Annotated in this window: 38 protein-coding genes and 1 pseudogene; 23 read left to right on the top strand and 16 right to left on the bottom strand. The window is 70.9% G+C overall.

Features of this window, described 5'->3' with window-relative positions; genetic code table 11:
- The first annotated feature begins 37 nt into the window (after positions 1 to 37).
- Positions 38 to 703, top strand: coding sequence for a YggS family pyridoxal phosphate-dependent enzyme (locus AC3WLN_RS14915; RefSeq protein WP_492482447.1), 666 nt, complete (start codon positions 38 to 40; stop codon positions 701 to 703).
- A gap of 13 nt (positions 704 to 716) precedes the next feature.
- Here the strand turns inward: AC3WLN_RS14915 and AC3WLN_RS14910 are convergent, their stop codons facing one another.
- Positions 717 to 1,145 carry a MarR family winged helix-turn-helix transcriptional regulator gene (locus tag AC3WLN_RS14910; RefSeq protein WP_492482441.1) on the bottom strand — a complete coding sequence of 143 codons (429 nt, stop codon included), beginning with the start codon at positions 1,143 to 1,145 and terminating at the stop codon, positions 717 to 719.
- 91 nt (positions 1,146 to 1,236) lie between these two features.
- Here AC3WLN_RS14910 and AC3WLN_RS14905 point away from each other — a divergent pair, with 91 nt between their 5' ends.
- From AC3WLN_RS14905 to AC3WLN_RS14860, 10 genes and pseudogenes are all read left to right on the top strand, one after another.
- The gene (locus AC3WLN_RS14905) at positions 1,237 to 2,553 is read left to right on the top strand and encodes an MFS transporter (RefSeq protein ID WP_492482439.1); all 1,317 of its coding nucleotides are present in this window, start codon (positions 1,237 to 1,239) and stop codon (positions 2,551 to 2,553) included.
- Positions 2,554 to 2,926: 373 nt separating this feature from the next.
- The gene (locus AC3WLN_RS14900; RefSeq protein ID WP_463772229.1) at positions 2,927 to 3,649 is read left to right on the top strand and encodes an amino acid ABC transporter permease; all 723 of its coding nucleotides are present in this window, start codon (positions 2,927 to 2,929) and stop codon (positions 3,647 to 3,649) included.
- Between the two features lie 40 nt (positions 3,650 to 3,689).
- Positions 3,690 to 4,382 carry an amino acid ABC transporter permease gene (locus tag AC3WLN_RS14895; RefSeq protein ID WP_492482437.1) on the top strand — a complete coding sequence of 231 codons (693 nt, stop codon included), beginning with the start codon at positions 3,690 to 3,692 and terminating at the stop codon, positions 4,380 to 4,382.
- 106 nt (positions 4,383 to 4,488) lie between these two features.
- Entirely contained in the window at positions 4,489 to 5,217 is a 729-nt protein-coding gene (locus tag AC3WLN_RS14890) for an amino acid ABC transporter ATP-binding protein (protein WP_463780823.1), read from the top strand.
- Positions 5,218 to 5,575: 358 nt separating this feature from the next.
- Positions 5,576 to 5,731: a hypothetical protein gene (locus AC3WLN_RS14885; protein ID WP_492482435.1), complete on the top strand. Its 156-nt coding sequence runs from the start codon at positions 5,576 to 5,578 to the stop codon at positions 5,729 to 5,731.
- Between the two features lie 241 nt (positions 5,732 to 5,972).
- Positions 5,973 to 8,636 carry a pyruvate dehydrogenase (acetyl-transferring), homodimeric type gene (aceE, locus tag AC3WLN_RS14880; protein ID WP_492482433.1) on the top strand — a complete coding sequence of 888 codons (2,664 nt, stop codon included), beginning with the start codon at positions 5,973 to 5,975 and terminating at the stop codon, positions 8,634 to 8,636.
- A gap of 52 nt (positions 8,637 to 8,688) precedes the next feature.
- Positions 8,689 to 10,104, top strand: a pseudogene (gene aceF, locus AC3WLN_RS14875) (dihydrolipoyllysine-residue acetyltransferase); the annotation flags it as partial.
- Positions 10,105 to 10,144: 40 nt separating this feature from the next.
- Entirely contained in the window at positions 10,145 to 11,998 is a 1,854-nt protein-coding gene (lpdA, locus tag AC3WLN_RS14870; protein WP_492482431.1) for a dihydrolipoyl dehydrogenase, read from the top strand.
- Between the two features lie 147 nt (positions 11,999 to 12,145).
- Positions 12,146 to 12,631 carry a hypothetical protein gene (locus AC3WLN_RS14865; RefSeq protein WP_492482429.1) on the top strand — a complete coding sequence of 162 codons (486 nt, stop codon included), beginning with the start codon at positions 12,146 to 12,148 and terminating at the stop codon, positions 12,629 to 12,631.
- A gap of 104 nt (positions 12,632 to 12,735) precedes the next feature.
- A complete protein-coding gene (locus tag AC3WLN_RS14860; RefSeq protein ID WP_492482427.1) occupies positions 12,736 to 14,982 on the top strand; it encodes an NADP-dependent malic enzyme in 2,247 nt (748 codons plus the stop codon).
- Between the two features lie 485 nt (positions 14,983 to 15,467).
- Here AC3WLN_RS14860 and AC3WLN_RS14855 read toward each other — a convergent pair whose 3' ends face one another.
- Positions 15,468 to 16,007: a L,D-transpeptidase family protein gene (locus AC3WLN_RS14855; protein WP_492482425.1), complete on the bottom strand. Its 540-nt coding sequence runs from the start codon at positions 16,005 to 16,007 to the stop codon at positions 15,468 to 15,470.
- A gap of 437 nt (positions 16,008 to 16,444) precedes the next feature.
- Here AC3WLN_RS14855 and AC3WLN_RS14850 point away from each other — a divergent pair, with 437 nt between their 5' ends.
- A complete protein-coding gene (locus AC3WLN_RS14850) occupies positions 16,445 to 17,131 on the top strand; it encodes a response regulator transcription factor (RefSeq protein WP_492482423.1) in 687 nt (228 codons plus the stop codon).
- Positions 17,132 to 17,205: 74 nt separating this feature from the next.
- Here the strand turns inward: AC3WLN_RS14850 and AC3WLN_RS14845 are convergent, their stop codons facing one another.
- Positions 17,206 to 17,934, bottom strand: coding sequence for a Crp/Fnr family transcriptional regulator (locus tag AC3WLN_RS14845; protein WP_492482421.1), 729 nt, complete (start codon positions 17,932 to 17,934; stop codon positions 17,206 to 17,208).
- Positions 17,935 to 18,387: 453 nt separating this feature from the next.
- Between AC3WLN_RS14845 and AC3WLN_RS14840 the strand changes: the two genes are divergently transcribed.
- From AC3WLN_RS14840 to AC3WLN_RS14825, 4 genes are all read left to right on the top strand, one after another.
- A complete protein-coding gene (locus AC3WLN_RS14840) occupies positions 18,388 to 18,846 on the top strand; it encodes a cyclic nucleotide-binding domain-containing protein (RefSeq protein WP_492482419.1) in 459 nt (152 codons plus the stop codon).
- 366 nt (positions 18,847 to 19,212) lie between these two features.
- On the top strand, positions 19,213 to 19,641 hold the full coding sequence (locus AC3WLN_RS14835; protein ID WP_492482417.1) for a hypothetical protein: 429 nt from the start codon (positions 19,213 to 19,215) through the stop codon (positions 19,639 to 19,641).
- A 105-nt stretch (positions 19,642 to 19,746) separates the two neighbouring features.
- A complete protein-coding gene (gene dapD / locus AC3WLN_RS14830; RefSeq protein ID WP_492482415.1) occupies positions 19,747 to 20,601 on the top strand; it encodes a 2,3,4,5-tetrahydropyridine-2,6-dicarboxylate N-succinyltransferase in 855 nt (284 codons plus the stop codon).
- A 144-nt stretch (positions 20,602 to 20,745) separates the two neighbouring features.
- Positions 20,746 to 21,621 carry an alpha/beta fold hydrolase gene (locus AC3WLN_RS14825; protein WP_492482413.1) on the top strand — a complete coding sequence of 292 codons (876 nt, stop codon included), beginning with the start codon at positions 20,746 to 20,748 and terminating at the stop codon, positions 21,619 to 21,621.
- 82 nt (positions 21,622 to 21,703) lie between these two features.
- Here AC3WLN_RS14825 and AC3WLN_RS14820 read toward each other — a convergent pair whose 3' ends face one another.
- From AC3WLN_RS14820 to AC3WLN_RS14800, 5 genes are all read right to left on the bottom strand, one after another.
- Complete coding sequence (locus tag AC3WLN_RS14820) at positions 21,704 to 22,360, bottom strand: NrsF family protein (RefSeq protein ID WP_492482411.1); 657 nt, start codon at positions 22,358 to 22,360, stop codon at positions 21,704 to 21,706.
- Complete coding sequence (locus AC3WLN_RS14815) at positions 22,353 to 22,961, bottom strand: RNA polymerase sigma factor (protein ID WP_492482445.1); 609 nt, start codon at positions 22,959 to 22,961, stop codon at positions 22,353 to 22,355. The genes AC3WLN_RS14820 and AC3WLN_RS14815 overlap by 8 nt, the downstream gene beginning before the upstream one ends.
- Before the next feature lie 223 nt (positions 22,962 to 23,184).
- Positions 23,185 to 23,967: a creatininase family protein gene (locus AC3WLN_RS14810; protein ID WP_492482409.1), complete on the bottom strand. Its 783-nt coding sequence runs from the start codon at positions 23,965 to 23,967 to the stop codon at positions 23,185 to 23,187.
- Between the two features lie 152 nt (positions 23,968 to 24,119).
- On the bottom strand, positions 24,120 to 24,503 hold the full coding sequence (locus tag AC3WLN_RS14805; protein WP_492482407.1) for a CsbD family protein: 384 nt from the start codon (positions 24,501 to 24,503) through the stop codon (positions 24,120 to 24,122).
- 149 nt (positions 24,504 to 24,652) lie between these two features.
- A complete protein-coding gene (locus AC3WLN_RS14800; RefSeq protein ID WP_055946396.1) occupies positions 24,653 to 24,865 on the bottom strand; it encodes a CsbD family protein in 213 nt (70 codons plus the stop codon).
- Positions 24,866 to 25,219: 354 nt separating this feature from the next.
- On the opposite strand from AC3WLN_RS14800, the gene oxlT reads away from it, so the two are divergent.
- The 4 genes from oxlT to AC3WLN_RS14780 are packed head-to-tail and all read left to right on the top strand — an operon-like array spanning position 25,220 to position 29,974.
- Positions 25,220 to 26,566, top strand: a complete 1,347-nt coding sequence (oxlT, locus tag AC3WLN_RS14795) for an oxalate/formate MFS antiporter (protein ID WP_492482405.1) — start codon at positions 25,220 to 25,222, stop codon at positions 26,564 to 26,566.
- 4 nt (positions 26,567 to 26,570) lie between these two features.
- Positions 26,571 to 27,335: a fumarylacetoacetate hydrolase family protein gene (locus AC3WLN_RS14790; protein WP_492482404.1), complete on the top strand. Its 765-nt coding sequence runs from the start codon at positions 26,571 to 26,573 to the stop codon at positions 27,333 to 27,335.
- Positions 27,336 to 27,390: 55 nt separating this feature from the next.
- Positions 27,391 to 28,401, top strand: a complete 1,011-nt coding sequence (locus tag AC3WLN_RS14785) for a ketopantoate reductase family protein (protein WP_492482402.1) — start codon at positions 27,391 to 27,393, stop codon at positions 28,399 to 28,401.
- Positions 28,402 to 28,420: 19 nt separating this feature from the next.
- Positions 28,421 to 29,974, top strand: a complete 1,554-nt coding sequence (locus AC3WLN_RS14780) for an acyl--CoA ligase (RefSeq protein ID WP_492482401.1) — start codon at positions 28,421 to 28,423, stop codon at positions 29,972 to 29,974.
- A 72-nt stretch (positions 29,975 to 30,046) separates the two neighbouring features.
- Here AC3WLN_RS14780 and gshB read toward each other — a convergent pair whose 3' ends face one another.
- Both gshB and AC3WLN_RS14770 read right to left on the bottom strand, forming a co-directional pair.
- Positions 30,047 to 31,003: a glutathione synthase gene (gene gshB, locus AC3WLN_RS14775; protein ID WP_492482399.1), complete on the bottom strand. Its 957-nt coding sequence runs from the start codon at positions 31,001 to 31,003 to the stop codon at positions 30,047 to 30,049.
- 75 nt (positions 31,004 to 31,078) lie between these two features.
- The gene (locus AC3WLN_RS14770) at positions 31,079 to 31,372 is read right to left on the bottom strand and encodes a hypothetical protein (protein ID WP_492482397.1); all 294 of its coding nucleotides are present in this window, start codon (positions 31,370 to 31,372) and stop codon (positions 31,079 to 31,081) included.
- A gap of 522 nt (positions 31,373 to 31,894) precedes the next feature.
- Here AC3WLN_RS14770 and AC3WLN_RS14765 point away from each other — a divergent pair.
- Positions 31,895 to 32,107, top strand: a complete 213-nt coding sequence (locus AC3WLN_RS14765) for a hypothetical protein (protein WP_492482395.1) — start codon at positions 31,895 to 31,897, stop codon at positions 32,105 to 32,107.
- Between the two features lie 82 nt (positions 32,108 to 32,189).
- On the top strand, positions 32,190 to 32,954 hold the full coding sequence (locus AC3WLN_RS14760; protein ID WP_492482393.1) for a hypothetical protein: 765 nt from the start codon (positions 32,190 to 32,192) through the stop codon (positions 32,952 to 32,954).
- A gap of 8 nt (positions 32,955 to 32,962) precedes the next feature.
- Here AC3WLN_RS14760 and AC3WLN_RS14755 read toward each other — a convergent pair whose 3' ends face one another.
- Genes AC3WLN_RS14755 through AC3WLN_RS14745 form a run of 3 tightly spaced genes read right to left on the bottom strand, consistent with a single transcriptional unit; the run spans position 32,963 to position 36,537 of the window.
- Positions 32,963 to 33,562 carry a DUF1254 domain-containing protein gene (locus AC3WLN_RS14755; protein ID WP_492482391.1) on the bottom strand — a complete coding sequence of 200 codons (600 nt, stop codon included), beginning with the start codon at positions 33,560 to 33,562 and terminating at the stop codon, positions 32,963 to 32,965.
- Positions 33,559 to 34,278 (bottom strand): DUF1214 domain-containing protein, encoded by a 720-nt coding sequence (locus AC3WLN_RS14750; protein ID WP_492482389.1) that lies wholly within the window; start codon positions 34,276 to 34,278, stop codon positions 33,559 to 33,561. Before AC3WLN_RS14750 ends, AC3WLN_RS14755 begins: the two co-directional genes overlap by 4 nt.
- A gap of 15 nt (positions 34,279 to 34,293) precedes the next feature.
- Positions 34,294 to 36,537 carry a transglycosylase domain-containing protein gene (locus AC3WLN_RS14745; protein ID WP_492482387.1) on the bottom strand — a complete coding sequence of 748 codons (2,244 nt, stop codon included), beginning with the start codon at positions 36,535 to 36,537 and terminating at the stop codon, positions 34,294 to 34,296.
- 302 nt (positions 36,538 to 36,839) lie between these two features.
- Between AC3WLN_RS14745 and AC3WLN_RS14740 the strand changes: the two genes are divergently transcribed.
- The gene (locus AC3WLN_RS14740) at positions 36,840 to 37,391 is read left to right on the top strand and encodes a YcgN family cysteine cluster protein (RefSeq protein WP_492482385.1); all 552 of its coding nucleotides are present in this window, start codon (positions 36,840 to 36,842) and stop codon (positions 37,389 to 37,391) included.
- Between the two features lie 8 nt (positions 37,392 to 37,399).
- Here AC3WLN_RS14740 and AC3WLN_RS14735 read toward each other — a convergent pair whose 3' ends face one another.
- The 3 genes from AC3WLN_RS14735 to AC3WLN_RS14725 form a co-directional block, all read right to left on the bottom strand.
- A complete protein-coding gene (locus AC3WLN_RS14735; protein ID WP_492482384.1) occupies positions 37,400 to 38,413 on the bottom strand; it encodes a bifunctional riboflavin kinase/FAD synthetase in 1,014 nt (337 codons plus the stop codon).
- Between the two features lie 72 nt (positions 38,414 to 38,485).
- Positions 38,486 to 39,736, bottom strand: coding sequence for a PepSY-associated TM helix domain-containing protein (locus AC3WLN_RS14730; protein ID WP_492482382.1), 1,251 nt, complete (start codon positions 39,734 to 39,736; stop codon positions 38,486 to 38,488).
- Positions 39,733 to 41,859 (bottom strand): TonB-dependent siderophore receptor, encoded by a 2,127-nt coding sequence (locus AC3WLN_RS14725; RefSeq protein ID WP_492482443.1) that lies wholly within the window; start codon positions 41,857 to 41,859, stop codon positions 39,733 to 39,735. The genes AC3WLN_RS14730 and AC3WLN_RS14725 overlap by 4 nt, the downstream gene beginning before the upstream one ends.
- Positions 41,860 to 41,886 lie beyond the last annotated feature (27 nt).

Below are 41,886 nucleotides of genomic sequence, written 5' to 3'. Positions count from 1 at the left end.
CGTCGGCGACGCCCCGTCCCCCCCGAGCGCCGCCGACGTGGTGGCCGGGCTGGCGGCGGTGCGCCGGCAGATCGCCCAGGCGGCGGAGGATGCCGAGCGCGATCCGGCCTCGGTCGCCCTGGTGGCGGTGTCGAAGACGATCCCCGCCGCCGGCATCCTTCCGGCGCTCGAGGCCGGGCAGCGCCTGTTCGGCGAGAACTACGTGCAGGAATCGAAGGCCAAGTGGCCCGCCCTGCGGGAGCGCTTCCCGGATGTGGAGCTCCACCTCGTCGGCCCGCTGCAATCGAACAAGGCCCGGGAGGCGGTGGAGCTGTTCGACGTCATCCACGGCCTCGACCGGCTCTCCCTGGCCGCGGCCCTTGCCAAAGAGATCGAGCGGGCGGGACGGGCGCCCAAGCTCCTGATCCAGGTCAATACCGGCGACGAGCCCCAGAAGGGCGGCGTCTCGCCGTCCCAGGTCGACACCCTGCTCGCCGAATGCCGCGGGACCCACGGCCTCGCGATCCAGGGGCTGATGTGCATCCCGCCGGCGGAAGCCCCGCCCTCGCCCCACTTCGCCCTGCTGGCCCGCATCGCCGAGCGCCACGACCTGCCGATCCTGTCGATGGGCATGAGCGCGGATTACCCCGCCGCGATCCAGATGGGCGCGACCCATGTCCGGGTCGGGACGGCGATCTTCGGCGCCCGCCCCCGCAAGGGATAGGGCGCCTCCGGCTTCACACCGTCCGGACCACCCGCGCCAGGGCGCTGCGCAGGTCCGCCGCCGCCTCGGCGCCGTAGCGCGCCTCGAAGCCCGCCTGGGCCACGCGCCAGAGGGGCTCGGCCTCGGCGATGCGCCGCCGGCCCGCCTCGGTGAGATGCAGCGCCTTGGTGCGCCCGTCCGGTCCCGGCCCGACGGCGAGGAGGCCGTCGCGCTCCAGGGGCTTCAGGCCCCGGCCCATGGTGGTGCGGTCCATGGCCATGGCCTCCGCGAAGGCGTTGATCGAGATCGGGCCGAGCCGCCGCAGCCCCACCAGCATCGCGTATTGCGAGGTGCGCAGGCCCGCCGGCGCCAGGTGCCGGTCGTAGAACTGCGTCACCTGCCGGGCGCCCTGGCGGATCGCGGTGCAGTGGCAGAGGGGGGCGGGGCTCGCGGGCTCGGCCATCGGGGGTCCTGAAACGTCACCCTTGTCTAAAGCGTGCATATGCGCTTATGCAAGCGGGGCGCCCGCCCCGGCGGCGCTCCGGAGACGTGCCATGGCCGCCGATCCCACCCTGCGCCTGTCCGACGCCGTCGCGCGCGGCCTCGCCCGCCGCGGCGTGCATTACGGCTGGGCGGTCGCCGGCGTGACCTTCCTGACCATGCTGGTGACGGCGGGCGCGGTCGGGGCGCCCGGGGTCCTGATCCTGCCGCTCCAGAAAGAGTTCGGCTGGGACACGGCGACGATCGGCTCGGCGCTGGCCGTGCGCCTCGTCCTGTTCGGCCTGATGGGCCCCTTCGCCGCCGCCCTGATGAACCGTTACGGCCCGCGCCGGATCGTGCTCCTGGCCCTGGCGCTGATCGCCGGCGGCCTGCTGGCCTCCCTCGGCATGAGCCAAGTCTGGCAGCTCGTCCTGCTCTGGGGCGTGGTGGTGGGCATCGGCACGGGGCTCACCGCCCTGGTGCTCGGCGCCACGGTGGCGACGCGCTGGTTCTCGCGCTCGCGCGGCCTCGTGGTCGGCCTCCTCACCGCCAGTTCCGCCACCGGCCAGCTCGTCGTGCTGCCCCTGCTGGCCGCCCTCACGGAGGCGCTCGGCTGGCGCGCCGCCCTCCTGGTGATCTGCGCCCTGCTCCTGGCGGCGGGCCTCGGCGTCCTCGCCCTGATGCGCGACCGGCCGGAGGATCTCGGGCTCGCGCCCTACGGCGAGACGCGCCCCGTCGCGGCGCCGGCAGCCCCGGGCCCGAGCGCCGGCGGCGCCCTCGCAGCCCTGCGCGAGGCGGCCCGCACCCGCGTGTTCTGGGTGCTGTTCGCCACGTTCTTCATCTGCGGGGCCAGCACCAACGGGCTGATCCAGACCCACTTCATCCCCCTCTGCGCCGATTTCGGCATCGGGCCGGTGCAGGGCGCCAGCGTGCTGGCGGCGATGGGCGTGTTCGACTTCGTCGGCACGGTGGCCTCGGGCTGGCTCTCCGACCGCTACGACAACCGCTGGCTCCTGTTCTGGTACTACGGCCTGCGCGGCCTCTCGCTGATGTTCCTGCCCTTCTCGGACTTCTCCTTCGTGGGCCTGTCGCTGTTCGCGGTGTTCTACGGCCTCGACTGGATCGCCACGGTGCCGCCCACCGTGCGGCTGACCGCGGCGCGGTTCGGGCGCGAGCGCGCCAACCTCGTCTTCGGCTGGGTCTTCGCCGGCCACCAGCTCGGCGCGGCGACGATCGCCTACGGCGCCGGCCTCTCGCGCACGGAGCTGGCGAGCTACCTGCCGGCCTTCTTCGCCGCCGGGGCGCTCTGCCTCGCCGCCGCCCTGCTGGTCCTCACCCTCGGCCGCCCGGCGCCGCGGGGTGTCCCGGCGGCCACACCGGCCCGGGCCTGAGCGCCCCGGGGGCCGGAGCCCGCGCGCTCTGGTCCGGATGATGCTTGGGGGCGGGCGACGCTGTTCCGCCCAGGCTTGGCTGGGCGCCGGGTTCATTCCGTCGAGGTTGCATGTCGCATCGACCGCAGGCCGTCGGTCCGCCCCGTCCGGGCGGGGCGACGGCCTTTGCGCGGTGTAAACCCGGATCTGCCCGGAAAAGCAGCAAATCTTTGGAAATGTCAGTGTGGGACCGGGGCGCGACCCTCAAGGCCCTGGACCTTCCGCTCAAGGTCTCGGCACTGTCCGACACAGCACCGCCACATTCACGGGCGTTCGCCCGCCTTCTTGCCACGGGCGCTCGCCCGGATGCCCGACCACAGGGGACGACGACGCGATGAACTACAACTGGAACTGGGGCATCTTCTTCGAACAATCCCCGGAAGGCACCGGCACCTACGCCGACATGCTGCTCTCGGGCCTGACGTGGACGGTGGTGACGGCCCTCTGCGCCTGGGTGATCGCCTTCTTCCTCGGCTCCCTCATCGGCGTCATGCGCACCCTGCCCTCGAAGACCGCCAACGCCGTCGGCACGGTCTATGTCGAGCTGTTCCGCAACATCCCGCTCCTGGTGCAGATGTTCCTCTGGTACTTCGTCCTGCCGGAGGTGCTGCCCGGTTCCTGGGGCAACTGGGTCAAGCAGCTGCCGAACGCGCCGTTCTACACGGCCGTGGTCTGCCTGGGCTTCTTCACCGCCTCCCGCGTCGCCGAGCAGGTGCGCGCCGGCATCCAGGCCCTGCCCCGCGGGCAGAAGATGGCCGGCACCGCCATGGGCCTGACCGTCTACCAGACCTACCGCTACGTGCTGCTGCCCAGCGCCTACCGGATGATCCTGCCGCCGCTGACCTCGGAATTCCTGAACAACCTCAAGAACACCTCCGTGGCCCTGACCATCGGCCTGCTCGAGCTCACCGCCCGGGCCCGCGCCATGCAGGAATTCTCGTTCCAGGTGTTCGAGGCCTTCACCGCCGCCACCATCCTCTACGTCCTGATCAACGTCGTGGTGATCTTCACCTCCGGCTGGATCGAGCGCCGCGTCGCCGTCCCGGGCCATCGCTGAGGGATCGTCCTCAGCCCCCTCATCCTCAAGGATCGCCGCGATGCTCGCGAATTTCGACTTCTCCGTCATCACCTCCGCGCTGCCGTACCTGTTCCTCGACGGCATGCGCTTCACCCTGACGCTCACGGCCCTCGCCGCCCTCGGGGGCATCGTGCTCGGCACGCTCATCGCGATGATGCGGCTCTCCAGCATCCCGGTGATCCCGCAGGTGGCCAAGGGCTACGTCAACCTGATGCGGTCGCTGCCCCTCGTGCTGGTGATCTTCTGGTTCTACTTCCTGGTGCCCTATCTCGGGCAGTGGGTGACCGGGGCCGACCGGCCGATGACGGTGGGCGCCTTCACCTCGTCGCTGGTGACCTTCACGCTGTTCGAGGCGGCCTACTTCTCCGAGATCATGCGCGCCGGCATCCAGTCGATCCCCAAGGGGCAGGCCGCCGCGGCCTCGGCGCTGGGCCTGACCTACTTCGCCGCGATGCGGAGCGTGATCCTGCCCCAGGTCTTCCGCAACATGACGCCGATCCTGCTGACCCAGACCATCGTCCTCTTCCAGGACACCTCGCTGGTCTACGTCCTCTCGATCACCGACTTCCTCGGCGCGGCCTCGAAGATCGCCCAGCGCGACGGGCGCCTCGTCGAAATGTATCTCTTCGCCGCCGTGGTCTACTTCGCGGTCTGCTTCGTGGCCTCGATGGCGGTGCGCCATCTCCAGAGGAAGATTGCCATCATCCGCTGACGCCGGACGCTCCCCGCCGGATCGTCACCCTCGCATTCCGAGCCCTGAGGTTTTTTCCATGCGCACCCCGCTCAACACGTCGCAGGCCCCCGAGACTACCGGCCCGATGATCACCATGAAGTCCGTCAGCAAATGGTACGGCGACTTCCAGGTCCTCACCGACTGCACCACCGCCGTGAACAAGGGCGAGGTCGTCGTGGTCTGCGGTCCCTCGGGCTCGGGCAAGTCGACCCTGATCAAGTGCGTCAACGCCCTCGAGCCCTTCCAGAAGGGCGAGATCGTCGTCGACGGCACGCCCGTGCACGACAAGAAGACCAACCTGCCCAAGCTGCGCGCCCGGGTCGGCATGGTGTTCCAGCACTTCGAGCTGTTCCCGCATCTCTCGATCACCGACAACCTGACCCTGGCCCAGATCAAGGTGCTCAAGCGCGACCCGGGCGTCGCCCTCGACACCGGCCTCAAGCTGCTCGACCGGGTCGGCCTCTCGGCCCATGCCAAGAAGTTTCCCGGCCAGCTCTCCGGCGGCCAGCAGCAGCGCGTGGCCATCGCCCGGGCGCTGGCCATGAACCCGGTGGTGATGCTGTTCGACGAGCCGACCTCGGCCCTCGATCCCGAGATGGTCGGCGAGGTGCTCGACGTCATGGTGCAGCTCGCCCGCGAGGGCATGACCATGATGTGCGTGACCCACGAGATGGGCTTCGCCCGCAAGGTCGCCAACCGGGTGATCTTCATGGACAAGGGCGAGATCGTCGAGGACGCCACCAAGGACGACTTCTTCGGCAATGCCCGCTCGGAGCGGGCGCAGAACTTCCTGTCCAAGATCCTGGTGCACTGAGGGCCGGCACCGGTTTCGGCGCCCCGTCGTCCTTCCGAGGGAGGACGGCGGCACCGAAGCGGGGCCGTTTCCCGCTTCGGTCGTCTCCCCATCCCTGAGGAAATCCCGCGGCGAGGTCGACCCTGAACGAGCCCGAGCCAAGGTCTCACAACGTTCGGAGCGTCCTCGACCTCGCCGTCGCGATGATCCTCCTCGTGTTCATTTTCCCCGTGGCGCGCCGAACGGCGCGGGACCCGGGCGGCTCCCGTCGCGCAGCTTTGCGCGCGGGCTGCGCCGAAATCGCCTCCCTGCTGCGAGACCGCGCCTCCGGGGTGCCGTCCCGGCCGTCCCGTCATCCACGCCCCATGATCCTCGCCCCATGATCCTGGCCATCGGCTTCAGGGTCGGGTTTGCCCTGTTGGTGGCCAGCCGTGTCGCCTGGACCCACGCGACGTCTCTCGGAACAGCCGCGACGGTGCTGGGGGTCGTCTTGGCGGGGATCTGCATGGGCTGGATCATCCGGACCCAGCGCTGACCGGCGCAGCGGCCTACCCGAGGCCGCGCCGGACCCGACAACGCCGTCGGCACGGGTCTGGAAAGCCAGACAAAAAAATTGAAATCCGTAACAAATTTCGCAGACCAAAAACTTTCCGCTCTGCCGAAGCCATTGCCACATAAGACGAAAAGCGCTTGGTTGGCCGTGGCACGAACGCTGCTGACGGTGGCGAGCCAAAGAGCGGTCCGCGAGAGCCGCGAAAGAATTCCAGGAGGATGCCATGGAGCGTAGCCGCGACCTCGATCCCGTCGAGACGCAGGAATGGCTCGATTCGCTGGACGGCGTCCTCGACGTCGACGGGCCGGACCGGGCGCATTTCCTCATCGAGCAGGTCATCGACGGGGCCCGCAAGAAGGGCGCTCCGGTGCCCTATTCCGCCAACACCGCCTACCTGAACACGATCCTGCCCGAGAAGCAGGACCCGCATCCCGGCGACCGGGCCATCGAGCACCGCATCCGCTCGGCCATCCGCTGGAACGCCATCGCGATCATCCTGCGGGCGAACAAGGACTCGTCCGAGCTCGGCGGCCACATCGCCAGCTTCCAGTCCGCCGCGACCCTCTACGACACCGGCTTCATGCATTTCTGGCGGGCGGCCGACGCCAGCCACGGCGGCGACCTGATCTACGTGCAGGGCCATTCCTCGCCCGGCGTCTATGCCCGCGCCTTCCTGGAAGGCCGCCTGACCGAGGAGCAGCTCCTCGGCTTCCGGCAGGAGGTCGGCGGCAAGGGCCTGTCGTCCTATCCGCATCCCTGGCTGATGCCGGATTTCTGGCAGTTCCCCACCGTCTCCATGGGCCTCGGCCCCCTGATGGCGATCTACCAGGCGCGCTTCCTGCGCTACCTACACCACCGCAACCTCGCGCAGACGGACGGCCGCAAGGTCTGGGCCTTCATGGGCGACGGCGAGATGGACGAGCCCGAAAGCCTGGGTGCGATCGCGCTCGCGGCGCGTGAAAAGCTCGACAACCTCGTCTTCGTCATCAACTGCAACCTGCAGCGCCTCGACGGGCCGGTGCGCGGCAACGGCAAGATCGTCCAGGAGCTCGAGGCCGATTTCCGGGGTGCCGGCTGGAACGTCATCAAGGTGCTGTGGGGCTCGGGCTGGGACGCCCTGATCCAGAAGGATCACACCGGCATGCTGGCGCGCCTGATGGAGGAATGCGTCGACGGCGAGTACCAGGACTTCAAGTCGAAGAACGGCGCCTACATCCGCGAGCACTTCTTCGGGCGCTACCCCGAGACCGCGGCGCTGGTCGCCGACATGAGCGACGACGACATCTGGCGCCTGACCCGCGGCGGCCACGATCCGCGCAAGGTCTTCGCCGCCTACAGCGCCGCCTCCAAGCACAAGGGCCAGCCGACCCTCATCCTCGCCAAGACCGTCAAGGGCTACGGCATGGGCGAGTCCGGCGAGGGCCAGAACATCACCCACCAGCAGAAGAAGATGGGCGAGGCGGTCCTGCGCCAGTTCCGCGACCGCTTCCAGATCGACCTGACCGACGACCAGCTGAAGGAGATCCCCTTCATCAAGTTCCCCGAGGGCAGCCCCGAGCACCGCTACCTGATGGCGCGGCGGGAAGCGCTCGGCGGTCCGCTCCCGGCCCGGCGGCGCACATCGCAGGCCCTGGAGATCCCGCCGCTCTCGGCCTTCTCGGCCCAGCTCAAGGAGACCGCGGGCCGCGAGATCTCCACCACCATGGCCTTCGTGCGCATCCTCAACACGCTGCTGCGCGACAAGAACATCGGCAACCGCATCGTGCCGATCGTGCCCGACGAGAGCCGCACCTTCGGCATGGAGGGCATGTTCCGCCAGTTCGGCATCTTCTCCCAGGTCGGCCAGCTCTACCGGCCGGAGGATGCCAACCAGCTCATGTACTACAAGGAGGACAAGAACGGTCAGATGCTCCAGGAGGGCATCAACGAGCCGGGCGCGATGTCGTCCTGGATCGCGGCCGCGACCTCCTACTCGCATTCCGACGCGCCGACGATTCCGTTCTACGTCTACTACTCGATGTTCGGCTTCCAGCGGGTCGGCGACCTCGCCTGGGCGGCGGGCGACATGCGGGCCCGCGGCTTCCTCATCGGCGGCACGGCGGGGCGCACGACCCTGAACGGCGAGGGCCTGCAGCACGAGGACGGCCACAGCCACCTGATCTCGTCCACCATCCCGAACTGCGTCTCCTACGACCCGACCTTCTCGTATGAAGTGGCGGTGATCGTGCAGGACGGCCTGCGCCGGATGTATGCCGAGCAGGAGGACGTGTTCTACTACATCACCGTGATGAATGAGAACTACGAGCACCCCGGCATGCCGGAGGGCGCGGAGGCCGACATCATCAAGGGCATGTACCTCTCCCGGGAGGGGCCCAAGGAGACGAAGCAGGGGCACCGGGTCCAGCTCCTGGGCTCGGGCACCATCCTGCGGGAGGTGATCGCGGCGGCCGAGCTGCTGGAGCGGGATTTCGGGATCGGCGCCGACATCTGGAGCTGCCCGAGCTTCACCGAGCTGCGCCGCGACGCGATGGCGGCGGAGCGCTGGAACCTCCTGCACCCGCTCGAGGGCAAGCGCCTCTCCCATGTCGAGACCTGCCTGACCGGCCGCACCGGCCCGGTGATCGCGGCCACCGACTACATGCGCCTGTTCGCCGACCAGATCCGCACCTGGGTGCCCGGACGCTACCGGGTGCTCGGCACCGACGGCTTCGGCCGCTCCGACTACCGGGCCCGCCTGCGCGACTTCTTCGAGGTCAACCGGCACTGGGTCGTGGTGGCGGCCCTGCACAGCCTCGCCGAGGAGGGCGTGATCCCGGCCCAGACCGTGGCCGACGCCCTCGCGAAGTACGGCATCGACACGGACCGGCCGGCACCCTGGACCGTCTGATCCGACTTGGCACCGACCGCCCGAGCGCGGCCGGCGCCCCGATCCTTTCCGCCATCATCGACGACAAGCGACCGCACGAGGGGGCCCGCGAGAGGCCTCGACTCAGAGCCAGGGAGAACGCGCAGTGGGCATCGAGATACAGATTCCGGACATCGGCGACTTCAAGGACATCCCGATCATCGAGATCCACGTGAAGGAGGGCGACACGATCGGGCCCGACGACCCGCTGGTCTCGCTGGAATCCGACAAGGCGACCATGGACGTGCCCTCGCCGAGCGCCGGCGTGGTCGAGAGGATCCTGGTCAAGCTGGGCGACAAGGTCAGCGAGGGCTCGCCGCTCCTGGTCTTCAAGGGCGAGGCGTCCCAGGGTGACGGGAAGGGCGCCGAGACGGCCGCCGACGCGCCCGCCGGCGCCGACAGCGCCGCGCTGCTGGCCAAGCAGGAGCCGGCCCCGAGTTCCCCATCGGCCCCGAGCGCCGCCCCGGCCGCCGGTGCGTCCGCTCCGTCGGCCGCGCCCGCCGGCACCCTGCCCGACTTCTCCCAGGTCCATGCCAGCCCCGGCGTGCGGCGGCTGGCCCGCGAGCTCGGCCTCGACCTCACCGCCGTGAAGGGCACCGGCGAGAAGGGCCGGATCACCAAGGAGGACGTGAAGGGTCACCTCACCCGCTCGGCCGCCCCCGCGCCGGCGGCCTCCGGCACGGCCGCCTTCTCCGGCGGCGGCATGGGCATCCCGGAGATCCCGGCCGTCGACTTCTCGAAATTCGGCCCGGTCGAGACGCAGCCCCTGTCGCGGATCAAGAAGATCTCCGGCGCGCACCTGCACCGGTCCTGGCTCAACGTGCCGCTCGTCACCCACCAGGACGAGTCGGACATCACCGAGACCGAGGCCTACCGCAAGGAGCTCGACAACGCCGGCAAGGAGCTCAAGGACAAGGGCTACCGCGTCACCCTGCTGGCCTTCCTGATCAAGGCCGCGGTCTCTGCCTTACGCAAGCACCCCGAGTTCAACGCCTCGCTGTCGCCTGAGAAGGACGCGCTGATCCTCAAGCGCTACTACAACATCGGCGTCGCGGTCGACACGCCGGACGGCCTCGTGGTCCCGGTGATCAAGGATGCCGACCGCAAGGGGATCATCGAGATCAGCCGCGACCTCGGGGCGATCTCGGCCAAGGCCCGCGACGGCAAGCTCTCGGCCGCCGACATGCAGGGCGCCACCTTCTCGATCTCGAGTCTGGGCGGCATCGGCGGCACCGCCTTCACGCCGCTGGTCAACGCGCCGGAAGTCGCCATCCTCGGCGTCGCCCGCTCCAAGATGAGCCCGGTCTGGAACGGCACGGAGTTCAAGCCGCGCCTGATCGTGCCGCTCTCCCTCTCCTACGACCACCGCGTCATCGACGGCGCGCTCGCCGCGCGCTTCGCCCGCCACCTCGCCCACGTCCTGGAGGACGTCCGCCGCCTCGTCGTCTGACGAAGCCCGGCCCACGCGACCCAACGAGTGAGGTGAAGCGATGAGCAGCAACGACGTCCACCTGCCGGATATCGGCGACTTCAAGAACGTGCCCGTGATCGAGGTCAGCGTCAGCCCCGGCGACGTGATCTCGGCCGACGACGTGATCATCGTGCTGGAATCGGACAAGGCCACCATGGACATCCCGTCCCCGGTGGCCGGTACGGTGGCCGAGGTGCGGATCAAGCCGGGCGACACCGTGAGCCAGGGCGACCTGATCCTGGTGATGGCCGAGGCGGCCGGCGCCGGCGCGGCCAAGCCCGCCGTGACCGACACCACCAAGGCGGGCGCGCCCGCGAACGGCGCGGGCATCCCGGGCCACGCCCCGGGCGAGGGCCAGGCCGGCTACGGCTCCTCGGCCACCGCCACTGGCGGGGCCGCGCCTGCGCCGGCCCCGAAGGGCGCGGCCCCCGTCTCCGGCGAGGCGATGCGGGCCCAGGTCCTCGTCATCGGCGCGGGTCCGGGCGGCTACACCGCCGCCTTCCGGGCGGCCGATCTCGGCCAGTCGGTGGTGCTCGTCGAGCGCTGGCCGTCGCTCGGCGGCGTCTGCCTCAACGTCGGCTGCATCCCCTCCAAGGCCCTGCTGCACGCCGCCAAGGTCATCGACGAGAGCCATGCCATGGCGGCGCACGGCATCTCGTTCACGGCGCCGCAGATCGACATCGACAAGCTGCGGGCGTGGAAGGACGGGGTGGTCAAGCGCCTCACCGGCGGCCTCTCGGGTCTCGCCAAGCAGCGCAAGGTCACGGTGGTGACGGGCGAGGCCCGCTTCGTCTCGCCCCACCAGGTCGCGGTCGCGCACGAGGGCCAGACCCGGATCATCGGCTTCGACCACGCCATCATCGCGGCCGGCTCCGAGCCCGTGCAGATGCCCTTCATCCCGCACGACGACCCGCGGGTCATCGACTCGACCGGCGCGCTGGAACTCGACGGCGTGCCGGCCCGCCTCCTCGTCATCGGCGGCGGCATCATCGGGCTGGAGATGGCCACCGTCTACCATGCGCTCGGCTCGAAGGTGACCATCGTCGAGCTGATGGACCAGATCATCCCCGGCGCGGACAAGGACATGGTCACGCCGCTGATGAAGCGGATCTCGAAGCAGTACGAGGCGATCCACCTCAAGGCCAAGGTCACGGCCGTCGAGGCGACGCCGGCGGGGCTGAAGGTCTCCTTCGAGGGCGGCACCGCGCCGGCCAGCGACACCTTCGACAAGGTGCTGGTCTCGGTGGGGCGGCGCCCGAACGGCCAGCGCATCGGCGCGGAGGCGGCGGGCGTGGCCGTCGACGCGCGCGGCTTCATCGCCGTGGACCGGCAGATGCGCACCAACGTGCCCCACATCTTCGCCATCGGCGACGTGGTCGGCCAGCCGATGCTCGCCCACAAGGCGACGCACGAGGGCAAGGTCGCGGCCGAGGTGGCCGCCGGCAAGCCCAGCGCCTTCGACGCCAAGGTCATCCCCTCGGTGGCCTATACCGACCCGGAGGTGGCCTGGGTCGGCCTGACCGAGAACGAGGCCAAGGCGAAGGGGATCAAGGTCGGCAAGGGCGTCTTCCCCTGGGCGGCCTCCGGGCGCTCCCTGGCGCTGGGACGCGAGGAGGGCCTGACCAAGGTCCTGTTCGACCCCGAGACCGACCGCATCCTCGGCTGTGGCATCGTCGGCCCGTCCGCCGGCGACCTCATCGCGGAGGCCGCGCTCGCCATCGAGATGGGGGCGGATGCCGAGGATATCGGCCTGACCATCCACCCGCACCCGACCCTGTCGGAGACGATCGGCTTGGCGGCGGAGGCCTTCGAGGGCACCATCACCGACCTCTACATGCCCCGGAAGGACGGGCCCAAGAAGGCCGGCCACTGAGGCCGGTCACCGAGGCCGGTCGCGGGGCCCGGGCCCCTCGGGGGCGGACGGGCGGGACCGGCCGCCGCATCGGGAAGACAGGATCGCGCCGGGGCCGGCGCGATCCTCGCGGAGCCCCGTCGGGCTCCGGCTTCGGGAGACGCACGGATGCCATCGAACCCACCCGATTCCGATCTCGCTGCGGACCGGGCGCTCCGGCGCGCCGAGGCCGCCCGCGATGCCGTTGCGGAGGCCCTGGACGACCATCTCGAGCGCCTCGCCGCCCTCGGCCGGACGGCCGGCGGCGACCTCGACGCGGACCTGCAGGCCGCCGGTCGGCTGGTGGCCCGCACCACCCAGCGCCAGCTCGCCGCCAACCTCACCCTGGTGCAGGCCATGATGGCGGCCCGCACCCTGCCGGCCCTGCTGCAGGTGCAGCAGGATTTCCTGCGCCGGCAAATGGACTGGGCCGTGCGCGACTGGGACCGCGCCCGGGCGCAGGCCCTGGACCTCCTGGCCGAGGGCCGCCGGGCGGCCCGGGGTGAATCGGCCGGACATCCCGAGCCGGGGGGACATCCCGAGCCGACCGAAGACCCGGATTCGGCCGTGGAGCCCGATCCGGCCGCGCCGCCGGCCGGTCCCGTCCCCTCCTGAGCCGCCGGCCCCCGAACCCATTCCGAGATGACCCATCCGGATGCCACCGACCCCGCCCGCGGCGGGGCGGACGGCGCCTGTCACCCGAACCGAAGGACCGCACCATGAGCAAAGACACCGACCTGCGCACCGCCGGCGCCGCCGCGAATGCCGATGCCGGCACCGAGGCCGCCCTGACCCGGGCCGCCCTCGACTATCACCGCTTCCCGACGCCGGGTAAGATCGCGGTCCTGCCCACCAAGGACATGAGCACCCAGCGCGACCTGGCGCTCGCTTATTCCCCGGGTGTCGCCGCCGCCTGCATGGCGATCCACCACGCGCCCGACGAGGCCTACAACCTGACCTCCCGCGGCAACCTCGTCGCCGTCATCACCAACGGCACCGCGGTGCTCGGCCTCGGCAACATCGGCGCATTGGCCGGCAAGCCCGTGATGGAGGGCAAGGGCTGCCTGTTCAAGAAGTTCGCCGGCATCGACGTGTTCGACATCGAGATCGACGAGACCGACCCGGAGAAGTTCATCGAGACCGTCGCCCGGCTGGAGCCGACCTTCGGCGGCATCAACCTCGAGGACATCAAGGCCCCCGAATGCTTCGTCATCGAGACGAAGCTGCGCGAGCGCATGAAGATCCCGGTCTTCCACGACGACCAGCACGGCACCGCCATCGTCGCCGCCGCCGCCCTGATCAACGCGCTGCAGGTGGTGGGCAAGCCGATCGAATCCGCCCGCCTGGTCTGCTCGGGCGCGGGCGCGGCCGCCATCGCCTGCCTCAACATCCTGGTGGGCCTCGGCCTGAAGCGCGAGAACATCCTGGTCTGCGATTCCCGCGGCGTCGTCTCCACCGACCGGCTGGCCAGCCTCGACGCGCAGAAGCGGGCCTATGCCCGGGACACGCAGGCCCGGACGCTGGGCGACGCGGTCGCGGGCGCCGACATCTTCCTCGGCGTCTCCCAGGGCGGCGTGCTCAAGCCCGAGATGGTCGCCGGCATGGCCGACAAGCCGATCATCCTGGCGCTCGCCAACCCCGACCCGGAGATCCTGCCGGCGCTGGCCAAGCAGGTGCGGCCGGACTGCCTCATCGCCACCGGCCGCTCGGACTATCCCAACCAGGTCAACAACGTCCTGTGCTTCCCTTTCATCTTCCGGGGCGCCCTCGACGTCGGCGCCACCGAGATCAACGAGGCCATGAAGCTCGCCGCCGTGCGCGCCATCGCCGACCTCGTCCATGCCGAGCAGTCCGACGTGGTGGCCGCCGCCTACGGCGCCCACGACCTGCGCTTCGGGCCGGACTATCTCATCCCCCGGCCCTTCGACCCGCGCCTGATCACCACCGTCGCCCCGGCGGTGGCCCAGGCCGCCATCGACAGCGGCGTCGCCACCCGGCCCTTCAAGGACGTCGAGTCCTACCGCCGCTCCCTGGAGCGCCTGGTCTACACCTCCGGCACGGTGATGCAGCCGGTCTTCGCCGCCGCCTCCGAGGCGGGGGCCAAGCGGATCGCCTATGCGGAGGGCGAGGAGGAGCGGGTGCTCCGCGCCGCCCAGGTGGTGGTGGACGAGCGCCTCGCCACCCCGGTCCTGGTCGGCCGGGCCGAGACCATCGCGCGCCGGATCGCCAGCCTCGGCCTGCGCCTCCGCATCGGCACGGACGTGCAGGTCGCCGAGACCGAGTCCGACGTCGGCGCCACCGTGCAGGCCGCCCGGCTCCTCGCCGCCGGCGCGGTCGACGGCATGCTCTGCGGCACCACCGGCACCTATCCGGCCCATCTCGCGGAGGTGACCGGGGCGATCGGCCTGAAGCCGGGCGCGCAGGGCCTCGCCGCCATGGGCCTGCTGCAGCTGCCCCGGCACACGCTGTTCATCTGCGATCCCTACATCCACCGGGACCCGAGCGCGGCGGAGATCGCCGACATGACCGTGCTGGCCGCCGCCGAGATGCGCCGCTTCGGACAGACGCCGCACGTCGCCCTGGTCGCGTCCGCGAATTTCGGCAGCGTCGACGATCCGGTCTCGCGCAAGATGCGGGAGGCCCTCGCCCTGATCCGCGCCCAGGCGCCGGATCTCGAGGTCGACGGGGAGATGTCGGCCGACACCGCCCTGAGCCGCACGATCCTCGGCCGCCTGCGGCCGGATTCGGCCCTCACCGCCGAGACCAACCTCCTGGTCATGCCGAACCTGGAGGCGGCCAACATCACCTTCAACGCCCTGAAGGTGGTCGCCGGCCAGAGCGTCTCCGTCGGCCCGATCCTGCTCGGCGCGGCCAAGCCCGTGCACATCCTCACCCCCACCGTCACCGTCCGCGGCATCGTCAACATGACGGCGCTGACGGCAGCCTCGGCCGAGGCGGTGGCCTAAGGGAAGAAGGGGAGGGGCCTTCGCCTCTCCCCTTCTTGGCTTCGCGTGCGCAGCGTGCCGGCTGCGCATGCGCTCCGTCCCGACGGCGACGTGATACAGCCAGCACCACACCGTCATTCCGGGGCGCGGCAAGCGAGCCCGGACCCGCGGGGGCGCGCCGGAGGCGTGCAATCCAGAGCCGCTGACGATGCAAAGCCTTGCACCACCCGTGCGTCTGGTCCCGGGTTCCGCTGCGCGGCCCCGGGATGACGGGGGTGAGGGCAGCCCGCGCGTGTCAGGCCGGATGGGGGGTGAGACCTCGAGCGCGCATGCACCGGACAGCCGGCTACACGCTTGCTGAGCCGGCAATTGTTCCCCGCGATCCCTGACCGGTCCCGTGGCCGGATGGTCGAACGCGGCGGATGCGGCGGACGTGGCGCAGCGCCCCGTGCGGGACGCGCCGGATGCCGAACCTTCCGGGGCCGTGCCCGTCCGCCTGAACCCGGTCAGCCGATCCGCATCCGGGTGCCGGGGCCGACCCGGCGCAGCAGGCGGACGAGGTCGGCCCGGCGCAGGGCGACGCAGCCCTCGGTCGGCAGGAAGCCGCCCCGGGCCACGTGCAGGAAGATCGCCGAGCCGCGCCCGGGCCGGATCGGGCCGCGGTTGTAGTCGAGATCGACCACGAGGTCGTAGAGCCCGTCCTCCCGCCACATCCGCTCGTGACCGACCCCCGGGGCGGGCAGGCGGATCGGCCGGTTGTAGCGCCGGTCCCGGGCGTCGTCGCACCAGCCGTCGCCCGGCGCGCTCGGGCGCAAGGGGAGGGGGCTCGCCGGCCGGCCCGCGAAATGGTCCGGCCGGTAGACCCCGCCGCGCAGGCGGAACGTGCCCCGGGGCGAGGCGCCGTCGCCCTCGCGCTTGGCCTGCGCGATCCCGCTCCGCCCGAGGGCGCAGGGAAGGACGGCCCCCCCGGCCAGGAGCTGGCCCCGGCTCCGGTCGGTCACGAGGGCGCGCACCCGCAGGCGGGGGAGGGTGGTCCGCTTCGTCATCGTCGGCTTCATCGGCTCCGGTCGCGGGGTTTCGGCGGGTCGGGTCTCGGCAGGTCGGGTCTCGGCAGGTCGGGTCTCGGCAGGTCGGGTCCCGGATCGCGTGCGGTCCCGGAGCCGCCACGGCAAATCCGCCACCGCAAGTCCTTCACCGCAAGTCTCGGCCGTGAAGTCTCGGCCGGCGAGCGCATCGCGCGTGAAACTTTTTCCGGGTCCGCCTCGTTTCAGGGATGTTAGGCTGTGCACAACCGTATTGTGCGCGGCCGGGATTGTTGGTTTAATGAGCATATGGCGATCGACGCAAGCCAAGACGTAGGGCGCATGTCGTCACGAGACCTGCGTGTCGCGTTGCCCCCGGCGATCCTCTACGCTACCGCCCGCCTGCTGGTCTCAAAGACCCGTCGGCGCGTCCTGCACACTGCCTGAAAGACCTTCGGTCGATGCCGAATACCCATCGCCTGCTCATCTGCGACGACGACGCCTCGCTGCGCGAGACGCTGACGGAGCAGCTCGACCTCTACGAGGAATTCACCGTGCTGACCGCCCCGGACGGGCAGAGCGCCGTGACCCGCGTGATCGAGGACCGGATCGACCTCGCGGTGATGGATGTCGGCCTGCCGGACATGGACGGACGTGAGGCCGTGCGGGCCATGCGCCGCGGCGGCTATCGCGGCCCGGTCATCATGCTGACGGCGCAGGATTCCGAGGACGACACGGTCGAGGGCCTGGAGGCGGGCGCCAACGACTACGTCACCAAGCCGTTCAAGTTCGCGGTCCTGCTGGCGCGCATCCGCGCCCACCTGCGCAGCCACGAGGCCAGCGAGGACGCCGTGTTCCAGATCGGCCCCTACACCTTCCGCCCCGGCGCCAAGCTGCTGGTGGGCGAGCGCGGCTCGAAGCTGAAGCTCACCGAGAAGGAGACCGCGATCCTGCGCTTCCTCTACCGGGCGGGCCGCGAGGTGGTCGGCCGCGACACCCTGCTGGCCGAGGTCTGGGGCTACAACGCCCAGGTCACCACCCACACCCTCGAGACGCACATCTACCGCCTGCGCCAGAAGATCGAGCCGAACCCGGCCTTGGCCGCGATCCTCGTCACCGAGGGCGGCGGCTACAAGCTGCTGCCCTGAGCGGGCCGGCGCTGGCGCCCCCCGCGCGCCGATCAGGGGCGCCCGCCTCGTCCGGCCCAGGCGTCGGGGCCGCCTCAGCGGTCCGCGGCGCCTGTCCCGATCAGGCGCTCGTATTCCGCCTCCGCCAGCCCGTAGCTCCCGTCCGCCGTCTCCCGCAGGCGCGCCCGGTCGCGGATCGTCACGCGGCCGCGCTGGGCCCGGATCAGGCCGTTGCCCGCCAGGGTCTGGACCGCGATCGTCGCGCTGGCGCGCTGCACCCCCACCATCGCCGCCAGGACGTCGTGGGTGATGCGGATCTCGTCGCCCCCGGCCCGGTCGTGGCACATCAGCAGCCAGCGGGCGAGGCGCACCTCGATGGTGTAGAGCGCGTTGCTGTGGACGGTCCCCGACACCTGCAGACCCTGGACGTGGACGTAGCGCAGCAGGACGCGCCGCAGGGTCCGGCTGCCGGCGACCGCCTCCCTCAGCGTGGCCGCCGGGATGCCCAGCATCACCCCCGCCTGCCGGACCAGGGTGCGGTGGGGCGTGCGGTCGGCATCCAGCAGGACGGGCGCGGCCCCGATCAGGCCCTCCCGCCCGATCAGTCCGATCTCGACCCGGCCCGCGGCCCCGTCGGCCACCACCGAGCCGTAGCCGCTCTCGGGAAAATAAAGGGTCTCGATGGCGACCGCCGGCGTGATCAGGACGTCCAGGTGCGCAACCGCGACGCGCCGGAAATGCGGGCCGAGGCGCGCGAAATCATCGGGCGCCAGTGTCCGGAGCAGGCGGTTCTCGACGGCCGATTGCAGCAGCGGTGCCATCATCCGCCTCCGGACGGCGAAGGCACCCGGTCTGGCGTGACCCGGCGTGGTTTGACCTGGCCTGGCGTGACCCGGCGTCGTTTGACCTGGCTTGGCCCGGGCATCGTCACCTCCAGGTCTCGATCAGAACCCGGACATCCTAGCAGTGTTCGGGGCCTGGAACAGGCGGCGACCGGTTTTGCCGGGTGGGAGACGGGCTGCGTCTGAAATCTGCCGCGCGGGAGATGTATCGGGCTCGCCGCAGACCGGACTTGCCGCAGGTGAGACTTGCCGCAGGTGGGACTTGCCGCAGACGGGACTTGCCGCAGACGGGACTTGGCTCACCCTCGACCCGGCGCGTGGCGGGCCTCGCGCAGGCGGCGGGGTCCGGGGCGCCGTTTCGTCCGCCCGCCGGTTCGGCTAAGCTCCCGGCGACCCGGCGCAGGCCGCCCGGGACGGGGCAGGACGGGAGGGCAGGTGGGGCTCGACGACGACATCGCGATCCTGAGCGCCGCGCCGCTGTTCGGCTTCCTGAGCCGGGACGCCCTGCGCCTGCTCTCCTTCGCCGCCGAGCGCCGCAGCCTCGCGGCGGGCGAGCGCCTGTTCGCGCAGGGGGATCGCGGCGACGGCGGCTACGTGGTGATGTCGGGCGGCCTCGCGCTGACCCCGCGGGGCGGCCGCGCGGCCCCCGTCACCGTCGGGCGCTCGAGCCTGATCGGGCGCCTCGCCCTGTTCCAGCGCGGCGAGCGCCCCTGCGACGCCGACGCGGTCGGCCCCGCCGAGGTGATCCGCATCACCCCCACGCTGATGCGCCGGGTGCTGGAGGAGTTCCCCGACGCCGCCCGCGCGATCCACGGCGAGCTGAGCGCCGACCTCGCCGGCTTCGCGGGCGACCTCGCCGGCCTGAGCGACCGGTTCGACCGGATCGCCCCGTAGGCGAGGGGGCGTCCCCGGCTCCGGGGCTCCCTGCGGCGCGTCCTCCCGAACGGGGCGGCCCGGCGCGGCCCGGGGGTCGACCGGGGCGAACATCAGATCATCCGGCCGGAATGTCTTGGCCTTCCGAATCCCTTGAGGCATCGCGCCGCTTCAGGGTTCGGGCGCGATGGTCTCTCGAAGTATTGTCCGATCGGCCCATCTGTCCAATTCGGGGCCAAAGCCCCGGCGGCGACAAACCGCCCCGATTTCGAAACCATTTGTGATGGTTTTCGGTGCAAGCTCGGTCCTGCGCGTCGTCCGGCGCGCGGACGGAGGCCGTTCCCCCGCGCGCCTCGGGGCCGGCCGGATGGGCGAGGGGGTGATGCCATGGCGGAAGCCTCAGACGAGAGACCGCGGGGATGGGCCGCGCAGGCGGCGGCCGTCGCCGTGTTCGCGGCCGTGGTCGCGGGCGCGGGCTACCTGGTCTACGAGCGCTCGACCCGGCTGCTGATCTGCTACGAGACCAACGCGACCCTGCCCGACGAGGCCTATGTCGACATCATGATCCGCGACATCGTCAAGAACGGCGATCACGGCGGCCGGGCCTATGCCAGCCGGCTCGACTATCTCGGGGACAAGACCGAGTGCTGCACCATCGAGCGGGTGCCGAGCGCCGTCGCCGAGGGCCGGCCGGCCAAGCGCGAGGTCTCGGTCTCGGCCAAGTACTTCAACACCACGATGCAGGACTACTTCTTCATCGAGCGCCGCTACGACGCCTGCGGCCATGCCAGCTCCAAGCCCATGACGGCCGGCTAGTCCGTGACCGCCGGCTGATTCATGAGGGGCGGCCGCGAAGGTGACAGGCCGGACGGGCTTTTGTAAGCACGGGGCCCGTCCCGAACCGTTGCCGGAACCCGCCCCATGTCGCACCCCGCGTCCGCCGCCGACCTCGCCGCCACCATCGAGACCGCCTGGGAGGAGCGCGCCGGCATCGACACCGGCACCAAGGGCGCCGTGCGCGAGGCCGTCGAGGAGGCCCTGGAGCTGCTCGATTCCGGCAAGGCCCGGGTCGCCGAGAAGATCGGCGACGCCTGGCAGGTGAACCAGTGGCTCAAGAAGGCGGTGCTGCTCTCCTTCCGGCTCAACGACATGGAGATCATCCATGGCGGCCCCGACGGCGCGACCTGGTGGGACAAGGTGCCCTCGAAGTTCGAGGGCTGGAAGAAGAAGCACTTTCGCGAGGCCGGCTTCCGGGCGGTGCCGGGCTGCGTCGTGCGCCGCGGCTCCTACATCGCCCCGGGCGCCGTGCTGATGCCGAGCTTCATCAACCTCGGCGCCCATGTGGGCGAGGGCACCATGGTCGACACCTGGGTCACCATCGGCTCCTGCGCCCAGGTGGGGAAGAACTGCCACATCTCCGGCGGCGCCGGCATCGCGGGCGTGCTCGAGCCGCTCCAGGCCAACCCGGTCATCATCGAGGACAATTGCTTCATCGGCGCCCGCGCCGAGGTGGCCGAGGGCGTGATCGTCGGCGAGGGCAGCGTGCTCTCCATGGGCGTCTATATCGGCGCCTCCACCAAGATCATCGACCGGACCACCGGCGAGGTGATGTACGGCCGCGTGCCGCCCTACTCGGTGGTGGTCTCCGGCACCACGCCGGGCAAGGACCTGCCCGACGGCAGCCCCGGCCCGGGCCTCTACTGCGCCGTGATCGTCAAGCGCGTCGATGCCGGCACCCGCTCCAAGACCGCCATCAACGAGCTCCTGCGCACCTGATCCGAGGGCGCGTCGCCGGCATCCCGTGATAGCGTTCCGAGCGAAGCCCCCTTCGGGGCGGCGCTCGGTCGCGTGCCGGAGCGGCCGGCCCCGCCCCATCTGGGGCCGGTGGAATCGTCGCGGATGCGAGGAGAGAGGCGTACGATGATCGACCCGGCCCATTCCGCCCGCAGCTTCGCGCTGACCTTCGCCGGGCGCCGCGTGCCGACCCCCTACGACGTCGTCGGCGGCGGCCCCGACGCCCTGCTGCTGCCGGCCCTGTCCTCGATCTCGGCCCGGGTCGAGATGCGGCCCCTGGCCAAGGACCTCGGCCACGCCTACCGCTGCCTCGTGCCGGACTGGCCGGGCTTCGGCGACCATGTCCGCGCCCGGGTGCCGATGAGCCCGGAGACGATGCACGCCTTCCTCGACGCCCTGCTGGCGGCGGCCCCCGGCCCCTACGCCCTCGCGGTCGGGGCCGGCCACGCCGCCGGCTACCTCGTGGCCGCCGCCCGGCGCCATCCCGGGGCCTTCGCGCGCCTCGTCCTCGTCGCCCCGACCTGGCGGGGCCCGCTGCCCACCGCCCTGGGACCCGAGCGCCAGGGCCTGTTCGCCGGCCTGCGCCGGGCCGTCGAGCTGCCGCTGCTGGGCGACGCCCTCTACCGCATCAACATCAGCCGCCCCGTCATCGGCCGGATGATGCGCGCCCACGTCTATGCCGACCCGGACCACGTCACCCCGGGGGTCATCGCCGACAAGCACGCCATCACCCGCCAGAACGGCGGCCGCTTCGGCACCGCCGCCTTCGTCACCGGCGGCCTCGACCCCTTCGCGAACCGCCGGGACTTCCTCGACCTGTTCGAGGCCCCCGGCCTGCCGCCCGTCCTGGTCCTGCGCCCGGAGCGGGCCCCGCGCCGCTCCGGCGCCGAGATGGACGCGCTGATCGCCACCGGCCGGGTCGCCCGGGCCTCGGTGCCGGGGGCGCTCAGCCCGCACGAGGAGTATCCGGGCGAGGTCGCGGACGCGATCCGCGCCGCCTGAGCGCCGCGGGCCGGACCCGCGCGCGACCTCGACGCGACCGCGCCGGTATACCGGCGCGTTCCCGACCCCGCCCCCGCGGCTCTCAGCCCCGCCGCAGCAGGCGTCCGCCAGCCAAGCCGTTGGCGGCGATCACGAGGCCCACCACGAGCGCGTGGAGCGCGAGGTCCGTCGCGGTGGCGTCGTGCGGATGGAACGGCACGAGGAGTGCGGCGGCGGTCGCGGCCGCCGAGAGTCCCGCCAGCGCGGCCGTAAGGTTGGGCCGCAGCGGGCAGGCGCGGCGCAGCATCCAGACGAGGACCAGCGACAGCGGGATCGAGACGGCGAGCAGGAAGACGACGCATCCCCCCGTCTGGTGCAGGCCGGCGGGGTCGGTCACCGTCCAGTCCCGCAGGCAGCCGGCGCCGCTGGCCCCGATCCAGAACGCGGCCGGCCCCAGGGGCAGCAGCGCCCAGGCGGCGGAGCGCCCCGGCACGCTGGTCTGGAACGCCGCGACCGCCGCCGTGAGGGCGGTCGCGACCGCGCCGAGGGCGGCGTAGCGCAGATCGGCCACCGCCATGCGCAGGCGCAGGGCCTCGAGGTCGGCGAACGGCAGCAGGGCGAGCCCCAGCCCGAGGGCGAGCGCGCACCAGGCGAGCGCCCGGAACCCCGGCGCCGGCAGGCGCCGGACGGGCCGCAGACCGCCCGCGAGGCTGTCCACGAGGCGGTCATGCGCGGATGTGCGGGTCGTCGCGTCAGACATCGTGTGTTCCTCGCGCGTCCGTCCGGGACTCGGCCGCGTCCGGGTCGGCGGATCCCGGCCCGAGCGTCCGGCGCAGGGCCTTGAGCGCCCGGTGCAGGTTGACCTTCAGGGCGCCCTTGCTGCGCCCCGTCAGTTCGGCGGTCTCATCTAGGCTGCGCTCCTGCAGGGCGAGATGTTCCACCGCCTGGCGCTGCCCCTCGGGCAGGGCGGCCACCGCCCGGGCGAGGACCCGTTCGCGGTCGCGCGCCTCCAGGCCCTGCCCCGGGGCAGGGCCGCGATCGACCTCCGCCTCGTAGGCGATGGGGTCGTGGACCTCCCGCGGGCGCCGGCCGGCCCGGCGCATCCCGTCGATCGCCCGGCGCTGGGTGATGGCCCGCAGCCAGGGCAGGAAGGGCCGGGACGGATCGTAGGTCGCCCGCGCCCGGTGGATCGTCAGCAGCACGTCCTGCACCACGTCGTCCACGGCCTCGGGGCGGACGCCCTGCGCCCGCGCCATCGCGGCGATCACCGGCAGGCAGTCGCGCAGCAGGCGACGATAGGCTTCCGCATCGCCCGCCTGGGCCGCCGCCATGCCGGCCGCGAGCGCCTGGTCCTGGCTCATGCGCTCAGCGATCCCCCGACGCACCGCCGTCTGGCCGATGCCTCGGGCCCAGCCGAAGGCCTCGCGCGTGGGCGCTGCAGGCAGGTCGTGTCCGGCCGGGACGGCGCAGGCCATCGGGTAGGCTCCCTGATCCGAGAGGTCGGGCGTCTCGCATCAGGCCTGTTCGCGCCGACATCCCCCAAGGTTACGGAGCGCATGGGACCGAACCCATCCTTTCGACGTCTCAGCCGGCGAGGTCGAAGCGATCGACGTCATGCAGGAGTTCGAGGAAGGCCCGCGCGCCGTGGTCGAGGGCACGGTCCCCCGCCGCCGCCGTACCGAGGCGGGCATCGCCGATGGCACCGGCCGGGTTGAGGTCTTCCGCCCGCCAGGCGAAGGCGGCAGGGCGGCCGGCGCGCAGGTGGGTGAAGGTGCGCGCCATCGCCAGCGTGCGCGGCGTGAAGTCCGCGACCTCGCCGCGCCGCACCAGATCCGGCCGCAGGGCGAGCATCAGGGCGGTCTCGATGCCGCCGCCATGGATGCCGTGACGAATCTCCTCCTCGGGGAACAGGCCTTCTGGATAGCCGAACCGGCTCCAGGCGGTGGTCACCGCCACCATCGCGTGGCGCCCCCGCAGCTCCCCGGCCACGAGGTCGATCAGGCCGCTGTTGCCTCCGTGCGAGGTGACGATGACGAGTTTCGTGCAGCCGGCCCGGTGAACGGCAGCGCCGATTCCGGTCCAGGCCTGGAGAGCCGTCACGGTGGTCAGGGACAGGGTTCCGGGGAAGCTCTCGTGCTCGTCGGACTTGCCGACGGTCTGAACGGGCAGAAGCAGCACATCGAGCCCGTCGGCAGGGAGCGCCATCAGGCGTGCGAGGTAGCCCTCGGCGATGATCGCATCGGTGGCCAGCGGCAGGTGCGGACCGTGCTGCTCAATGGCGGCGATGGGCAGCACCGCGATGGCGCGACTCATGTCGCGAGCCCGGATCTCATCGGTCGTCAGCTCGGCCCAGTGGCGTACCGGCATCCCCACGCTCCTCGGGCGGGGTATCGAACCGCCTCGCCCTGCCTGCCACGGAAACCGTGCCTCCTCCAAGGGGGGCGCCGCGTCGGATCATCGAACGCGATGGAGGGCCGGGACGCGTGAGCGCCCCGACCCTCCCGTCACCGATCGGCGTTTCAGCGGGCCCGGCGCAGCAGCCAGCCGGCGCCGAAGGCCGCCGCGGCCACGAGGAGGAGCGTGGAAGCCTTGTTTTCGTCGGCCCGGCGGGCCACGGCCCGGCCGCGCCGAACGGCCTCGTCCTGGTAGTGGCGGCCGCGGTCCTGCAGGTCCCCGGCGATCGCCCGGCCCCGGTGACGGGCTTCGTCGACGAGGTGGGCCCCGTCGCGCTGCAGGTCATGGGCCGCGTCGCGAGCCCGGCCATATGCATACTGGACGGCACCGGCCGCCTGATCGTAGGCGCCCTCGGCCTGCGGGCGAACCCGCCCGGTCACAGCGCCGAGTGCCGAGCGCCCGCGGCCTCGGATGTTCCGGATTCCACCCTCGATCTGGTCGCGATTCATGCTGAGGATCCTTTTCATCTCGGCTCCCGCCGGAACGCCCGACCGCTCGTGCGCGGTCGTTCCGGCCGGGTCCGTGTCCATGGGGCGGCCGGTCGACCCGGCCGCTCGGCGCTCCCGCCCATCTGGGCCGAAGTGCGGGGACAGGTTCGTCAGATCTTCTTGACGGCGTCGGCAGCGCTCTGGGCCGCACCCTTGATGCCGTCCTTGGCATCGCCGACCGTCTTCTGAGCCTCGCCCTTCAGTTCCTGGGCCTTGCCCTCGGCTTGCAGCTTCTCGTTGCCGGTGGCCGAACCGATGCCCTGCTTGATGTTGCCGACAGCCTCGTTGGCGAGACCCTTGATCTTGTCGGTCGTGCTGCTCATCAAACCCTCCGTGAAGCTGATCTCAGGCTGAACGTCCGGTCGCGGCATGCAACCGGGCGTCGTCTGGCAAGCGTAACGGTGCCTTTCGCGGTTGGTTCCAATTCCGACACTTCGGGTCGGCTGATACTGGGATCGCGACGCCGCAGAACACTGCACTGCAAACAGTCTTTTCGCAGCGCGGGGTAAAAGCCAGCCTCAAGGAGGCGGCCTGCAGCATCTCAAATTTTTTAGGGGCTTAACCCAAAAATTTTGCAGACGAAGCGCAGGTTTGGCCGATGTATCGATCCTTGAATTCAGAATAATTGCCGATAAAACCAAAGCCACCAAACAAGATTTGACCCGAGGAAGACGCCCATGACCGCGCGCACTGCTGCGCCTGCTACTCGCGGGGCACCATCGATCGCGCCTGCGGACGCTCCTGCCGCCAGGGTCGAGACGCCTGCGAAGGTGGATGCGCCGCCCCTCGGCCGCTGGGGTCAGCTGGTCCTGGGCGTACTGTGCATGTCGATGATCGCCAACCTGCAATACGGCTGGACGCTCTTCGTCGATCCGATCCAGCAGAAGTTCGGCTGGGAGCGCACCGCGATCCAATGGGCCTTCACCATCTTCGTGGTGATGGAAACCTGGCTGGTGCCGATCGAAGGCTGGTTCGTCGACAAGTACGGTCCGCGCCTCGTCACCATCTTCGGGGGTGCCCTCTGCGCCCTCGGCTGGGTGATGAATTCCTACGCGGATTCTCTGGGCATGCTGTACGCGGCCGCCGCCATCAGCGGTGTCGGCGCGGGCGCGGTCTACGGCACCTGCGTGGGCAACGCCCTCAAGTGGTTTCCCGACCGTCGCGGCTTCGCCGCCGGCCTCACCGCCGCCGGCTTCGGCGCCGGCTCGGCCCTCACAGTCATTCCGATCGCCAACATGATCCGCGAGTCCGGCTACCAGCACACCTTCTTCGTGTTCGGCCTCGGCCAGGGCCTCGTCGTCATGCTGGCCGCCCTGCTCCTCGTCTCGCCGAGCGCCGCCTTCAAGGACCGGATGCTCGCCGGCCGCACCGCGACCGTGAACACCGTCACCCGGCGCCAGTACTCCACCGCCGAGATGGTGCGGACGCCAGTCTTCTGGCTGCTCTACCTCATGTTCGTGATGATGGCAGCCGGCGGCCTGATGGCGGCCGCCTCCCTGGCCCCCATCGCCAAGGACTTCAAGGTCGCGGGCGTCGAGGTCTCGCTCATCGGCATCACCCTGCCGGCCCTGACCTTCGCGCTCACCATCGACCGGGTGCTCAACGGTGTGACGCGGCCGTTCTTCGGCTGGGTCTCGGACAAGATCGGCCGCGAGAACACCATGGTCATCGCCTTCCTGATCGAGGGGGCGGGCATCCTGGCGCTCGGCATGTTCGCCCACATTCCGATGGCCTTCGTGCTGCTCACCGGGCTCGTGTTCTTCGCCTGGGGCGAGATCTACTCGCTGTTCCCCGCCACCTGCAGCGACACCTACGGCGACAAGAACGCGGCGGCCAATGCCGGCCTCCTCTACACCGCCAAGGGCACCGCCGCCCTGCTGCTTCCGATCCTGCTCACCATCCAGGCCAAGACCGGCAGCTGGCAGAACGTGTTCTACGCCGCCTCCGGGATGGCTTTCCTGGCCGGATTCCTCGCGCTCTTCGTGCTGAAGCCGATGCGCGCCCGGTTCATCGCCCGGAGCTGACCCGATGGCTCGCTGGCTTCGCTACCTCCACGACGGCGCGTGCGGTTTCGGACGCCTCGACGGGGAGACCATCCTCGTCCACGCGGGCGATCTCTTCGCGGACCCGACCCCCACCGGCGCAACCCTGCCGCTGGCGCAAGTCACCCTCGACCTGCCGTGCCGGCCCTCGAAGTACATCGCCCTGTGGAACAACTTCCATGCCTCGGCGGAGAAGCAGGGCCTGATGCGACCCGAGGTGCCGCTGTACTTCGTGAAGCCGGCGAACTGCTACCTCGCCAGCGGACAGATCGTGACGGCCCCGGAGGGGGCCGGCCGGCTGTTGTTCGAGGGCGAACTCGGGATCGTGATCGGCCGGCGCGGCCGCGACCTCACCCCGGAGACGGCGGGTGCGCACATCTTCGGCTACACCTGCGTGAACGACGTCACCGCCCTGGAGGCGCTCAAGGCCGATCCGAGCTTCGTGCACTGGACCCGATCGAAGGGCTATGACGGCTTCGGCCCCTTCGGCCCGGTGATCGCCACCGATATCGATCCGGAGATGCTCGAGGTCGCGGTCCGGGTGAACGGGCGCGAGCGCCAGCGCTATCCCCTCGCCGACATGATGCGCCGGCCCGCGGAGCTCGTGGCCGAGCTTTCCCGGGGCATGACCCTCGAGCCGGGGGACCTCATCGCCTGCGGCACCTCGGTGGGCTCCGGGCCGATCCCGAAGGGCGCCACGGTCGAGGTCGAGATCGCCGGCATCGGCGTGTTGTCGAACGGCTTTTCGTGAGGCATCCGACGCCTACGAAGCGGACGTGATCAGGACAGGTTTCAGGGACACCCACATGAGCATCGCGATCGTCGGCGCCGGCGCCATCGGAGGATTTCTCGGCGTGCGCCTCGCCCACGCGGGCGAGGACGTCACCTTCATCGCGCGCGGCGCGAACCTCGATGCCATCCAGCGCAACGGCATGCGGCTGATCGAGGAGGACGGCTCCGAGATCCACGTGACGAACCTCAAGGCCACCAAGTCCATGGCCGAGGCGGGACCGCACGACATCGTGCTCCTCACCGTCAAGGCGCATCAGGTCGGGCCGATCGCGGCCGATCTTCATCACCTCATCGGACCGGACACGATGGTGGTGACGATGCAGAACGGTATTCCGTGGTGGTACTTCTCGCAGGGGCACGGCGCAGACCTGACGGGCACGCACCTGGAGACCGCCGACCCGGGCGGACTCATCGCCCGGCATCTCGATCCCAAGCACGTCATCGGCTCGGTCGTGTACCCGGCCGCCGTGCTCACCGAGCCCGGCGTGGTGCAGGTGGTGGAGGGGCACCGTTTCGGCCTCGGAGAGCTCGACGGCTCCATGTCCGCGCGGGTGCAGTCGCTGGCCCAGACCCTGATCAAGGCGGGCTTCCGCGCGCCGGTGACCAGCGACATCCGGGCGGAGATCTGGCTCAAGCTGTGGGGCAACCTGAGCTTCAACCCGATCTCGGCGCTCGCCCACGCCACCCTCGTGGACATCTGCTGGTTCCCCGAGACCCGGGCGCTCGCCGCCGACATGATGCGGGAAGCCGAAACCATCGCGAACAAGCTCGGCGTCACCTTCAAGCTCGGTATCGAGCGCCGCATCGCCGGCGCCGAGAAGGTCGGCGCCCACAAGACCTCGATGCTGCAGGACGTCGAGGCGGGGCGCCCCATCGAACTCGAGGCCCTGGTCGGCTCGATCATCGAGCTCGGGCGCCTCACCGACACCCCGACCCCGCATATCGGCACCGTCTACGCCCTGATGCGCCTCCTCTCCCAGAGCCTGGAGCGGGCACAGGGACGCCTCTCCATCACGCCGGCCTGACCCCAGACATTCGAGGACGATGACCATGGCCGAGACCGCCGCACCGACGACCGCCACCACCCTCCACGCCCTGATCCGTGCGGGGGCCGAGGAAGCCACCGCCCTGTCGAGCCCCGGCGGCGTGCCGCTGACCTTCGGCCGGCTCCGTGCGCTCACCGACCGGACGATCGCGGCGCTCAACGCGCAGGGCATCGGGCGGAACGACCGGGTCGGCATCGTCCTCGACAACGGACCGGAGATGGCCGCCGCCTTCATCGCCATCGGGGCGGGCACCACGGCCGCCCCCCTCAACCCGAGCTACAAGGCGGACGAGTTCACGTTCTACCTCTCCGACCTCAACGCGAAGCTCCTCGTGGTCGCGGACGGCTCCGAGAGCCCGGCCGTCGCGGTGGCCGCCCGCCTCGGCGTGCCGGTGGTGCGCCTGACCCCGACTCCGGCGGAGGGTGCCGGCAGCTTCACCCTGGCCTTCGAGGGCGAGGCCGCCGCGCCCGCTCAGTCCGGAGGCCCGGCGCATCCCGACGATATCGGCCTCGTGCTGCACACCTCGGGCACCACCTCGCGCCCCAAGATCGTGCCCCTGAAGCAGTCGAACGTCTGCGCCTCGGCTCGTAACATCCGCACCACCCTGGCCTTCACGGCCGAGGATCGCGGCCTCAACATCATGCCGCTCTTCCACATCCACGGGCTGATCGCCGGCATCCTGGCGCCGCTCTCGGCAGGCGGCCAGGTCTGCTGCACGCCCGGCTTCAACGCCTTGAAGTTCTTCGGCTGGATGAGCGAGGTCCGGCCGACCTGGTATACGGCGGTGCCGACGATGCACCAGGCGATCCTCGGGCGCGCCTCCCGCAACCGGGAGATCATCGAGGCCAACCCGCTGCGCTTCATCCGCTCCTCCTCCTCCTCCATGCCGCCGCAGGTCATGAAGGAGATCGAGGACGTCTTCGGCGCGCCCCTGATCGAGGCCTACGGCATGACCGAGGCGTCCCACCAGATGGCCTCGAACCCGCTGCCGCCGCGCCCGCACTACGCCGGCTCGGTCGGCCTCGCGGCCGGCCCCGAGATCGCCATCGTGGACGAGGACGGCGAGCCCTTGCCCGCGGGCGAGACTGGCGAGATCGTCATCCGCGGCGACAACGTGATGTCGGGCTACGAGAACAACGACAAGGCCAATGCCGAGGCCTTCACCAAGCAGGGTTGGTTCCGCACCGGCGACCAGGGCTCGCTGTCACCCGAGGGCTATCTGACCATCACGGGGCGCCTCAAGGAGATCATCAACCGGGGCGGCGAGAAGATCTCGCCCCGCGAGGTCGACGAGATCCTGATGGACCATCCCGCGGTCTCGCAATGCGTCACCTTCGCGATGCCGCACGACAAGCTCGGCGAGGACGTCTGCGCCGCGATCGTCCTGCGCGAGGGGCATCACCTCGTCGAGAAGGAACTGCGCGGCTTCGCCTCGGAGCGGCTGGCCGCCTTCAAGGTGCCGGCCAAGATCATGATCCTGGACGAGATCCCGAAGGGCGCCACCGGAAAGCTCCAGCGGATCGGCCTGGCACAGAAGCTCGGGCTGGTCTGAGGTCGGAAGACCCGGGAGCGGGGTCCGGGGATTGCCTGAGGCCTGCCCCTCGATCCATCGGGGGGTGGGCGGTCAGGCCGACAGGACCTTGCCGACCCGGCCCTCGATCGCATCCCACACCGAGACCGCCAGATCCGGGCCGCCGAGGCGCTTGATCGCTCGGATACCGGTGGGCGAGGTCACGTTGATCTCCGTCAGGTTGCCGTCGATGACGTCGATGCCGACGAGGATCAGGCCCCGGCGCTTCAGTTCGGGCCCGATCGTGGCGCAGATCGCGCGCTCACGCTCGGTGAGGTCGGACGCCGCGGCGGCCCCGCCCCGTACCATGTTCGAGCGGATGTCGTTGAGGGCGGGCACCCGGTTGATGGCGCCCATCGGCTCGCCGTCCACCAGGATGATGCGCTTGTCCCCCTCGGTGATGCGGGGCAGGAAGCGCTGCACCACCCATTGTTCGCGGAAGGTCACCGAGAACAGGTCGAACATCGACCCGAAATTCGCGTCCTCCGGCAGGACCCGAAAGACCGCCGCCCCGCCATGGCCGTGCAGGGGCTTCATCACGATGGCGCCGTGCTCGGCCCGGAAGGCCTCGATCTCGGCCTTGTCGCGCGTGATCAGGGTGGGGGGCATCAGCTCGGGGAAGTCCAGGACGAACAGCTTCTCCGGCGCATTGCGGACTTCGACGGGGTTGTTCACCACCAGGGTGCGCGGGTGGATCCGCTCCAGCATGTGGGTCGCGGTGATGTAGGCCATGTCGAAGGGCGGGTCCTGGCGCATCAGGACCACGTCGACACTCGACAGGTCGATGCGCTCGATCGGGCCGAGGGTGGCGTGCGCGCCCTCCACGTCCTGGACCGTGAGAGCCTCGACACGCGCCGTCACGGCCCCGCCCTGCATCGACAGCCGGTCCGGCGTGTAGTGCAGCAGCCGATGCCCGCGCGCCTGAGCCTCGAGAAGGAGCGCGAAGGTGGTGTCCCCGGCGATCCGGATCGCCTGGATCGGGTCCATCTGCACCGCGACGGTCAGAGTCATGTTGTCAAACCTCTGTCTGGGGACGGGCACCGTCGATGCCCGTCCCGACCGTGATGCGGTGTGCCGAGGGGCACCTTACTTCTGGGATTTTCCACCCGTGCGGCGGTCGTAGTCGCCGATGGCGGCCTTGCACTCCGGCGAGAGCCGGGCGCGGTTGCGGTCCATGCAGCGCTCTGCATCCTGGCTGTTGGGATCGACGCCGGCGCAGAGGCGGAAATAATCGTTCGCACATCCGAGCTGCAAGCCCTGGTCCTCACGCTGAGCCTGGGCCGGGCTGACCGCCGCCATCATGAGGGCGAACGGCGCGATCCTCAGGGCCGCGCGGAAACCTCTGGGCGAGCTCGAGAATCGGGAGATAACCACGCGCATCCGGCGGTGTCCTTCAATCGAAAGTGGGAGTTTACGGAAGAGAAATGCGTAGGACGGGAGAGTACGTTCGCGGAAAAGTCCGGCCGTTCGATCGGAAGCGACACGGCATATCGGGCGCGACCGGCCCTTAGCAAGCGCTCCGGCCGCCGCGTGTTCCATGCGGACGCCCCCGCATCCGGCCGGGTTCGACGCATCGCGTCGGCACCGGTCCCGCAAAAAAGCCCCGCTCGCCGGGCGAGCGGGGCCGAGTACAAGGGAGGAAATGCCCGCCATGGGCAACTCCCCGTCATGCAAGTCGCGAGCCATGGCGACGGAGCCCGGGCGTGGCAGCAAAGCAACGCCCGGTCCATCCGCCGTGTGAGGCGGCCGGAAGACGGCACCGGGCGCGGCATCGCAAGGTTCCGTTAACCACCCCATGCTGATCTCTGCCGGCATCACACCGACACCGGAACGGCCCGGATGCGGCGGTGGCAGGCCGATAGCGGCTCGCCTCAGAGATCGAATGGAATCGGAAATCAGCCGATGAACAGCCACAGGTTGCCCGATACCGGCGGCGCCGATCGCCGCCCCGAGCGTCCGACGGCCACGGTCGTCACGTTCCCCTCCACAGCGCGGCGCTTCCGCCGACCCGACGGGGATGCTCCGCGCGGCGCGATCCTGCTCTTCACCGGAATCCGCTACGAGCGCATGCCAGAGCCGGAAGCACCCGCGCCGCGCCTGCGCCGCCGCTCCTGATCCGCGGTCGGCCCGACTCCGCATGGTGCCCTCTCCCCGGACCGGATGCCGGCGCGCCGCGAGGCCGCGCTCCGGGCGCCTGATGCCCCTCGCGATGTTGATGCTGCTCGCCGGCTGCGCGCAGGAGGGCGATTTCGGGCGACCCAAGGCCGGTGCCTGGAACAGTCTGATCGAGACCACCGGAACCCTGGCGGCGCGGGAGCGCGAGGAGCCGGCGTCGAGCTTTCCCTTCACCGACGAGGAACGCACCCTGCGCGACCGCGCCTGGCGTTTCCTGATGCCCGCGGCCGGGCACGACGCCTTCACGGACATCCTCGCCAATCTCACCCGCTCCCGCGTGCTGCCCGCGTCCTGGCGGGCCGATGATCCCGCGGCCTATCACGACACCCTGATGGCGGAGGGCTTCCGCTCGCCGGTCTCGCGCTACCGGCGCCTGTCGGAGGATATCGGCACCGACGCCCGGCTGATCCCGCAATTCGCCGCCCTGGCCCTGCGGGTGAAGGAGGGTGATGCCCTGCGCCTGCGCAGCCTGCCCTTCGCCAAGAGCCTCGACGATCACGACGTGCGCCAGGCCGCCATGCGGGTGGCCGAGAACCGGTGCCTCATCGCCTGGGTCCGGTTCGAGACGGGCCGCCGCTCCCGTCGCTACCGCTACGCCCTCGAACACCTGATGATCGAGGTGCCGGGTCCGGAGGCCGTGTCGGTGGAGCGGACCCTGGCCGCCCTCGACGGACGACGCCCCCTGCTCGATCCGCTGGTGCCGCCGGAAGCCGAGGCGCGGTGCGGGCTCCTGCCCGAGGCGGAGGTCGCGGTCGCAGCCCCGAGGCCGATCGTCGCCAAGAACTGAGGACGGTTTCAGCCGCCGGCCTTCTCGTCGCCCGCGCTGTCGACGGTGCAGGAGACCGCCTGGACCGCCGCATCGGCGGCCGCGCGCTGGCTCGGCAGGGCCGCGATCACCCGCACCACCACGAACCCGCGCGTTTCGCCGGCGACGATGCGGACGTCGTGACTGACCTCGTCCTCGTCGGCATTGGCGAGCGCCTCGTCGTATTGCGCCCGGGTGAGCACCACGAGATCGAGGGCGCCGCGCACCGCCGCCTGATCGGTCACCGCATAGAAGGCGCCGCGCGGGCCGTGCACCGCGAGCGACAGCATCAGGGTGCCGGTGCGCGCCGAGATCCGCATCGGTCCCTCGGTGAGGTCGTAGGCACAGAGCCCCACCGCCACCGCCGGATCGGGAATCGGAAGCCAAGCCTCGACGGGCGGAGCGGCGTCGCCGGCGGCCGCCACCGTGTTGATCGCCATCGGGTGGTCGAGGCTCTCCCCCGAGCGCGCCCGCGACAGGGCATCGGATTCCGCCAGCCTCGGAATCAGCAGCACCGCAGTCACGTGGACGAGGCCGGCGAGGACCAGCCCCGACAGGGTGGCGACCAGGAAGCGTCCCCGCGGCGTCATGACGGGCATCCGATGCGGGTGATCGCCGGTACCGACGCGCGGTCGAGGTTGCCCGCGCTGGCCGCCACGGGCGTGTCGTACAGGCGCAGAGCGAGGCGGACGGCGCCCTTGGCGCGCGGCATCGGCAGCCAGTTGCCCGGCTGAACCTCGGGAGACAGGGTGATCACGAATCGCCCGTCGGTCTCGCGCAGGATTTCGGTGGCGGTGAAACCCTCCCGCATCGGTGCGACCTCCGCGTCCCGCGGGCCGCGCCCGGCCACCGTCACGGTCCAGGCGCGGGCCGGCGGCGTCACCCCCGCCACCCGGTAGGTGCAGGCGGCATCGAGGCCCCGCCCGGATTCGTCGTGCTCGGCCGTGAGCAGCATGCCCTCGCCGATCGCCAGAGGAATCTCGCCCCGGCGTGCATTGACCGCGCGGGCGTAGGGATCGGCACTCAACGAACCGACCTTCGGCCACGCGGTCCAGGCTCCTACCCGGACGCCGCCGAAGGGATAGCCGCCCCGGGTGGCATAATCGGCCGTGACGAGCCCGATTCCCGCGCCGAGAGCCAGGGCGTAGAGCACCAACGTCACGGTCGAGGCCCGGCGCACGCCGCGCCGCAGCACGCCCGCCAAGCGTCCACCGGTTCCGGGGGTATCGCCGGAGCGCCGCTGTCCGGCGGGGGGCGTTCGGGTCTGGTCCGGGCGCAACCGCGCGACCGTCTCGGCCAATGTCATGCGCATGATCGCCGGTTACGGAGTCCCGATGCGGCCGCCGACGGCGCGGGCCCCCTCCGCCACCACGCCGGGCGCGTTCACCGGCTCCAGGGCGGAGGTCTTCTCGGGCGCCTTGGCGGCGGTCTTCTCCACCTGGCGGAACAGGCCGTTCATGCTGCCGATGACCTCGAAGGAGCGCCGGGAGAGCTTGCCGGCCGCACTCGCGGCCGCGTTGACCGGCGCCGCGCTCTGGCCCGACTGCGCCACCGCGCGTCCCGGATCCTTCAGCCCCGGCATCGGCTTGAGTTCGATGCCCTGGTGGGCGACTTCCATCACGTCGTGCCAGGTCATGGCGGGAAGCGAGCCGCCGGTCATCTTGTTGGTGGAGGTGTGATCGTCGTTGCCGAACCAGACGGCACCGACGTAATTGCCCGTGTAGCCGACGAACCAGGCGTCGCGATAGGCGTTCGTGGTGCCGGACTTGCCCGCGACCTTGATCCCCTCCAGCGCCGCGCGCTTGCCGGTGCCTTCCTCGACCACCTTGGTCAGCATGTAGTTCATGTCGGCCACCACCTGGGTCGACAGGACCTGCTGCACCTGCTCGTCGGCGTGGCGGTAGATCACCTCGCCGGACGAGTTGCGCACCTCCATGGCCGCGTAGGGCTTGGCCTTGCGTCCGCCGTTGGCGAACACGGCGTAGCCGGCGGCCTGGTCGATGACGTTCACCTCCGCCGAGCCGATCGGCAGCGAGACGGAATCGGTCAGCTGCGTGGTGATGCCCATGGCGTGGGCGGTCTCGATGATCTTCTTGCGGCCGGCGGCCGCCGCCCTGGCTTCGTGGGAGATGCCCATCGCCTTGCCCAGGGCGATCGAGACCTGGATCGGGATGGTGTTGATGGATTTCGCCACCGCGACCGTGAGCGTCGTGGCGCCCGAGAACGAGCGCCCGTAATTCTGCGGGCACCAATTTCCGATGCAGACGGGCCTGTCGACGACGCGGGTATCCGGGCGGTACAGGCCCGCGGCGAGGCCCGCGGCGTAGACGTAGGGCTTGAAGGACGAACCGGGCTGGCGGAGCGCGTCGGTGGCGCGATTGAACTGGCTCTCGCCGTAATCGGCGCCGCCGACCATCGCCCGCAGGGCGCCGTCGGGATCGAGGATCACCATGGCGGCCTCGTCGACCTCGTACTGGTCGCCGTAGCGGCGCAGGGTGTTCTGCACGGTCTCGTCGGCCCGGCGCTGGATCGTGAGGTCGAGGGGCGTCTTCACGGTGAGGACGCGGTCGCTGCGGAAGCGGCCGGCATCGGCCATCTGCTTGATCTCGCCGAAGGCCCAGTCGAGGTAGTAGTCCGCCGTGATGTCCCGGGTCCGGGTCACCGGCGTCGCGGGATTGCGCAGGGCGGTCTGGATCTGGCCCTCGGTGAGGAAGCCGGCCTCGACCATGTTGTGCAGCACGTCGGCCGCGCGGGCGCGGGCGGCCGGCAGGTTCACGTGGGGCGCGTACTTCGTCGGCGCCTTGAACAGGCCGGCGAGCATCGCGGCCTCGGCCAGGGTGATGTCCTTGAGGGGCTTGCCGAAATAGTAATCCGCCGCCGCCACGGCGCCGAAGGTGCCGCCGCCCATATAGGCCCGGTCGAGGTAGAGCTTCAGGATCTCGTTCTTGGAGAGGTGGCTCTCCAGCCAGAGCGCCAGGAAGGCCTCGTTGATCTTGCGCTCGAGCGAGCGTTCGTTGGTGAGGAACAGGTTCTTGGCGAGCTGCTGCGTGATCGACGAACCACCCTGGGTGTTGCCGCCGCCGCGGGAGTTCGAGACCAGCGCACGGGCGGTGCCGATGGGATCGATGCCCCAGTGCTCGTAGAAGCGCCGGTCCTCGGTCGAGACCAGGGCCTTGATCATGATGTCGGGAAAATCGTCGAGCTTCAGCGAGTCGTCGTGCTTGATGCCGCGCCGCCCGACCTCGGTGCCGTAGCGGTCGAGGAAGGTCACGGCGAGGTCCTGGGCCTTCAGCCAGTTGTCGCTGGTCAGATTGAAGGCGGGCTGGGCCAGGGCCAGCATGAGCACGGCGCCGCCGGTGCCGAGGGTCACCGCCTCGCTCGTCAGGTCGAGGGCGAACCGCTTCCAGCCCCGCACCGAGAACACGTTCATGCGCTCCTGGAAGCGCTCGTAGGTCTCGCCGGCCGAGCGGCCGCCGTCGTACAGGCTGGCGTTCACCCAGGCGTCGAAGGCGAGGGCGGCGTGCTTGATCCGGGTCGTGAGGGAGGTCGCTTTGGGCAGGCGCACCTGAGTTCCAGTCCTTCCGCACCCGGATCCGGCAGGATGCCGGCCCCGCGATCCTACCAACACCCGCGCCCGGCCGCGAGGCTTCGTTGCGAGGAACGCCCGACAAGGGCAAGCGTCCCGCCGCCGCAGGCCGTAACCTGTCGTTAACCTTGATGCCGGAATGGGGCGGGCCGGTGGCGCGCCCGGAGGAACGCCGCGCGTGGCGTCATGCCCTGTGCCGGCAACGCTTGCTCCGGGCTCCGCGTTGCGGCACAGGAGCGGATCACCCGGATTCTCGCCGCTTCCAGCCCAAGGTGTTCCCCATGCGGGACCGCTCGGCCGCGCGTTCCCCGACGCCGCAGGCCTTCCCAGAAACCGCCCGGCCCGAGCCGGCTGCCCCGACCGCGGAGCCGTTCTGGCGGACCAAGAGCCTGGAGGCGATGTCGCCGGCCGAGTGGGAGAGCCTGTGCGACGGCTGCGGCCGCTGCTGCCTCCTCAAGCTCGAGGACGAGGACACGGCGGAGGTCTACCACACCGATGTCGGCTGCACCCTCCTGGACGGCCATGGCTGCCGCTGCCGCGACTATGCGCGGCGCCAGAAGCGGGTGCCCGACTGCGTGCGCCTGACGCCGGAAGCCGTGCGCACGATCCCGTGGCTGCCGCCGACCTGCGCCTACCGCCTGGTCCGCGAGGGCCGCGACCTCCACGACTGGCATCCGCTCGTCTCGGGCCGCGCCGCCAGCGTGCACGAGGCCGGCATCTCCGTGCGCGGCCGGGTCTCGGGCAACGAGGAGGAGTTCACGGCCGACGAGCTCCTCGACCGGATCGTGACCTGGCCCAACCGCACGCCGGACACCGAGGACGAGGCGGAGTAGGCGCGGTCTCAGGCGTCGAACATCGACGCGACCGGGTCCTGGGCGATGATCCGGCGCGCTTCGGCGGCGTCGAGATGCATGCGGGCGATCAGGGCATCGGCCCCGTCGAAGCGTTCCTCGCCCCGGATGTAGCCCAGGAACTCCACCGCGATCGCTTGGCCGTAGAGGTCGCCGGCGAAGTCGAACAGGTTCACCTCGAGGAGCGGCGCGCCGTCGTCGAAGGTCGGGCGCCGGCCGTAGCTCGCGACCCCGTCGTTCACCCGCCCGTCGGGCAGGCGCACCCGCACCGCGTAGATGCCGTGGGCGAGGTTGCAGTCGGCGAGCGCCACGTTGGCGGTGGGATAGCCGAGCGTGCGCCCGCGCTTGTCGCCATGGCGGACCTCGCCGGAGACGAACCAGCGATAGCCCAGGAGCGCGTTCGCCCGCGTCACCGCGCCCTCGGCCAACGCCGCCCGGATCGCGCTCGACGAGACGGGCTCCGCGCCCGCATTCAGGGCGACGGGCGGAATGACGCGGCAGCTCAGGCCCGCCTGCGCGCAGAGGCCGGAGAGCACCGCGGGCGTGCCCTCGCGGCCGCGGCCGAAATGGAAGTCGTGGCCGATGACGACGCCCGCCACCCCGAGATCGCGCACCAGAAGGCCTTCGACGAAGTCGCGCGCGCCGGTCCCCGCCAGGGTGGCGTCGAAGCGGCGCACGATCAGCCCGTCGAGGCCGAGATGCGCGAAGACGATCTCCTTGGCATCCGCGTCGGTGAGCCGGAACATGGGCAGATGCGGCGCGAAATAGGCCCGCGGGTGCGGCTCGAAGGTGAGCGCGACCGCGGGCCGCCCGGCCGCCCGGGCGGTTTCCCGGACGGCGGCGATGAGCGCACGGTGGCCGAGATGCACCCCGTCGAAATTGCCGATCGCCGCGATGGCGCCGGCGATCGCGGGCGGGACCGGCTCGTCCTCGCGGCAGATCGTGAAGCGTCGCTCTCGCGCGGATGTGGCGGGCGGAACGGCGGATTCGTCGCCAGACGACATCGGATCTCGGGAGTTGCAGCGGTCGGGGTCGGAGGCTGTGGCGGCGGAACCTGTCGAAAACCGGTCGGAGGGTCAAGCGCGCGGGCCGAGCGCGGGGGTCGCGCCGCTGGCCGGTGCCGCCCGCCCGCGGCGCCGGGCCTTGGCCGCACGTCGCCCGAGGTAGAGCAGCAGTCCCGTCACCAGGAAGAGCGGCATCAGCAGCGCCGCCACGAGGAAGACCGGCGGACCGAAGAGGCCGAAGATGCGGCCGCTGTGCAGGTCGAGCATGTTGCCGGCGATGCGGACGCCGAGGGGGCGCTCCCCACCGACCTCGCGCACGAGGATGCGCCCGGTGGCCGCCTCGATCCGGGTGTCGTCGCGCCAGCCGTTCCGGTTCTCGGAGCGGATGCGGACGGGTCCGGTCCCTCCGCTCGGCAGGATCAGGGTCGCCCGGGTGAACCGGCCCGCATCCACGGTACGGAAGGCCGTCCAGGCGGCGTCGAGGCTCGGCGCCCCGGGGCTTCCCAGGCCCTCTTCGCGGCGGGCGGCCCGGCCCGGCCCTTCGGCCTTCGCCGCCGCCTCCTTCCGGGCGGACGGCAAGCCGCCGGCGCTGTCCGCCGGCGGCTTGCCGTCCGCCATCCGCGTGATGGTCTCGCCGCGCGTGAGGAGGGCGGTGACGACCTCGCGGTAGCCGTCATAGGACCACCACAGGCCGCTCAGGGCGATCACGAGGTAGACCGGCAGCACCCAGGTTCCGGCCACCGCATGCAGCGACCAGTAGGTCGGCCGGCCCCACTGCCGCAGGCTGGGCTTCAACCAGATGCGGACGGACATCACCTTCGGCCAGCGCAGGTAGAGGCCGGTGCAGAGAAGGACGAGGAGCGCGAGGGTGCTGGCGCCGGTCAAGGTCCGGCCCCAGCCCTTGCCGTCGCCGGGCAGGAGCAGCCAGCGGTGCAGGCGCCGGATCGTGGCGAAGGCCTCCTCCGTCCGTGCCGCGCCCCGCACCGTGCCGTCATGGGGGTCGAGATAGAGGGAGGGCGGGCGCTGGCCGGTGGCTGGGTCGCGCCCGAGGCGCACCATCGCGGCGGTGCCGGACTCGGCCGCGAGCGTGAGGTTCGCCACCGTGTCGGCCCGCTGGGCATGGAAGCGGGCGAGGAGAGCGTCCGGCGAGAGCGGATCTTCCGCCCGGGGCGCGACCCGGATCAGGTCGGCATCGATGGCCTCGCCGATCGCGTCCTCGTAGCTCAGGAGCGCGCCGGTGACGCCCGCCACCGCGAGGACGAGGCCGGCCCCGAGCCCGAGCAGCCAGTGCAGCTGGAACAGGATGGCGCGCAGGTGCCTCACCACGCCACCCGTGCCGTCACGAGGGCCTGGAAGGGTTCGCCGAGCGCCACCAGCAGGTTGCTGCCGCCCGAGGAGGGATAATAGGTGCGGTCGAACAGGTTCTTGAGGTTGAGCTGGAGCGTGGTCGGCAAGCCGTTCACCTGCGTATTGTAGGCCAGGAACGCGTCACAGACGACGTAATCGGGCAGCGTGAAGGTGTTGGCGGCATCGCCCGGCCGGGCGCCGACGTAGCGCGCGCCGAAGCCCGCCTCCAGGAAGCCCGCACCGAGGCGGGTCGCGCCGAACTCGGTCGCCTCGGCGATGGCGCCGAACTGGTGGGTCAGGAAGGCCGAGGCGGTGACCCGCGGGGTGTTCAGGAGCTGCTTGCCGGCCAGAACCGGGTCCTGGGTGACCTCCGCCTGGGTGAAGCCGTAGCTGGCGATCACCGCCCAGTCGGGCAGGATCTGGCCGGCGACGTCGAGTTCGAACCCGCGCGAGCGCACCTTGCCGGCGGTGCTCGCCACGGTGAGGCCGTTGACGACCTGCGTCACCAGCACGTTGGCCTTGTCGATGTCGAACATCGCGCCCGTCACGGTGAGCCCGGCGGCGACGTCCGCCTTCACGCCGACCTCGAAGGCCTCGCCTTCCTCGGGGGGCAGGGCGCCCACGATGTTGGCCAGCGACGTGTTGGGTTTGAAGGACTGCGAATAGCTGCCGTAGAGCGACAGGTTGGGGCTGAGCTTGTAGACGAGGCCGACCCGCGGCAGGGCCCGCACCCCGTCGATGTCGGTATAGGCCACCGCCGGCGTCCCCTTGGCGCCGAACTGGTCGAAGATCTGCGTGCTGATGCCGGCCACCAGGATCCACTGGTCGGTGAGGTGCAGCGAGTCCTGCAGATAGAGGCTGGTATTCACTAAGCGTTCGCGCAGGTTGCTGTCCGCGGGCGAGATCACCGGCACCGCGGCGAGGGTGCCGTAGACCGGTCGGAACGGGTTGAACCCCGCCCGGTTCGGACCCCGGATGATGTCGGGCCGGCCGTAGTCGATGTTCTCGTAGGTCACGCCGGCCAGGAGGTCGTGGCGCAGGCCGAAGGTGTCGAAGCTCCCGGTCAGGTCGAGGCGGGCGACGTGGGCGTTGAAGTCCGCGTTGCGGGTGCCGTCGGCCCGACGGGTGAGGAGGCCGGTGGCCGGGATGTAGGTGACCGGCCGGATCTGGTCCTCGTCGTAGCCGAGATGGGAGTAGGTGTAGCCGAAGTGCAGCGTCCAGGCGTTGTCGAAGCGGTGGTCGACGTCGAGGGTGGCGAGGTGGCTGGTGGCCTCGTGCTGGCTCGAGCGCTCGTCGAAGCGGCGGTCGCGCGGCACCCGCAGGGGGCGCCCGGTGCGCGGATCGAAGATCGTGCCGCGGTCGTAGGGCACGCGGTAATGCCCGAACTCGTAGCCCACCGTCACGGTGGTGTCGTCGCCTTTCCAGGTGAGCGAGGGGGCCACGACCTGCCGGCTGATGTGGCCGAAGTTGCGCCAATAGTCGTAGCTCTGGATGTCGGCCACCATCCGGTAGGCGAGGTTGGTGCCCTCCACGGGGCCGGTGAGGTCGCCCTGGACGAGGCCGCCGCCGAAGCTCGTCCCCGTGAGGTTGAGGGAGCCGTGCGGGGCGAAGTCCGGCCGCTTCGAGACGAGGTTGATCAGGCCGCCCGGATCGGTGATGCCGTAGAGGAGCGAGGCCGGGCCTTTCAGCACCTCGACCCGCTCGATGGCATAGCTGAAGTTCTGCTGCAGCACCGTGCGGCGCCCGTCCCGCAGGATCGAGTCGTCGCGGAAGGTGCCGAAGCCGCGCCGCACCACCGCCTCCTGCGTGCCGCCGACGCTGTTGGTCTGGGCGATGCCGCTGACGTTGCGCAGGGCCTCGTCGAGGGAGGTCACGCGCTGGTCGCGCAGCACCTCGGCGGAGACCACGGCGATGTTGGCCGGCGTGTCGAGGAGCGCGGTGTCCGCGCCCGCACCGAAGGTCGAGCGCCTGGGCTGGTAGCCGACGGTCGAGAGCCCGTTGCCGAGGCCGGCGACGCTGAGTTCCTCGAGGGTGACGGCGGAGGCCTCCCCGTCCGCGGCGCGCTGGGCCTGTGCGGGCGTCCCGGCGGCGAGGAGCAGGAGGAGGCCGGCCGGGAGGGGGAGGCG

Source organism: Methylobacterium sp. FW306-05-D (genome assembly GCF_058782155.1).
Note: the sequence above shows the minus strand (reverse complement) of the source record. Positions and strands in the feature narration are given on the sequence as shown.

Coding starts and splice junctions, on each gene's coding strand:
- AC3WLN_RS14910 (WP_492482441.1), bottom strand. CDS start 1,145: ATGGCCGAGCCCGCGAGCCCCGCCCCCCTCTGCCACTGCACCGCGATC.
- AC3WLN_RS14905 (WP_492482439.1), top strand. CDS start 1,237: ATGGCCGCCGATCCCACCCTGCGCCTGTCCGACGCCGTCGCGCGCGGC.
- AC3WLN_RS14900 (WP_463772229.1), top strand. CDS start 2,927: ATGAACTACAACTGGAACTGGGGCATCTTCTTCGAACAATCCCCGGAA.
- AC3WLN_RS14895 (WP_492482437.1), top strand. CDS start 3,690: ATGCTCGCGAATTTCGACTTCTCCGTCATCACCTCCGCGCTGCCGTAC.
- AC3WLN_RS14890 (WP_463780823.1), top strand. CDS start 4,489: ATGATCACCATGAAGTCCGTCAGCAAATGGTACGGCGACTTCCAGGTC.
- AC3WLN_RS14885 (WP_492482435.1), top strand. CDS start 5,576: ATGATCCTGGCCATCGGCTTCAGGGTCGGGTTTGCCCTGTTGGTGGCC.
- aceE (WP_492482433.1), top strand. CDS start 5,973: ATGGAGCGTAGCCGCGACCTCGATCCCGTCGAGACGCAGGAATGGCTC.
- lpdA (WP_492482431.1), top strand. CDS start 10,145: ATGAGCAGCAACGACGTCCACCTGCCGGATATCGGCGACTTCAAGAAC.
- AC3WLN_RS14865 (WP_492482429.1), top strand. CDS start 12,146: ATGCCATCGAACCCACCCGATTCCGATCTCGCTGCGGACCGGGCGCTC.
- AC3WLN_RS14860 (WP_492482427.1), top strand. CDS start 12,736: ATGAGCAAAGACACCGACCTGCGCACCGCCGGCGCCGCCGCGAATGCC.
- AC3WLN_RS14855 (WP_492482425.1), bottom strand. CDS start 16,007: ATGACGAAGCGGACCACCCTCCCCCGCCTGCGGGTGCGCGCCCTCGTG.
- AC3WLN_RS14850 (WP_492482423.1), top strand. CDS start 16,445: ATGCCGAATACCCATCGCCTGCTCATCTGCGACGACGACGCCTCGCTG.
- AC3WLN_RS14845 (WP_492482421.1), bottom strand. CDS start 17,934: ATGATGGCACCGCTGCTGCAATCGGCCGTCGAGAACCGCCTGCTCCGG.
- AC3WLN_RS14835 (WP_492482417.1), top strand. CDS start 19,213: ATGGCGGAAGCCTCAGACGAGAGACCGCGGGGATGGGCCGCGCAGGCG.
- dapD (WP_492482415.1), top strand. CDS start 19,747: ATGTCGCACCCCGCGTCCGCCGCCGACCTCGCCGCCACCATCGAGACC.
- AC3WLN_RS14825 (WP_492482413.1), top strand. CDS start 20,746: ATGATCGACCCGGCCCATTCCGCCCGCAGCTTCGCGCTGACCTTCGCC.
- AC3WLN_RS14820 (WP_492482411.1), bottom strand. CDS start 22,360: ATGTCTGACGCGACGACCCGCACATCCGCGCATGACCGCCTCGTGGAC.
- AC3WLN_RS14815 (WP_492482445.1), bottom strand. CDS start 22,961: ATGAGCCAGGACCAGGCGCTCGCGGCCGGCATGGCGGCGGCCCAGGCG.
- AC3WLN_RS14810 (WP_492482409.1), bottom strand. CDS start 23,967: ATGCCGGTACGCCACTGGGCCGAGCTGACGACCGATGAGATCCGGGCT.
- AC3WLN_RS14805 (WP_492482407.1), bottom strand. CDS start 24,503: ATGAATCGCGACCAGATCGAGGGTGGAATCCGGAACATCCGAGGCCGC.
- AC3WLN_RS14800 (WP_055946396.1), bottom strand. CDS start 24,865: ATGAGCAGCACGACCGACAAGATCAAGGGTCTCGCCAACGAGGCTGTC.
- oxlT (WP_492482405.1), top strand. CDS start 25,220: ATGACCGCGCGCACTGCTGCGCCTGCTACTCGCGGGGCACCATCGATC.
- AC3WLN_RS14790 (WP_492482404.1), top strand. CDS start 26,571: ATGGCTCGCTGGCTTCGCTACCTCCACGACGGCGCGTGCGGTTTCGGA.
- AC3WLN_RS14785 (WP_492482402.1), top strand. CDS start 27,391: ATGAGCATCGCGATCGTCGGCGCCGGCGCCATCGGAGGATTTCTCGGC.
- AC3WLN_RS14780 (WP_492482401.1), top strand. CDS start 28,421: ATGACCATGGCCGAGACCGCCGCACCGACGACCGCCACCACCCTCCAC.
- gshB (WP_492482399.1), bottom strand. CDS start 31,003: ATGACTCTGACCGTCGCGGTGCAGATGGACCCGATCCAGGCGATCCGG.
- AC3WLN_RS14770 (WP_492482397.1), bottom strand. CDS start 31,372: ATGCGCGTGGTTATCTCCCGATTCTCGAGCTCGCCCAGAGGTTTCCGC.
- AC3WLN_RS14765 (WP_492482395.1), top strand. CDS start 31,895: ATGAACAGCCACAGGTTGCCCGATACCGGCGGCGCCGATCGCCGCCCC.
- AC3WLN_RS14760 (WP_492482393.1), top strand. CDS start 32,190: ATGCCCCTCGCGATGTTGATGCTGCTCGCCGGCTGCGCGCAGGAGGGC.
- AC3WLN_RS14755 (WP_492482391.1), bottom strand. CDS start 33,562: ATGACGCCGCGGGGACGCTTCCTGGTCGCCACCCTGTCGGGGCTGGTC.
- AC3WLN_RS14750 (WP_492482389.1), bottom strand. CDS start 34,278: ATGACATTGGCCGAGACGGTCGCGCGGTTGCGCCCGGACCAGACCCGA.
- AC3WLN_RS14740 (WP_492482385.1), top strand. CDS start 36,840: ATGCGGGACCGCTCGGCCGCGCGTTCCCCGACGCCGCAGGCCTTCCCA.
- AC3WLN_RS14735 (WP_492482384.1), bottom strand. CDS start 38,413: ATGTCGTCTGGCGACGAATCCGCCGTTCCGCCCGCCACATCCGCGCGA.